At 36.3% G+C, this 53594-nt stretch carries 36 protein-coding genes (1 of these 36 running past the window's edge); 23 read left to right on the top strand and 13 right to left on the bottom strand.

Annotated elements, in window-relative coordinates:
- Positions 1-161 precede the first annotated feature (161 nt).
- Positions 162-1142 carry a 6-phosphofructokinase gene (pfkA, locus tag A8143_RS08915; RefSeq protein WP_066758564.1) on the bottom strand — a complete coding sequence of 327 codons (981 nt, stop codon included), beginning with the start codon at positions 1140-1142 and terminating at the stop codon, positions 162-164.
- 18 nt (positions 1143-1160) lie between these two features.
- Between pfkA and A8143_RS08910 the strand changes: the two genes are divergently transcribed.
- The 8 genes from A8143_RS08910 (at position 1161) to A8143_RS08875 (ending at position 10554) form a co-directional block, all read left to right on the top strand.
- A complete protein-coding gene (locus A8143_RS08910) occupies positions 1161-1982 on the top strand; it encodes a hypothetical protein (protein WP_066758562.1) in 822 nt (273 codons plus the stop codon).
- A gap of 85 nt (positions 1983-2067) precedes the next feature.
- Positions 2068-2643 carry an RNA polymerase sigma factor gene (locus A8143_RS08905; RefSeq protein WP_066758561.1) on the top strand — a complete coding sequence of 192 codons (576 nt, stop codon included), beginning with the start codon at positions 2068-2070 and terminating at the stop codon, positions 2641-2643.
- Positions 2640-3716 (top strand): tetratricopeptide repeat protein, encoded by a 1077-nt coding sequence (locus A8143_RS08900; RefSeq protein WP_066758559.1) that lies wholly within the window; start codon positions 2640-2642, stop codon positions 3714-3716. Before A8143_RS08905 ends, A8143_RS08900 begins: the two co-directional genes overlap by 4 nt.
- A gap of 107 nt (positions 3717-3823) precedes the next feature.
- Positions 3824-6451 (top strand): valine--tRNA ligase, encoded by a 2628-nt coding sequence (locus A8143_RS08895; protein WP_066758554.1) that lies wholly within the window; start codon positions 3824-3826, stop codon positions 6449-6451.
- A gap of 60 nt (positions 6452-6511) precedes the next feature.
- Entirely contained in the window at positions 6512-7912 is a 1401-nt protein-coding gene (gene lpdA, locus A8143_RS08890) for a dihydrolipoyl dehydrogenase (protein WP_066758553.1), read from the top strand.
- Positions 7913-7965: 53 nt separating this feature from the next.
- Entirely contained in the window at positions 7966-8997 is a 1032-nt protein-coding gene (gene hemH / locus A8143_RS08885; RefSeq protein ID WP_066758552.1) for a ferrochelatase, read from the top strand.
- An 18-nt stretch (positions 8998-9015) separates the two neighbouring features.
- Positions 9016-9744 carry a lysophospholipid acyltransferase family protein gene (locus A8143_RS08880; RefSeq protein ID WP_066758551.1) on the top strand — a complete coding sequence of 243 codons (729 nt, stop codon included), beginning with the start codon at positions 9016-9018 and terminating at the stop codon, positions 9742-9744.
- Between the two features lie 96 nt (positions 9745-9840).
- Positions 9841-10554: a YebC/PmpR family DNA-binding transcriptional regulator gene (locus A8143_RS08875; protein WP_066758549.1), complete on the top strand. Its 714-nt coding sequence runs from the start codon at positions 9841-9843 to the stop codon at positions 10552-10554.
- Positions 10555-10693: 139 nt separating this feature from the next.
- Here the strand turns inward: A8143_RS08875 and A8143_RS08870 are convergent, their stop codons facing one another.
- The 9 genes from A8143_RS08870 to A8143_RS08830 form a co-directional block, all read right to left on the bottom strand.
- A complete protein-coding gene (locus A8143_RS08870) occupies positions 10694-13720 on the bottom strand; it encodes a PKD domain-containing protein (RefSeq protein WP_083261298.1) in 3027 nt (1008 codons plus the stop codon).
- 178 nt (positions 13721-13898) lie between these two features.
- Entirely contained in the window at positions 13899-18626 is a 4728-nt protein-coding gene (locus A8143_RS08865; RefSeq protein ID WP_066758542.1) for a PKD domain-containing protein, read from the bottom strand.
- A gap of 95 nt (positions 18627-18721) precedes the next feature.
- Positions 18722-19078, bottom strand: coding sequence for a hypothetical protein (locus A8143_RS08860; RefSeq protein ID WP_066758539.1), 357 nt, complete (start codon positions 19076-19078; stop codon positions 18722-18724).
- A gap of 249 nt (positions 19079-19327) precedes the next feature.
- Complete coding sequence (locus tag A8143_RS08855) at positions 19328-19900, bottom strand: DUF7935 family protein (protein ID WP_066758537.1); 573 nt, start codon at positions 19898-19900, stop codon at positions 19328-19330.
- Between the two features lie 71 nt (positions 19901-19971).
- The gene (locus A8143_RS08850; RefSeq protein ID WP_066758535.1) at positions 19972-22170 is read right to left on the bottom strand and encodes a WD40/YVTN/BNR-like repeat-containing protein; all 2199 of its coding nucleotides are present in this window, start codon (positions 22168-22170) and stop codon (positions 19972-19974) included.
- A 32-nt stretch (positions 22171-22202) separates the two neighbouring features.
- Entirely contained in the window at positions 22203-25769 is a 3567-nt protein-coding gene (locus A8143_RS08845; protein WP_083261297.1) for a lectin-like domain-containing protein, read from the bottom strand.
- Positions 25770-25850: 81 nt separating this feature from the next.
- Positions 25851-27545 (bottom strand): 2-succinyl-5-enolpyruvyl-6-hydroxy-3-cyclohexene-1-carboxylic-acid synthase, encoded by a 1695-nt coding sequence (menD, locus tag A8143_RS08840; protein WP_066758533.1) that lies wholly within the window; start codon positions 27543-27545, stop codon positions 25851-25853.
- 44 nt (positions 27546-27589) lie between these two features.
- A complete protein-coding gene (locus A8143_RS08835; protein WP_066758532.1) occupies positions 27590-28279 on the bottom strand; it encodes a response regulator transcription factor in 690 nt (229 codons plus the stop codon).
- Positions 28272-29852 carry a sensor histidine kinase gene (locus A8143_RS08830; protein ID WP_066758531.1) on the bottom strand — a complete coding sequence of 527 codons (1581 nt, stop codon included), beginning with the start codon at positions 29850-29852 and terminating at the stop codon, positions 28272-28274. The genes A8143_RS08835 and A8143_RS08830 overlap by 8 nt, the downstream gene beginning before the upstream one ends.
- A 135-nt stretch (positions 29853-29987) precedes the next feature.
- On the opposite strand from A8143_RS08830, the gene A8143_RS08825 reads away from it, so the two are divergent.
- Positions 29988-31313 (top strand): lysophospholipid acyltransferase family protein, encoded by a 1326-nt coding sequence (locus A8143_RS08825; RefSeq protein WP_066758529.1) that lies wholly within the window; start codon positions 29988-29990, stop codon positions 31311-31313.
- Positions 31314-31315: 2 nt separating this feature from the next.
- On the opposite strand, the gene A8143_RS08820 is transcribed toward A8143_RS08825, so the two are convergent.
- Positions 31316-32581, bottom strand: a complete 1266-nt coding sequence (locus A8143_RS08820) for an exo-beta-N-acetylmuramidase NamZ family protein (RefSeq protein ID WP_066758528.1) — start codon at positions 32579-32581, stop codon at positions 31316-31318.
- A gap of 36 nt (positions 32582-32617) precedes the next feature.
- Between A8143_RS08820 and A8143_RS08815 the strand changes: the two genes are divergently transcribed.
- The 12 genes from A8143_RS08815 (at position 32618) to A8143_RS08760 (ending at position 48746) form a co-directional block, all read left to right on the top strand.
- Entirely contained in the window at positions 32618-34255 is a 1638-nt protein-coding gene (locus tag A8143_RS08815; RefSeq protein ID WP_066758525.1) for an ABC transporter permease, read from the top strand.
- Positions 34256-34361: 106 nt separating this feature from the next.
- Complete coding sequence (locus A8143_RS08810) at positions 34362-35690, top strand: dihydrolipoamide acetyltransferase family protein (RefSeq protein WP_066758524.1); 1329 nt, start codon at positions 34362-34364, stop codon at positions 35688-35690.
- A gap of 284 nt (positions 35691-35974) precedes the next feature.
- Entirely contained in the window at positions 35975-38473 is a 2499-nt protein-coding gene (locus tag A8143_RS08805) for a PD40 domain-containing protein (RefSeq protein ID WP_175437522.1), read from the top strand.
- 35 nt (positions 38474-38508) lie between these two features.
- Positions 38509-41175 carry an OmpA family protein gene (locus tag A8143_RS08800; protein WP_175437521.1) on the top strand — a complete coding sequence of 889 codons (2667 nt, stop codon included), beginning with the start codon at positions 38509-38511 and terminating at the stop codon, positions 41173-41175.
- A 21-nt stretch (positions 41176-41196) separates the two neighbouring features.
- Positions 41197-42060, top strand: coding sequence for a 3'-5' exonuclease (locus A8143_RS08795; protein ID WP_066758519.1), 864 nt, complete (start codon positions 41197-41199; stop codon positions 42058-42060).
- On the top strand, positions 42060-42668 hold the full coding sequence (locus A8143_RS08790) for a fumarylacetoacetate hydrolase family protein (protein ID WP_066758518.1): 609 nt from the start codon (positions 42060-42062) through the stop codon (positions 42666-42668). Before A8143_RS08795 ends, A8143_RS08790 begins: the two co-directional genes overlap by 1 nt.
- Before the next feature lie 148 nt (positions 42669-42816).
- The gene (locus A8143_RS08785) at positions 42817-43113 is read left to right on the top strand and encodes a hypothetical protein (protein WP_066758514.1); all 297 of its coding nucleotides are present in this window, start codon (positions 42817-42819) and stop codon (positions 43111-43113) included.
- 123 nt (positions 43114-43236) lie between these two features.
- Entirely contained in the window at positions 43237-43875 is a 639-nt protein-coding gene (locus A8143_RS08780; protein ID WP_066758511.1) for a gluconate 2-dehydrogenase subunit 3 family protein, read from the top strand.
- On the top strand, positions 43872-45551 hold the full coding sequence (locus A8143_RS08775; RefSeq protein ID WP_066758509.1) for a GMC family oxidoreductase: 1680 nt from the start codon (positions 43872-43874) through the stop codon (positions 45549-45551). Before A8143_RS08780 ends, A8143_RS08775 begins: the two co-directional genes overlap by 4 nt.
- Positions 45552-45702: 151 nt before the next feature.
- Positions 45703-46032: a PadR family transcriptional regulator gene (locus tag A8143_RS08770; protein WP_066758508.1), complete on the top strand. Its 330-nt coding sequence runs from the start codon at positions 45703-45705 to the stop codon at positions 46030-46032.
- Between the two features lies 1 nt (position 46033).
- A complete protein-coding gene (locus A8143_RS08765) occupies positions 46034-47575 on the top strand; it encodes a PspC domain-containing protein (protein WP_066758507.1) in 1542 nt (513 codons plus the stop codon).
- Positions 47576-47585: 10 nt separating this feature from the next.
- Positions 47586-48746 carry a glycosyltransferase gene (locus tag A8143_RS08760; RefSeq protein ID WP_066758505.1) on the top strand — a complete coding sequence of 387 codons (1161 nt, stop codon included), beginning with the start codon at positions 47586-47588 and terminating at the stop codon, positions 48744-48746.
- On the opposite strand, the gene A8143_RS08755 is transcribed toward A8143_RS08760, so the two are convergent.
- Positions 48739-49563: a patatin-like phospholipase family protein gene (locus tag A8143_RS08755; protein ID WP_066758504.1), complete on the bottom strand. Its 825-nt coding sequence runs from the start codon at positions 49561-49563 to the stop codon at positions 48739-48741. The genes A8143_RS08760 and A8143_RS08755 overlap by 8 nt on opposite strands.
- On the bottom strand, positions 49563-50495 hold the full coding sequence (locus A8143_RS08750; protein WP_066758502.1) for a M23 family metallopeptidase: 933 nt from the start codon (positions 50493-50495) through the stop codon (positions 49563-49565). Before A8143_RS08750 ends, A8143_RS08755 begins: the two co-directional genes overlap by 1 nt.
- Before the next feature lie 262 nt (positions 50496-50757).
- Here A8143_RS08750 and A8143_RS08745 point away from each other — a divergent pair, with 262 nt between their 5' ends.
- Positions 50758-52491, top strand: a complete 1734-nt coding sequence (locus A8143_RS08745; protein ID WP_066758500.1) for a DEAD/DEAH box helicase — start codon at positions 50758-50760, stop codon at positions 52489-52491.
- Between the two features lie 21 nt (positions 52492-52512).
- Positions 52513-53594 carry the 5' portion of a translational GTPase TypA gene (gene typA, locus A8143_RS08740; RefSeq protein WP_066758496.1) on the top strand. It continues 706 nt past the right edge of the window, so 1082 of the gene's 1788 nt are visible here — the first part of the coding sequence; the start codon lies at positions 52513-52515; the stop codon falls past the right edge of the window.

Raw genomic sequence — 53594 nt, 5'->3', positions numbered from 1 at the left:
AAAATTGTTCTGAGTAGGCAGATTTTCAAGCTTTTATAAGTGAACTTTTTTTTGTCGCAAGAGGGGTAGAAATGGCAGCGCCCGTGTTAACGGGACTATAATGGATGACCCGACCCGAAACTTGTGGAGGGACTTGCCCTAAAGATTTTGACTTTTCAACCCTAATAAACACTTAATTTTCGGATAATTTTTAGATAATCCATGTTTTTGGGAGGCGATTTTACTTGCGTATGATTAATGTCAGATGCAATTACCTTATTATTATGCATACCTATATACAGGTTTGTATTGCCTTGTAATAGCTCTACCACTGCCTGCTCACCGAATAAGGTTGCATTCAACCGATCTAGAAAAGAAGGTGATCCTCCCCTTTGCATGTGTCCTAAAACTGCCACCCGCACTTTATCCGACAAGTTTTTATCTTTAAGATATGCGAAAACCTCTTTTGCTCCCCCAATTTGATCTCCCTCTGCCACGATTATAATACTTGACTTGTTTGCGGCTAATGCACGCCGCAATTTTTCTTCGAATTTTTGTAAATCTTCGTTTCGTTCAGGCATAAAAACCTCTTCGGCACCACTTGCGGCTGCAGCATTAAGTGCAAGGATTCCTGAATTATTCCCCATGACCTCCACTAAAAAGACCCGATGGTGACTACTTGCGGTATCTCTAATTTTATCTACTGCGTCAATAATTGTGTTGAGCGCTGTGTCAAATCCAATGGTGTAATCAGTACCTGTGATATCATTATCAATTGTTGCAGGTATACCTATTATAGGAAGGTCAAATTCGTGGCTAAAAATTGAAGCCCCTTTAAACGAGCCATCACCTCCAATAATAATAAGTGCATCTATTTTTAAAGCTTGAAGATTAATGAAAGCCTTTTTTCGTTCTTTTTTATGTAAAAAGTCAGGGCATCGAGCGGTACCTAAAATCGTTCCTCCTCTTTGTATAATATTAGACACATCATGATAATCTAATTTTTTAAATTGATTTTTAATTAAACCATTAAAACCATCTATTACACCATAGGCTCCAATTCCATGATAAATTGCTGCCCGAACAACAGCTCTTACACAAGCATTCATTCCTGGCGCATCTCCACCAGATGTTAATACTGCAATATTTTGTATTTTTACCATTTTACTATATCATTATAAATGCGCTATACACTGCTTATACTATTTACAGGGTTTTCTTTTTTTGGATTCTCACAAAAAGATAAAGAACAGACTCTATTTTTTGGAGTTAATATTGGAACAAAATTAGCAAATAAAAACTATGCTTGGCGATACAGCGGTATATATAGTAATTACGGGAATTACGAAACTCAATTAGAAGCCACTTTATATCGAGAGAACAATTATAACATAATCAGAGACCTGCTTGGTGGTAGTGATTTTTCAGTCCCATATGACGCCTATTCGCAAAATATACGATATACACCTGGACTATTAACAGGTGTTACAATAGGCTACCAAGTCAGTCCTAATTTGCAAATGAGTGTTGACGGGAATTTTAATAAACTTAAGGTAAGGGATGTATTTTCCATTAAAGTCCTTGATGGAAGTGTACAGACAAGTCAAGATCAATATAGGTTAGGTGAGATCTATGCCGAAGAGAGTCGTTTTGAAGGGCGATATAATGTTGACTACGTTTATGACGGAAATAAGGCCAGATTTATTCTGGGAGGAAGTGGACTATTCTCATTTTGGAGAATGGACCAACACGTTGCTTCTTTTATGGGACACAACATGGCCTTATACACCGTACACTCGGCAACTCCTCAGAACGAATTCAATATTACGAGAGGTTCGGGCTGGGGCTTAGGCATGAATTTTGGGGTTGAATATCGTGTAAATGATAAAATTGTAAGTCAAATCATGTACCAACCCTATCAAACTTTTGTCAATTATGGCATTGCGATTGAGAAGCGCTTTTTACCACAGCATGACATAACTGTTCGATTTTTGTGGAAATAAAATTTAAACTTTTATGGAAATTGGAAACTGGTGCATCTATAAGGTGAAACCAATAGAATTAAACCATGTGTTTTAATTATACACTATGCTGCTTAGCGCAATTTTTAGAAAAAATATTAAGAATTTATCCGACTTGGAAGTTGTGCAGCAAATCTCGACCAATAGAGAAGCTGCAATGGGTGAAATATATCGGAGGTATGCTGCATTAGTAATGGGACTTTGTTTAAAATACATGAAACAAAGTGATGAGGCCGAAGATCAGATGATACAAATTTTTGAAAAACTGGAGAGCAAATTAGCGAAACACGAGGTAAAGCACTTTAAAAGTTGGCTATATACGGTTAGCCGTAATGCTTGTTTAATGGAGCTAAGGAAAAAGAAACACTTCAAAGTGGAAGCTTCCAAGGTCTTAGACCATACTATTGATGATTCAGATGAAAAAATGCAAGCCTTAATAAATAAGGAGTTGCAACTGGATGAATTAGAAAGTGCTCTACCTTTACTGAAAGATGATCAGCGGAAAGCTGTTGAGTTGTTCTACCTCAAGAACAAGTGTTATAATGAGATTTCAACCATGATGAAAGTTGATGTGAAAAAAGTTAAAAGTTTAATTCAGAATGGTAAACGCAACCTAAAACTAAAGTTAGAAAAGCGATTATGAGTAAAAATCGTGAACATATTGACATTGAATTGCTTCGTAAATATTATGGTAATGAGTTAAATTCAACGGAGCGTCACAGAATTGAAAAAGAGGCCTTGAGCGATCCCTTCTTGGCTGATGCTATGGAAGGGTTTGAGAACAACCCGGGAAGTTTTGAATCATTTTATATAAAAAATAAACGAAGACTAAAACCGAAATACAGTTCAACATTCTTATGGGGAACTGTGATTTTGGCCGCACTTTTTGTGACAACCAAATTAATCTCATATGAAAAAGGGGAACGCGAGCCGCATTCTGAAATTCAATCTTCTCAGCCTATTCATAAAAAAGAACAACCTAGTTTGAAGCAAAATGAAGTGGAAGTACTTCCGCACGAAATAGAAATATTAACAGAAATAGAAACGATTGATCAAATTAGCCCTCAAGAGCTCATGAATGAGAACAAGGAGAATGAAACTTTTTTGAATGAAGAAATTACTGTCGAAAATGAACCGCTAATAAAACCAGAATTCGACTCACAAGAAGAGGAAGTTGGGTGGAACATGAACGGTATGACTATACCCAATAGTGTTTATTTGTTCGACTTAGAAGTGTTAGATTATAGAAAGGTCGATCGCACCAATAAATCCATTACTTATAAACGATTCGAACTTACGGGAGTATCCGCGGACAGAGAAAACGAACACTCAACTTCTAACCTCATTGAGAAAGAAGTTCAAATTCCATACACTGAATACTTGGAGAAAAGTATGTATTTCTTTTCCAAACAGCAATACAAACAGGCCTTAAATAGATTCATCACAATTTTAAAACAGTACCCCAATGACATGAACGCCCTTTTTTATGGCGGTCTATCTTATTTTAATTTGGGAGTTTATGACAAAGCAATAAACCAATTTGAAGCCATCGAAAAATCTCGCTACTTTTTATTCAAGGAAGAAGCTATGTGGTATTCTGCAAAAGCATATATTCAATTAAACGAGGTTGGAATAGCGGATTCTCTATTGAACCAAATTATAATTCGTGGGGGTTTTTATCTTGACAAAGCCATAAATCTAAAAAGTGACTTATAGTATTCTTTACTCATGATTTTTACCAATGTAATTCAGCGAATAAAATAGGGTGAATAATGAACATTTCATTAAATTTGTGAATTGATATAAAAAGAGATTCAAATTTAATGGAAATTCCTAAGCAATACGAGCCGAACAAAGCAGAAGACAAGTGGTATTCCCACTGGATGAAACAAAACTATTTTCATTCGGAACCGGATGATCGTGAACCATATACAATTGTCATTCCTCCACCAAACGTAACGGGTGTTCTACATATGGGGCATATGTTAAATAACACGATACAAGATGTCTTAATTCGCCGTGCTCGTATGCAAGGTAAAAATGCATGCTGGGTTCCAGGTACAGATCATGCTTCTATTGCAACAGAAGCAAAGGTAGTACGGAAATTACGTGATGAAGGTATCAAAAAGTCGGACTTAAGTCGTTCTGAGTTTTTAGAGCACGCTATGGACTGGAAAGACAAATACGGAGGAGTTATTCTTGAACAGTTAAAAAAACTAGGTGCGTCATGTGATTGGGAAAGAACAGAATTTACAATGAATCCTGATTATTCAGAAAGCGTCATTGACACATTCTTAGATTTATTCGAGAAGGGTAAGATATATAGAGGTGTACGAATGATTAATTGGGATCCAGCGGCACAAACAGCATTATCCGATGAGGAAGTTCTTCATAAGGAAGTGAACTCAAAACTTTATCATGTTCGATATAAAATTGAAGGAACAGATGACGAATGGTTAACAATTGCAACTACCCGTCCGGAAACGATATTGGGTGATACCGCAATCTGTATAAATCCAAATGATGCCCGTTTTTTACATTTGCATGGTAAAAAAGCGATTGTGCCAATTGCCAATCGGGTAATACCAATCATTCAAGATGAGTATGTAGAAATGGAGTTCGGAACAGGATGTTTGAAAGTAACTCCTGCCCATGATGAAAATGACTATAACCTTGGTAAAAAGCATGATCTTGAAACATTAGATATTTTAAATGATGACGGTAGTTTAAATGCTCATGGCTTGCATTATGAAGGGAAAGACCGTTTTGAAGTACGCAAATTAATTGCAAAGGAACTGGATGAACTTGGTTATCTTGTCGATGTTGAGGATCATATTAACAAAGTCGGCTATTCAGAACGAACGGATGCTGTTATTGAGCCAAAACTCTCATTACAGTGGTTTGTTGATATGCAAAAATTCTCTGAGCCTGCGCTAAAAGCGGTGATGGATGGTGAGGTGAATTTTTATCCTGAAAACCTCAAAAACACTTATCGCCATTGGATGGAAAACATCAAAGACTGGTGTATTTCAAGACAATTGTGGTGGGGTCATCAAATTCCGGCTTATTATTATGGTAAAGGTGATAATGATTTTGTTGTCGCGAAAACCATTGAGGAAGCTGCTATTAAGGCAAGTGAAAAAGCAGGAAAAACAATTAATACAACTGATTTAAAGCAAGATGAAGATGTGTTGGACACATGGTTTTCTTCTTGGTTGTGGCCAATTTCTGTTTTCAAGGGATTGACAGATAAAGGAAACGATGAGATTAAGTACTACTACCCTACCAACGATCTAGTCACTGCACCTGAAATCATGTTTTTTTGGGTTGCCCGAATGATAATTGCTGGTATTGAATATATGGGGACACCTCCATTTAAAAACGTATATTACACTGGAATAGTGCGGGATAAACTAGGTCGAAAAATGTCTAAGTCCCTAGGGAATTCACCCGATCCAATTGGATTAATTAATGAATACGGAGCTGACGGTGTACGATTGGGTATACTTATCTCTTCGCCAGCCGGGAATGACCTGCCTTTTGATAGTTCTCAGTGTGAACAAGGTCGAAATTTTTCCAATAAAATATGGAATGCTTTTCGATTGGTAAATCAATGGGAATGGCGTGATATTGAACAACCAGCATCGAGTAAAATTGCTATTAATTGGTTTGAAAGTAAACTAAACAAGGCTATAAGTTCTATTGATGATCATTTTGATAAGTTTAGAATTTCTGACGCCCTGATGACTACTTACAAATTAATATGGGATGATTTTTGCTCTTGGTATTTAGAAATGATTAAGCCGGGCTATCAACAACCAATTGACGTAGTCACACTAGAAGCGACCATTTCATTCTTTGAAAAGATCCTAAAATTAGTTCACCCATTTACGCCTTTTATTACCGAAGAAATTTGGCATTGGCTTAAAGAAAGAAATGAAGGGGAAGACATCATAATTAGTTCCTGGCCTGTTGCTAGAATTGCAGATGAAAAGCTTTTAAATGGCTTTGACAAAACAATGGAAGTAATATCCAACATTCGAAATGTTAGAAAACAAAATAACATTGCCAATAAAATTCAATTGGATTTGTTCATAAAAGAAAATGCAGACCACAATAAAGAAATGGATCCTGTAATTCAAAAAATGGGGACATTAGGAAAGATTGAATACACGGATGAAAAAATAGCAAACTCCTTTTCATTTATAGTGAACAATAATGAATTCTTTATTCCTTTTGGTGACCAAGTCGACCTGGAAGAAGAAAAGAAAAAAATTCAAGCCGAATTAGAGTATGCCGAAGGCTCTTTAAAGATAGTTCAAAAGAAACTATCGAATGAGCGCTTTGTAAACAACGCTCCAGAACAGGTTGTGGCTGGAGAGCGTAAAAAAGAGTCCGACGCTTTGAATAAAATTAAAATATTAACAGAAAAACTTGCTGAATTATCTTAATTCGCATTAAACAAATAATAATTCTCTACTATTTAGAAAGAGACAGAAAAAACAAAAATTATGAAATATGATGTTGTAGTAATCGGTTCAGGTCCTGGAGGCTATGTAGCAGCAATACGAGCGGCTCAACTAGGAAAGAAAACAGCGATTATTGAAAAATATAATACGCTTGGAGGCACCTGTTTAAATGTAGGTTGTATTCCTTCAAAAGCATTATTGGATTCTTCAGAACATTTTCATAATGCAACCCATAATTTCGAAAAACACGGAATTGAGATTCCATCACCAAAAGTAAATATGCAACAAATGATTGCCCGTAAAAACGGTGTTGTAAAGCAAACTTGTGATGGAATACAATACCTAATGGACAAAAATAAAATTGACGTTCATACTGGGTTAGGATCGTTTGTGGATAAAAACAAGATAAAAGTTACTGATTCGGAAGGAAAGGAAACTATTTTGGAGACAGAGAAAACGATTATTGCAACAGGGTCCAAGCCAAATTACTTCCCAGGAATGGAACCAGACAAGGATCGAATCATTACTTCTACTGAGATGTTAAATCTAGAGGAGGTACCTGAAAACCTTATTGTAATTGGTGGAGGTGTTATTGGACTTGAACTTGGAAGTGTTCATGCAAGACTAGGTGCTAAAGTTAATGTCATTGAATTTGCGGGATCGATACTTCCAACAATGGACAGTTCAGTTTCCAAAGAATTGACAAAGGTATTGAAGAAGGAAGGATTTAAATTCAATCTAAATCACCGTGTTCAAAATGTTGAGAATACTGGAAACGGAGTAAAAGTTACAGCTTTGAACAAAAAGGGTGAGGAAGTTGTTTTTGAGGCAGACTATTGTTTAGTAGCTGTAGGTAGAAAACCATTTACAGAAGGGTTAGGGTTAGAAAATGCTGGTGTTAAAATGGGAGATCGAGGAATGATTGATGTGAATGATCACCTTGAGACTAACGTTCCTGGGATATATGCAATTGGAGATGTTGTTAGAGGAGCGATGTTGGCTCATAAAGCAGAAGAAGAAGGTGTATATGTTGCAGAATTAATTGCTGGACAAAAGCCTCATTTAAATTATAACCTCATTCCTGGAGTTGTTTACACTTGGCCAGAAGCTGCTTCAGTAGGAAAAACTGAAGAAGAGTTAAAAGAACAAGGTGTGAATTATAAGGCTGGATCATTTCCAGTAAAAGCATTGGGCAGAGCTAGAGCAAGTATGGACATTATGGGTATGGTAAAGGTATTAGCTGATGCTGAGACTGATGAAGTTTTAGGAGTGCATATGGTGAGTGCTAGAGCCGCTGATATGATAATGGAAGCTGTTACGGCAATGGAGTATCGTGCTTCTGCTGAAGATATGGCGCGCATTTGTCACCCACACCCTACTTATACCGAAGCAACAAAAGAAGCTGCTCTTGCTGCTACTGAAAATAGAGCATTGCATATTTAAAAGTAATTGGAGGATTTTGACTAAATCAATCCATTTACTGCTGACAAAATTTTATGACAAAAAAGAAAACAGGTGTTTTACTGATAAACCTTGGCACACCAGATAGTCCAAAAACTGGTGATGTGAGACGGTATTTGACCGAATTTTTAAATGACCCACGGGTAATTGATATTAATGCTGTGGGAAGAACTTTACTTGTTAATGGAGTAATTGTACCATTTCGGGCGCCAAAATCAGCAAAAATATATAAAGAACTTTGGGACTTATGGGGAGGTGAATCTCCCCTTTTAACATACGGAATTAAATTACGAGATCGACTGAGAGAATTCTATAAAGGCGATGGCATAGATGTTGAATTTGCCATGCGATATAAAAATCCTTCTTTAGACGAGGTGTTAGGTAAAATGGAAAAAGTGGGGTATGAACGAATTGTGATTTTACCACTCTTTCCCCAATATGCAAGTTCGTCGACCGGATCAGCTGTTGAAAAAGCCATGAATATCATTCGAAAGTGGTGGGTTATTCCGGAGCTTAAAATTATTAATCATTTTTACGACAACCCTGGTTATATCAAGGCCTTTGTTGAAAAAGGAAGACAATATAATATCGATGAATACGATCACGTACTTTTTAGCTACCATGGTTTACCCGAGCGACAGATTGAAAAAGTACATCCTAATTTAAAATGCAGTGATTGTACTTGTCCAAAACAGTTTAATCCCGGACAGGAATCTTGTTATAGGAATCAGTGTTATCAAACCACTCGACTTATTGCGCAAGGATTAGGACTTGATTCATCACAATACACGGTTGCTTTTCAATCGAGATTAGGAAGCACACCTTGGTTAACGCCTTATTCTGATCAAGTCGTTGAAGAATTAGCCAAAGCGGGTAAGAAAAAAGTGCTTGCCTTTTCAGCCGCATTTATTGCTGACTGTTTAGAGACTTCTATTGAAATTGGAGATGAATATCAAGAAATATTTGAAGAAAATGGAGGTGAAAAAGTGCAATTAGTCGAAAGTTTAAATGATTCTGAACTATGGATAGAAACTGTAAAATCACTCGTTGACAATCAGCTAAAATAGTTCGGTAAATTTAAAAATATGACACTACTGTCCTACCTACTAACACCGCTATTTTTTCTTTTCTTTGGATTGTTTTTAGTCCTATTTCACCCCTTACAAGTTATCACTCGAAACTTATTTGGAGCAAGAGCACATGACCATGTTGTAGCCGCTTTAAATTTTTGTTTGACAGGGTGCTTATATATACTTGGCACCCGTTTAAGTTTTCATCATTTTAAAGCATTACCAACAGACCGTCCAATTCTTTTTATATGTAACCATCAAAGTATGTGGGATATTCCACCTGCGATTTGGATGCTGAGGAAAAATCGGCCAAAATATATTGCAAAAGCCTCATTAGCGAAAAATATACCAAGCATATCTTACAACTTAAAATATGGAGGGTCCGTTGCAATAGATCGAAAAAATACAGAAGAATCAAAAGCGAAAATAGAAACATTCGCAGAAAATGTCGCTAAAAATAACTTTTCTATTGTGATTTACCCAGAAGGTACAAGGAGTAGAAATGGAAAAGTGGCACCATTTAAGCAAGGAGGAATTGAATCCATATTAAATGTGATACCTGAAATTGATGTTGTACCAATTGCCATCAAAAATACAGGTCTAATTGACAACAATGGAAAATTTAATAAGCGATTAGGTATTCACGCAAGTTTTACAATGTTACCGATAAGAAAGTTAAGAAAAGTAAATTGTACAATTGAGTTAGAAAAAATAAGAAATGAAATAATTAACTGTCTCAAATAAGTAACACGTATTGGAGATATTATTAGGAGTTACGCAAATATATATCCCTTTGAAAAAACAATACGGCTTATTATATTTGACAAAATTAGATAAATAATGGGAAGAGCATTTGAATTTAGAAAAGCACGAAAATTAAAACGTTGGGGACAGATGTCCAAAACGTTTACGAAAATAGGTAGAGAGATTACAAAAGCAGCGAAAGAAGGTGGACCTGATCCTGATGCTAATTCGAAATTACGTGTCTTAATTCAAAATGCTAAAGCTGCTAATATGCCTAAAGACAATGTCGAAAGGGCCATAAAAAAAGCAACTGATAAAAACCAAGAAAATTGGGATGAGCGAGTTTATGAAGGATATGCGCAACACGGTATTGCTGTCTTAGTTGAAACACTAACAGACAATTCAACAAGAACCGTTGCAAATGTTCGTGCGGCTTTCAATAAATGTGATGGTTCTTTAGGAACCTCTGGAAGCGTTGAGTTTTTGTTTGAACGCAAATGCATGTTTAAAATTGATGCAAACGATATTGATGTTGAAGAATTTGAATTAGCAATGATTGACTTTGGGGGAGACGAAATTGATAAAGATGAGGAGGAGAATGAAATTATCATTTATGGTCAATTTGAAGATTTTGGCAATATACAATCAGGTTTAGAAGAATTAGGACATGAAATTAAAGAAGCGAACTTGGAGCGGATTCCACTAAACACAGTAACATTAACGGAAGAGCAAGAAGAGGATGTCAATAAGTTAATTGAACGACTGGAAGAAGACGACGATGTCCAACAAGTGTTCCATACAATGGCTTAAATTGTAATGACAAATTTATCATTCAATCCTGCAACCAACTGTTGCAGGATTTTTTTTTTGAGCAATAAAAAGATACCGTGTAAAAAACCCCACTTCATTTCTGAAGCAGGGTTCTTATTTGGTATAGAAAAATATAAATTTATTTGAGGAGCGTTACATGGCCTTCCACGTAATGTCTTTTATCACTCATTGTTTCTCCAAATTCCATTTTCCAAATATAAACTCCAGATTCTAAAGTCTCTCCTCCACCATAAGTCCCATCCCATCCGGCAGTTGCATCATAAGATTCAAACACCATTTCTCCCCAACGATTAAAAATAACTAGGTGAAAATCATAAACATCCAGTCCTGCGCCAAAATAAGGTTTAAAGTTATCGTTAAAAGAGTTTCCATCAGGAGTAAAAGTGTTAGGTAAATAGTATAAAAGTAAATCATTTACCAAAACTCTATTTGTTGTTGTATCTGCACATGCATAATCATTTTCTGCAATTAAAGTAATTACGTAAGTTGTATTACCGATTTCAGGATAAATATGAATAGGATTGGTAATCTCAGAAATAGGTGAACCATCACCGAAAGTCCATTTATAACTCGTCGCATTTTCGGATTGATTCACAAACTCGACTTCCGTATTGTTAATATTTATGTCAACAGCATCAAACTCGAAATTAGCAATTGGAGCATCAAGCACGTCAATATAATCTTCAAAAGTCAAAGTCGCTTTACAGCCCAATCCACTAATCGCAGTCAATTTCACATCATAGAGTCCTGCATACTGATAGCTATGATTTGGGTGAGTTAAATCACTTGTAACACCATCGCCAAAGTTCCATTGGTAACTAATTGCACCTGAAGTAGCATTTGTAAAATTTACATTATGGTTTACACAACCAAATAATTCGTCCCCGCTAAAATTAACAATTGGTAATGGATTAACAGTAACCATTACGTCGTCGGTAGCACTACATCCTGTTGAGTTTGTACCAGTAACCGTATAGGTTCTGGTTAAGTCTGGAAAAAAATCTTCTCCATCTGACACTCCAAAATTCCATATATAAGTACCACCAGCACCTGCCCCTGTCCCAGATAAAACAATTGACTCACCTTCACAAATCGTTAAACTAGAGGAATGTCCAGTGACTATTGGATTATTGAACACAGTTACATCTATTGCAGCAGAATTTTGGCATCCATTAATATCTGTACCCATTACCGTGTAAGTTTGGGTGCCCACAGCAGCTGGTGTGAATGGTGCTCCGTTAATAACTCCCATATCCCAACTATAAGTTAATGCACCTTCACCTAAAAAAATAACAGATTCCCCAAGACAAATCTCAGATTCATTTACTGTTGCATTTACCTCTGGTAGATCATTTACTACTACGTTTAGAGTATCTGTATTAATACATCCTGTGGTCAAATTTTCGCCTGTAACTGTATAGGTGTGAGTTCCTACCGTTAAAGGAATGTATGGTACGCCATCTTCAACACCAAAATCCCAACTATAAGTATCAGCACCTGAAGATGTAAAAATGATAGATTCACCTAAACATATCTCATCGCTATCAACTGAAGCGTCAACATTCGGTAATTCGTGTACAACAAAATCAACAGTATCCTTGTTTTGACAACCTGTCAAATAGTTTTCACCGGATAGGATATAACTATATGTCCCAGCCGTAACTGGATTAAAAGCAACACCATCAACTGCTCCCAAATTCCATGTCAAAATATCTGCTCCAGATCCCGACAAAGTAATAGATTCACCTAAACAAATTTCTTCTGCATCAACACTCCCTTCAACAATTGGCAATTCATTTACAATAACAGAGACCGTATCCTTGTCTTCGCATCCGGTTACGTCCAATGATCCAGTCACTATGTAATCATGAATTCCAACGGTGACAGGTTGAAAAGGAACCCCATCCAAAACACCTAAATTCCAGATATACGAATCTGCTCCTGTCCCAGAAAATGTAATAAACTCTCCAAGGCAAATTTCAATAGGATCCGCAATTCCAGCAACTGAAGGATTATCATTAACAACAATTTCTAAAGTATCAGAATTAAAACATCCACTTAAACCCGACTCTCCAGTAACAATAAAGTCAAACGTACCTGTAGTTGCAGGCGTGAAAGGTACTCCATCTAGAACTCCTAAATTCCAAACATAAGTATCAGCCCCAGCTCCGGTTAAGGTAAGAAGTTCATCAAAGCATAATGTATCTTCCGTTGCAATTGCCATAACATCTGGCAGGTCATGAACAACAACTTCTTGCTCAATTAGACAATCCACTTTGTTTGCCTCTTCATCTAAATAAGTTAATATATTAGAACGTAAGTTTGAAACCATGGGTGCTGGTGAATGATGATTTACAGTTGTTAAACCTCCAAAAATCACCTTCCCTAGACCCCAATCTTTCTCCGCCAATGTTACATCTCCCCCGTCTACCAATATGGGGGTTAGTCCAACCCCGGTCAACTTACCATGTGAAATATAAAATCCAGTCATCGCAACTGCGGTTGGCAATAAGGGCCCTAAGAAAATCGGGTGACTAGCATCTGCTGCTGCTGCGTTATTTAAAAACAGAGGATATTCTAATACTGTACCACCAAAACCAAAGTCAAGGTCACCTCCTTCGTTTGGAGCAGCATTTAAAAATAAACAGCCACCTTCATTCACCCAGTCTTCAATTAATCCAATATTTGCTGTTAAAAAAACTTCCAATTCACTCGCATTAAAATCTGATCCATCAAGAAAGACCATAGAAGTTGTACTAGTAAAAATTGTTGCAGCAACTCCAGATTCAAAAGTTTCTTGAATCCAATTACCTGCTCCAAACGCATTATCCATACAGGTTTGATTTGATAAAGACCCCCATGGATTGCCATTAATTGAAGTCAAGTAATAACGATCTTCTACCCCATCCAATTCATAAGTTATAGTGTGCGTCCCGACGCCAGCAAGTTCTGGATTAAAGGTATCGTCAATTATCCCTGGTCCGGCTAAAAGACCTCCATCAGGCAATGGAATTATTGTGGAATTGGTATCATCTATACAATAACTAGACTGCAACCCAGTCAATATGCATTGTGAGAAACTGAGAAAAGACTTTGAAATACAACAAATAATCAGAAAAATTATTCTAATATAATTACTATTCATTTATAAAGTTTTGCGTTCAACGCGCAAAGATAGTTTACTTATATCAAATTCAAGTTTCTACAAATTAATTTTTCACCAAAAAAACAAACCACTAACTGTTAATCGCTTATTTCAACATATAAAAAACCCCACTTCATTTCTGAAGCAGGGTTCTTATTTGGTATAGAAAAATATAAATTTATTTGAGGAGCGTTACATGGCCTTCCACGTAATGTCTTTTATCACTCATTGTTTCTCCAAATTCCATTTTATAGATATACACGCCATCATCTACATAATCACCTCCACCGTATGTTCCAGACCAGCCATAGTTAGTATCAAAAGATTCAAAAACTAATTCTCCCCATCGATTAAATATCATAATATGATAATCAAATACATCTACACCTGCTGCAAAAACTGGAGTAAAAGTTTGGTTATACATATCTCCGTCTGGCGTAAAGGTATTTGGAACATAATAGATTAACTGATCAATAATTTTAACGAGCTGCGTATTCTCATCTTTACAACCTTGAGCGTTAATTGCAGTTAACTTTACTGCATAATTTGTATTTCCGTGAGCTGGAAACTCGTGTTCAGTATGTTCATCAGCGACTTCGGCAGAACCATCACCAAAATTCCAAATATAAGTTTCTGCCCCGATAGAAGTATTTTCAAACTCTACCCAGGTATCATTAATTGTTACTTCATCTGGAGAGTGAATAAAGCTAGCAATTGGAGATTCTGCCACATCAATATAACCATCGAATGTTTCAGAAGCAGTACACCCTTCTTCTGAAGTAATCGACAATGTAATATCATAAGTCCCTGAATATTCGAATGTATGTTCAGGAGTTCCTCCAGTATATGTTGATCCATCTCCAAATGTCCAAACATAATCGTCTCCATCAATTAGCGGGAAAAAGTTAACTGTTAAAGGCGCGCATCCCATAACCTCATCAACAGTAAAGGCGATATCTGGAAGTAAATTTACAATAATCGACATGGTATCGGAATTAGAACAACCTTCAGCAGTCGTACCTATTACAATATAATCACTCGAATGATGTGGTCCAAAAGGTTCAGCATTGATAACACCGCCCATCCACTCATAAGTTCCACCAGCACCAGCACCAGAACCTACTAACGTTACATAATCTCCTTGGCAAATCTCTCGATCAGGACCAGCACTAATAATTGGAAGAGGCATTACAGTTACCACAACATCATCAGTTCCAACACAGCCATATTCATCAGTACCAGTTACGGTATAAGTGGCTGTGTAATCAGGAATGAAAGGCGCACCATCCTCTATGCCATCCGACCATATATATTCTGCATCAACACCTGCGCCTGCTCCATTTAAGAAGACAACGTCTCCGATACATACGGATTGATCTGGACCAGCAACAACCGGAGGAGCAGCATTAACGACAACTGCCACTTCATCTGTATTTTCACATCCATTTATATCTGTTCCAGTAACAATGTATGTTGCAGTAACAGCCGGAATAAATGGTGTTCCATCAACAACGTCATCAGTCCAAGTATAAACAGCCCCTACACCAGCACCAGTTCCGATTAAAACCACCTCTTCACCTTCACAAATGAGGGTATCATCTCCTGCTTCAACCAAAGGTAAATCATGAACTGTGATCAAAATTTCATCAGTATTTGTACAACCAAATGCATCTGTACCGGTTAAAGTTAAAGTAAATGTTTCTGTAGGCGTAATTGCTTCTCCATCCTCAAAGTCATCCGACCAACTATATACTGCACCTGCACCACCACCAGCTCCAACTAGCACATAAGAGTCACCAATACATAATTCAGCATCAGGTCCGGCATCAATTGCAGGTAGTTCTAACAGTTCTACTTCAACATCATCGGTACCTGAACAACCATTAATATCAGTCCCAGTTACTATATAGGTATCTGTAAGTTCTGGTGCGAAAGGAACACCGTCCACAACATCACCAGTCCAAGCATACGTTCCACCTGCACCTGCACCTTCACCTGCTACAACAGCATCTTCCCCATCACATACCGCAAAATCAATCCCAGCAAAAATTTCAGGTAACTCGTTAATATCCACCATCACTTCATCCGTATTCATACAACCATTAACATCAATACCTGTACAAGTATAAGTCGCAGGCTCAGTGGGAATAAATGCTAAACCATCCGTAACACCACCATCCCATAAATAAACTGCTCCTGCTCCTGCACCCGCTCCTTCTAAAGTAACAGGATCACCATCACAAACCGCGAAATCTTCCTCTACTTCTACTTCAGGTAATGGGTTTACAGTTACTGTCACATCATCATCTGCTGTACATCCTTCTTCATTCATACCTACAACGCTATAGGTAGCTGTTTCTAGAGGAATGAAAGGCACACCATTTTCAACTCCACCGGTCCAAGTATATTCAGCACCCGCACCCGCACCATAAGCTTCAAGTGTTACAAATTCACCTTCACACGTTTCTAAATCGTCACCAGCTATAACCAAAGGATTCTCATTCACAACAACGGTGACATCTGCCGTATTTTCACAGCCATACATATCCGTACCAACAACCGTATATGTTTCAGTTTCATCAGGCGAAAATGCGATTCCATCAACTACACCACCGGTCCAAACATAAGTTCCTCCTGCTCCTGCACCTGTTCCAGCCAAAGTTACTTCTTCTCCTTGACAAATCGCTAAGTCATCACCAGCAACTATAGTTGGTAAATCATGTACGGTTACCGTTACAGCATCAAAATCAGTACAACCATTTATATCCGTTCCAATCACGGTATACGTATTTGTAGCATCTGGAGAAAAAGCTTCACCATTTACAACACCTAAATCCCATTCATAAGAACCTCCAACACCTGCGCCTGTTGCTTCAAGAATTACATCCTCACCTATACAAAGCTCCACATCAGCACCAGCTAAAATATTAGGACTAGGTAAAAGTTCGACTGTAAAATCTGCAACGTCAGGAACACATGGATCTACACCACTAACGGTATAAGTAAATGTATACGTTCCTGAAGCTAGACCCGATCCATCGAATATTCCTGTCACAGGATCGAACTGGCCACTTGCAGAAGTTTCTAGCCAAACTCCAACGTCACTGTTTCCATCTAATAAAATGTTTAAATCCATTTCTGTGCCTTCTGAGTTACACATTATTGTATCTGCATCAAGACCCGCAAGTGGTGCAGGATTTATAGTTATCGTTATGCGAGCAGAATCATCCGTACAAGGTGCTAATCCGAGCGCTATATATTCAAATTCATAGATTCCTTCATCGACACCCGAAGCATCCAAAATTCCTGTACCAGGTGTAAACCCACCAGAAAGAACATCTGAAACTTCAGCCCAAATCCCTCCAGCTTCAGCTCCAACCAATAAATCATTTAAATCCATTGTAGATCCAGCGTTGTTGCACATCGCTGCGGTATTATCTTCTCCCGCATCCGCTCCACCTGAAAAGTCGATAATAACTTGCTCTACGTCAAAACAACCCGTTATTGGATTAAACATCATCATATAAACTTCGTCACCAGACGACATTATGTCACTATCCCATAACCCCTCGGTTTGTCCGACGCTATCGGGAACAACTGAATAATAAACAATTTCAAATGGGCTACCTTCGAGGTTTTCAATTTCCAAAGTGGTTAAATCAAAATCGCCGCATAAAGGGCCAGGGTCAGTATAATTTATAATAGGTAAATCAGAAACTTCAACTATTATCGTTTTTTCAATTGTAGATGCCAGACATCCCACAGCAGGTGTACCCACAACAGTATATGTGGTGGTGGTTGCAGGTGAAGCATCAGTTACCGGTCCTATTGTGGTACTTAAACCAATTGGCGGTGACCATTCCCAATCATAATCTCCTACGGTAGGACCTTCAATTGATAACTCAACAGTTTGCCCTGGACAAACAAGGGCGGTATCCACAATAGGTGCACACTCATCAATAATACCTCCACCACCTTCGTAACTAAAGTAAAATAAACTAGCAATTGCTGCATCAACTTGACTTTCATCCAATACAACTGTATACATGAACGACTCAGGCTCACCTGGAGTTAAAGTTTCAACGCGATAACCTAAAGCGATTGCACGATCCGCAGTTGCTGAAGAACCTTCAACACCTGATAGACCTCCTACACCATTCCAGATATTTGAAGCATCTCTATTCGCAAAACCACCTCTGGCTACTCGGAAATTTTCCCCAATAGCACCAAACCCCATATAAGAGTCCCAAGGTGTATTTTGCTCAGCAGTTACAAGTGCTACCTCACAATCAGCTCCAGGCTGTGAAACTATTGTATTGGTTGTAGCATAACCACCTCCAATTGTTACGTTATTATCTGGGTCCACATTTCTGTAATAATATACATCGGTCATTGGTAAAGCTCCTGTATTGGTTAGAATAACTTCAGTCGTATAATACAGTTCTGTTGAAATAAGACGATAAATCACTGTTACATGAACGTTTGCCACTTCGCCTTCCCACATTACGGTAATACATTCACCAACTTCTTCATACGATGTTATTGACCCAGGTATTTGTTCAAGGTTACCCGATGCATTATTTGAATAATTTACTCCTCCTACTTCTATTCCGAAACCATTTTCCGGAGTACCAGGAGTAAAAAAGTCACCATCGTAGTTTCCCCAACCGTCTAATTGTGGGTTAGCAACAAAGCCAAAGTAAACAGGAGAACCTGCAGCAAGATTGGAACGGTTATTTGATCCGATAAGACGAGGAGCCCCTTCATGACCAGCATCATTGATTCCAATTTCTACATTATCGCCAATCAAGTACGCGCTGGCACCTATTATTTGTGAATAAGAACTTTCCGTTCCTATCCAGCCGACGACCAGTAATACTAGAACATTTAAATAGAAGTTTTTCATAACGTTGATTTTTAGCAGTACTTTTCCTATTTGCAAAGCTTAAGCCGCTCTACATCAGTAAAGTAGGTTTTATGTAATTGTAAGTTATTTAGGTTTTATAATCCACACAGACTTATTATATAATCATTCCACCAAACCACATCTTTAGGTTCAGAAGTTCGATCTAGATGCACATTTAAATAAGCTTTTTCAGCTGAGAAGTCGACTGTATAGGTCAGAAGATTATTGGATATATAGCCAAACTTGTCATTTGCTTCTTTTTCAGAATGCAAATGCAAGTGGCTAATATCAATTTCATAGGTTTCGGAAATTGGAGATCCTGTGTCATCGATTGACACACATAATTCATCTGTTACAGTAGCAGTTGGTATCTCATCTCCAGGTTGAGCAAAAAGCCCAAAAGGAGAGAAGACCAATCCTAATAATAGTGTGTTAATTTTTCGGTATTTCATCGGTGTTAAAATGGTTTTGTTAAATCAATGTACGAAGAAACAAACCGAGGAAGCAAAAAAAAAATCGTGAATTCGACGAATCATTTAATAGCTAAGATTAACTCCTCTTTTTTTTAAACGACGAAATGTTGAAAATTTGAAAATAGATTAACTCGGTGTTAACCAAAGTTAAGGAATCGTCTCCAACTCCTTATAAACACTGAAATCCTAGGTAAAACCACTTAGATTTTAGTTTATTTACGCGATGAATTAGCCTTTGAATTTTTGGTTTAATTCATCTTTTAGAAAGGCTATAGCTTGATCAGTTGGTTGAGATTTTAATTGGGCTGTAATTTCAAAAATACCTTTAGACAAGTCATTCGCCAAAGCCGTACCTTCTAATTTAGTAGCGGCCATATTTATGATTTTTAACACCTCTTCTTTACTCGCTTGAACTTTGCTCCATGCATCACTTGAAATAAAAATTTGCTGAGCAAGGTTATGTTCATACTCTTGCCGAATATTTTCCAATAATTTTTGCTGAAACGCTCTTGCTGGCAAACCTGGGTTATTTAAACGCATAACCATATTATTCGGAGAAATTCGCTCAAGAAATAAAACCATCCGCTGATAGGCATCGACTTGCATAGGAAGAAACTGTTTGTTTAAGTCATTATTTGGAGTTGAATTTGTTCCCTGACCTTTCTTGTCGATGAAATTGAGTTTCATTTTTTCACGTTGTACTTCAACCCATTTATTGGTAATGTAGTATACTGCTCCAAAAAAGATAATTGCAGGAATAATATATATAGCTATTTGAAATAACATTTCTGATTTAGACATAATCTCTATTTAAATAATTGCACGTATTGAATAAATACAAATATGCTAATAAGTAACATGAAAAAAAACCTTTAGAAAAAATATTGCCAAACACCTCGGCCATATAATCCAACAGTGATGACTTTTTTATCATCGTCAACCGTAATGCCATATACTTTGCAGTTGGGTAAACCTGTTCCTATTCTCTCCCACTTTCTTCTACCTTTCATAACTTTTGAGCTTCCAAAATACACCCCAGACCTTGTTGCAATGATCACCCCTCCTCCAAACAGCTTTGTACTAACTAAATTAAACCGACCGATTGCGTCACTAGGAAGTTGTTGTGAAATATCTTTTTTACGGGCTGCTTTATATGATTGCTTATTTTTATATTTTAAAGCGTAAACCATTTGAGTTTTCAAGTCAGAATTAAACCCTTCAATTCCGTCACTATACGAAACAAAAATCCAATTCTCCTTTGCTGGATGAGCTGCGACATCGGCAATCCAAGAATTTTTAGGCAATTGTATTTCATACCAAGATCTTATTGCAACTAAAGAAGAGGCTAAATTATTATTGTTTCTGAAGAGTCTATGTTTAATAATTTGATCACCTTTTTCATTTTTAGTGTACTGCAGGACATAAGCAAAAATCGTATTTGGTAAAAACGGGGAACTAAAGAGCCCAAAAACACGATATTTTTCCATTTGGTGAGAAGCATTAAAGTCGGAAATCACTTCTAAATTTTGTTCTCCTGAATCGTTAAAAACCAAGCGACAAACATTTGTATTCCCTTTATTTATTCCCAACTTATCTTCGTAGTTAAAATAAATAATATTTGACCTTGTAGGGTGCATTACTGTAGTCATTTCCCATCCAGGGGTTTTAATTTGGTGTTTATTGTGCAAATTTATAGGAGCGTTTTCAGTTGAATCAGCATGAACATATAAACCACCACCTCGATATTGATTGGAAGTGAAAACTCTCTTTGAATCACTATCAATAAGAGGAATCAGGCCATCTCCTCCATTAACCGTTCGCCAAGTATACTTCCCATTTCCGTTAAAATCATTCCTCACAAGCGAACCATCATGAAATAGTCCAACTGCTACTTGATTTATGTCTTTAGAATTCACGGCTAACCCCATCACTTCGCTTATCCCCAAATTACGACTTTTAAATTCCCACGACTCTCCATTATTATATGAAATATAGACGCCTCCATGTGTAGCTATATAAACCCTGTTTTCATCAAAAGGATCAAAAGTTACGTCCTCTATATCTGGATGATAATCACTATTAATTTTAGAAGTTTTTCCAGACCAATTTTCAAACTTTTTAATTCGAGTAGAATGACCTATATACACCTCATTAGTTCGATGTGGATTTACAGAAAAAGTATGACCGAACCCAAAATTTACATTTAAGTTTGAAACGAGTTTCTTTATTTCGTGTGACTCCATATTATATGCACTTAATACGTCAGACTTTCCGGGATAAACTTCTAAGATTAAAAGGTTTTCTTGCTGAATGGCCAAAGTGACATAATCAATTTTACGTGTGTTTTCGATTACATTTCCAATAATCGCATATTTATTATGTTGGTCACTAGAAAATTGCAACAACGACCATTCATTATTTTTAAATTGCGTAAGGTAGGCATGATCGTTATAAAATACCATGTCATAGATACTTCCCTCGATAAACTTTTCAATTTTGAAATTCTCGGCTAAACAATTTGAACTAAAATAAAGACCATTGGAAGTTAGAATATAGAGCATATTAGGATTAGAAGGATCAAACCTGGTCGCATATATTTTAACCCATGGATTATTGTCAAACTCCACATAACTTGCAACACACTCCCAGTCAAGGCCTTTATTTTTGGTCCTCATTAAACCACCTCGCTCATCAATTATACTTGGTCCTCCATTTTCACTATTTGGTACACTAACAGCAAACCAAATGTCGTCATTATCTGGATAAAAATCTGCCCAAGAACAGCCTGCATAAGGCCATCGATCTGAACCTGCATTAATCCAGGAATTAAAATCATCATCAGAATAAAACAGTCCACCGTTTAAAGACCCTGCAAAGCCCGCACCTTTTTTATTTTTATTAAGTTGTATAAATTCCACAGGACCGATTCCTGATGCCGACAAATTACGCGGATTTTCGGGCTCATCCATTGGTCCTATGGGTTGCCAACCGTATGAAAAAGATTCGTTTTGGCTAAATAGAGCAGCTACACTCAACAAGAAACACCCTAAAATTAATTTCCCTTTTTTCATAGAACTAAAATAAGAGAAAAGATACTGAAATACTATTTTAATATTGTGATGTGTCCGGAATCAATATGCTTTTTATCTGATGCATTTTCGCGAAACGTTAATTTCCAAAGATACACACCATCATCAACAATTTCTCCACCATAAGTTCCGTCCCAAGCTGCACTCATATCATATGATTCCCACATTATTTCTCCCCAGCGATTGAAAATAACAAAATGAAAGTCTTTGGGGTAGAAACCTGGTAAAAAAACCGGCTTAAAACTTTGATTAAAGAGGTCTGCATTTGGAGTAAAAGCATTGGGTATGAAATAAAGCAAAACATCATCTATTTTTATCTTTTTCCGTTTGACATCTGTGCACCCTTTGTCGGTTTCGGCAACCAACGTGATTTCATAAGTCGAATTTCCAAGTTCAGGATAAGTATTTGTAGGATTAACATCAGTCGAAGATTGGCCATCTCCAAAATACCACTGATAAATTGAGGCAAATTCTGACTCATTTTGGAAACTCACTGACCTATCAATTAAATCAGGACTTTCAGAGAGGTAACTAAAATCAGCGACAGGCATTTTCCAAACACAAATTTCTTCCATAAAGGTTTCTTCTAATTCGCATCCGTCCACTGTTTCAATATAGACATTTACATCGTAACAATCGGCATCATAATAGGTGTTCGTTACAACTGGTCCAGCGGCCATATTCCCATCTCCAAAATCCCAGAGAATATTGGAAACTGCACTGGGTGGAATTGTACTGTAAAAATCTACGGTTAAATCTTCGCAACCTTCATTATCACTAACCGTAAATGATATGTTTGGAATAGGAAAAGTAGTAATTAAAACATTCGCACTTGCACTGTCTTCACATCCCGAACTAACTGTAATCGTGTACAAAGTTGTTTCCGTAGGGTAAACGGTTTGAATAGGTCCATCCAATGACTCATCAGTTAAATTATTCGTCCATGTGTACGTATAACCTTCAGGTCCTTCACCAGATGCATCGCTGGACAACACCACCTCATCACCTGGACAAATTGTTGTTGCGGAAGAGGAAAAGACACTTAAAGGAGTGTATTGATTAACTTGTTGGGAAACTATTTCAGAAGTACAACCGTTGACATCTTCAATTTGTAATTCATGAATACCTATTGTTGCAGTCGACAGACATTCCGAATCAGCTGTACCATCCCAAATGAATGAATACGGGCCTGTACCTCCAGAAAATTCGGGACACAACGTAGCGGAACCTCCTAAACAAATCGTGGTATCTTCTCCTAAAGCAACAATAATTGGGTCCGCTTCATTTATTTCAACACTTGTTTCTGCTGTACAACCATTCTCATCTCTCACAACGACTTCTTTTGTTCCTCCCCCTAACCCAGTAAATGAAGGGGAAATTTGAAAGGGCAACCCATCAATACTATACTCATAAGCACCTGTTCCCCCAGTTGCACTAACTGTAATTTCTCCGTCCATCGTGCCATTACAAGTCACATCGACAACTACTACGTCGGTGATAGTTAACTCATCAGGTTCTGCAACCTCAACAACTTCAAGTAAAGTACAACCATTATCATCAAATATTTCAATATCATATGTGCCTGGACCTAAATCATTAAAACTACCAACCGGAATTGGTATTGATCCATCTATTGCATAAGAATAAGCAGGCGTTCCACCAGCTCCAATTATTTCAATAGAACCATCCATTAATCCGAAACATGATATCGGAGAAGCCGTTAAGGTAGCAACCAATAGTTCATCCGGTTCGTTGAGTACTACATTGATAAAAGCTGTACACCCAACAGCGTCTCGAATTACGATATCAAAAGTACCCGCAGATAAGCCAACGGCATTGTTAGAAAAACCATACGACCCTCCACCATCAAAACTAAATTCATACGGTGCCGTTCCACCCGAAACAAACACCTCGATCTCACCATTAGTTTCTCCCTGACAGCTCGGTTCAGTTAAAACGGTATCATCTATAATTATTGAAGATAATGAGCCAACAATTACTGTTTCACTGACAGAACACCCCGCGTCATCCTCAACTACAACCTCATATTCTCCAGGTAAGAGATTTTCGAAGTAATTAGACTCTTGAAAACTTGCACCATCATCGATACTAAATAATAATGGAGCCACACCAGCGGAGGCGTTAATTAAAATTGTTCCATCGGGGAAAGGACCACATGTCACATCCGTGGTAATCACATCATCTATATTTAGAGGTGAATCTAAACCAACTATAACCGTGGAATTGGTTGTACACCCGTTTGCATCTCGAATGACCACCTCATAAGCGCCATTTGACAAATCCATAAAATCGCCCGATCCAAAAAAACTTACTCCATCATCAATACTAAATTCATAAGGTGGAACACCTCCTGTACCAGTTAATGAGATTGTACCGTTAGGAGCGCCACAACCTGCGTTCGTGGTTAAGATAGCGTCAAATAATAATGCTGGGGGAGCGTCAATTTCGGCAATTGCTGAACCGGGACAACCCAGATTATCAATGACCGTTACTTCATAGGTCCCATTTGGTAGATTTTCGGCCGTCTCAGTGGTTTGCATTTCCGGGTCGTCCCACTGATAAGTATACGGTCCAGTGCCAGTCAATGGTATCGCCGTTGCCTCACCTGTAGAATCATCAAAGCAAAGTAAATCCACTTCTATTATATCAATATCTAACTCCTCAGTAATTGTAATTTCCTCCTCAAAAGTATCTGTACAACCGGATATATCAGTTATGGTAAGTGAAACGGTATAGGTTCCTACAGTTGAAAAAACATGCATTGGGTTTTGATCTATTGATGTTGAACCATCCCCAAAATCCCAGTTCCAATCCGTTATTTCAGTCGAATTATAATTTAAATCACTCGTGGATTCATCAGTAAAAATTAGCTCCTGTCCCACGCAAGCACTTATGGGATCAACAGAAAAAAGCGCCTCTCTTCTTAGGCATACCGATTGTTCATTAAAGACACCTCCTGTTCCACCAGACCATCCAAAATAAACATTCGGATTTCCTCCAAAAAACGAGGTAACTATATCACCAGTATACGTCAGGTAAGAAGTTCCATCCAGAAAAACTTCGAGTTCAAATAAAACAGGATCCCAAGTTATTCTAAAGTCATGATATAGACCATCTTCAATATTCGGAATTCCTATGGGCGCGACCTCCAAATGATTGACATCACCACCAGCGTTCATTGCCAAATGATCGTCATCAATGTCGGTTAAAACTGTTGGAGAACTATTCCAGGTATCCACTTCAATTCCGATAGACGGAGTAATTCCCTCATAACCTAGTCCATTGCCCAAGGAACCTGTGGATGTACCACTTTGTCTTAAAGCAAATGACATACCATCAGCACCCCAAACATCATTTGAACCCGCATTAATTTCGAACAAAAAATCAAATTCATTGGTTAAATCAATAGTGGAAGGACTCCAAATTGATCCTGCTTGATTCGCAGCATCAGTTAAGGTATAACAATCACAACTTCCCGTAGCCGACCCACTCAATACCATTTGGGAATTAAGTGTACAGGACAAGCTACTTACTATAATAATAAGAATTAGGTTTCGCATGGTAAACTAAGAACGTTATATTTTTTTTGAGGTTTGTTCTTAATCGACAAAGATATAAATAGATTCGATAAAAGGAGTATTCTACTGGTTATCCTTTATATAACTAAAATAAGACTTCAATATTTTCGCATTTGATAAACCTTTTGTTTTAATTTCAAAAACAACCGGTCGTTTATTTTCAAACTCACTGTAAAATAGTTCAAACAAATTCATCATCTCATTTTCACTACTCGCCGTAATATAATTTAAGTTAAATGCCTTTGACAGAAGTTCGGCGTTGGCTTCAAAAGGAGCAATAAAAGATTTAGATTGGTCCGATTTTGCAGGTCCGTCGATAATTTCAAAGATTCCTCCTCCTCCATTATTAATCAAAATAATTCTCAGGTTAGGACTTAAATAAGCGTTCCACCAAGCGTTGGAATCATAGAAAAACGATATATCACCAGAAATAACAACGTTCAATTGTTCCAGGGTATTTCTAGCAAATCCGGCAGCAGTACTTGAAGAACCATCAATTCCACTCACTCCTCGATTTGAATAGTACTTTACACTTTGAATTGGATTAAACAACTGGCAATATCGAACAACTGAACTATTTCCCATGTGTAAATTGGCAAATTCCGGTAATGTATCAATAATTAACTCAAATGCTTTAAAATCTGAAAATGGAACAGAATTTAAAAACTCTATATGTCGCTGCTCTGCCAAAAAATCGGCCTGTTTCCAAAGGTTTCCAAATGTTGAAGTCGGAACTATATTATTATTCTTAAAAATTTTAAAGAAAGATTTAGGATTCACCTTAAAGGATTTAGTTTTACTCGCATAAGTATCCTCATCTATCATAAAGTTTCCAACTCGCCAATTTTGCTGCGGTTTACATTTTCTTAAAAATGCTTTAATTCGTTTGGAAATGATTGCTCCACCAAGCGTAATCAACAAATCAGGTTGATATTTTTGGATTTCATCTTCATTTATAATTGAAAGCGTTCTATCAATGCAATGACAAACATTTTCAAAATCTTGAATATTCGAAGTGTTTTCAACTAAAAAAGCCACGGAAGGATCAGTCAATAACGGTTTCAAGGTTGATATATCAATTTCCGAGGGATTTAGTTGTCCAATAAGCACCAATTTTTTTTCTAATTTTTGATAGTTCTCCCGGATAAAAGCAACTTCTTCATCGTTTAATTCAAGATTGTTATTAAGTACTAATTCATTTACAGGATTAGGAATAAAATCTTGCGTATTATAAAGCGGTTCGTTTAATGGGATATTGATATGTACGGGACCAGTTGGCTGGTTAACTAACAGATTGAGCGCTTGATTAACAATTTTATCGCTGATTAAGACTTCTTCTGAATTAGGTTGATTTGGCAACTCAAAATCAGCCTTAATAAAATTAGCGAACATTTTTTTCTGGCGAATTGTTTGGCCATCCCCTTGATCAATCCATTGACTAGGACGGTCAGCTGTTAAAACCAACAACGGGATTTGTCGATAATAAGCCTCAACAATACCCGGTCCATAATTTACAGGAGCAGATCCAGAAGTACATGCTAAAGCAACAGGTTTTCCACTTGCTTCTGCTAATCCCAAAGCAAAAAAAGACGCGCTTCGTTCATCATGGACAACAAAAGTTTCTATTTCAGGATGACTATCGAAAGCAATTACTAAGGGTGCGTTACGCGAACCAGGAGATAATACAATTTGCCGAATACCTGCTTGTGAACACAATTCTGCAAGGTGCGCTATATGACTAATTTTTGTCGTTTTCATACCAAATGCAAAATTAGTCTAAACCAGATAAAAACAGAGAGAATTTAGCTTTTAATTAAGAGTCTAAAACCTTTTCCATGTACATTCATGATTTCCACGAGGTTTGATTTGGCGATATATTTTCTAAGCTTCGTAATGTAAACATCCATACTACGTCCATTAAAATAATTATCGTCTCCCCAAACTTGGCGTAAAGCCTCATTTCGATCTAAAATTCCTTCCCTATTTTTCACGAGTAAATAAAAAAGTTCATTCTCTTTCGTGGTTAATTTTTTCTCTTCACCAGAAAGATTTATTGTCTGCTGCAGGTAATCATAAGCAATATCTCCAAATTCAAAATTTGTTTCCTTTTTCCCTCCTTTATAGGTTCTTTTAAGGATTGCATTGACCCTTGCTAACAACTCTTCCATGGCAAAAGGCTTTGTCATATAATCATCCGCTCCAGCTTTAAATCCGGACATTTTGTCGTCTTGCATTGACTTAGCAGTGAGAAATAAAATTGGTATTTCAGTGTCCGCCTCCCGTATTTCCTTAGCCACTGTAAACCCATCTTTAACGGGCATCATTACATCTAGAATAACAAAGTCAAACATTTGTTCTTTAAATCGTGCAAGTGCGATTTCGCCATTGACACACAACGTCACGTCAAATGATTTTGCTTTCAAAAAATTGGCCAAAAGTGTACCCAAATTAGTATCGTCTTCAGCGAGTAATATTTTTACTTTATCATTCATTTTCTATAAAAATTTTAAATGTAGAACCTTTTCCTAATGTACTATCAACACTAATTTCGCCACCGTGTAGTCGCACTATAGAATCAACATAATTTAACCCTAAACCAAATCCCTTAACGTTATGCACATCTCCAGTTGGAACACGGTATAATTTTTCAAAAATTCTCTTTTGATCATCTTTCTTTATACCAATACCATTATCTGAAAAATACATTTCAAAACCATTTGTTTGTTTAATAAGACGAATTTTAACGACAGGAGGTCTATTACTATACTTTAGTGCATTATCCAAAAGGTTTGTTATAATATTCCCAAAATGAATGCGGTCAACAAGTGCTACAATTTCATCCAATTGATCTATTACAACTTTTCCTTCTTTTTGTTTGAATTTGATTTGAAATGTTTTTACGATATCCTTGAGTAAAAGATCGATTCTTACTTCCGACCTCTTCAAGTTTAAACTACCTTTATCTAGGAGAGAAGTTTGAAGAACATTCTCTACAAGTTTAGCGAGTCGCTTATTTTCTTGATCAATCATGCTCACATAACTACTCATAGTTTCTTCATCAGTATTAGCGATAATATCCGGATCAGAGATAGCTTCGCAAGCCAAAGAAATTGTTGAAATTGGTGTTTTTAGTTCATGCGTCATGTTACTGATAAAATCATTTTTAATCTCTGAAAGTTGCTTTTGCTGGTAAATAGTTGATACTGATAAATAAAATGCGAAAACAATTATTAGCACCAATAAAAAAGAAGCCACCAAAGTTCCAACCATTTCACTCCACAAATAAGAGCGTTCATTTGGAAATGAGACAATCAACTCATATTCACTCGGGTAAATTTCACTAGGGAATAAGGTAGTTGTATACAAACGACCGTTTATATCAGGCTTATAATGCGGACTTTTACTCATAAAATTTGTTGCAGTAACTCCGCCTTTTGTAATGTTAAAAAAGAAATTAGTATCCAAAGAACCTCTCTCTAAATTCCTTTGAAGCAAAGAATCTAGCACATATAAATTCAATGTCAATGAAATATCATCAAAATAATTACTCGTAAACATCTTCACCATAATTTCGTCTAAATATTGCGCTTTCCGCATAATTTGCCGATTAAACGAATTATTTAACTGAATGGCGTACGAATTCGAATCTTTCATCGATAATATATTTCCATCGATATTTGCGGGTTGTATATCTCCGAGCTCTTTTGTCAAAATTCGAGATTCTGCAAACAAACCTGTTGTTGTATCAATTACAGTTCCTTGTACAACTAAAAACTGTATTTTCTCACCATCTAGCGTTATAGTGGTATCTCTAATTTCAATAGATTCATCAACCCTAAGAACCTCGCTAAACTCACTATTTACAAACTCAGCGTACGAACCTTGTAAATCTTTTTTAAACAATTCTTTAGGAATCATTGATTCGAGTTCTATTTTCTCTAAATCACTTACTGATTTTTCGAGACATTCACGAACTTGTTCATCAAAACGCACTTCTGTTGCTTCATGAACATTTCTAATCCAAAAAAATTGTAAGAGCAGTAAACCAGAAACGGCTACCGACATTAATATGAGTAATATTTTAAACTGATTCCTTTGCAATCGCTGATGAGAACTGGTTAGGGTCAAATTTAACTGAAGTTAATAGATTGTATTTGTTGGTTAACTTTTTTTAACAGAAATTATTAATTTTGCCCGATTATGAGGCCACTCTATTTATTCCTACGAATTACCTTACCGTATCTCACGTCTATCTTTTACAGACGTACAAAAGCGATTAATGGGCAAAAGAAGTTTAATGCACAAACTATTTTTGTGAGTAATCATCCAAGCGCATTTATTGATCCATTAAATGCCGGAAATTTTGAAATGCCGATTCTATATTTTGTGACGAGAGGGGATATTTTTTACTGGTGGTTAAAACCGGTTACTTGGGCTTCTCACATGGTACCAATCTTCCGAAAAGCTATGGACGGTGCAGATTCGCACGAAAAAAACAAAGATTCGTTTGTATACCTTAGACAAACTTTACTTCGTAAGAAATCCCTTATTTTATTTGGGGAAGGTGTAACAGATGACATTTTTATTCGACGCCTAAAAACCATCAAAAAAGGTCCAGCCCGAATTGGGTTTGATACCATGGTTGAAACAAATTGGAAGGAAGATATTAAAATGCAAGCTTTGGGACTAAATTATACCCATCCTAAACATTTTAGATCAGATCTTTTAGTTGCAAATGGTGAACTTATTCATTTACGTGATTATAAAGAACTTTATGAAAATAACCCGAATGCGGCAATAACAAAACTAACCAGAGACATTCAAAAATCCCTCCAAGAACAAATAACTCATGTTGAGCGCATTGATTTAGCACCATTTGTAGAACACGTTTTGATTCTATCAAGAAAAGGCATGAATCATAAACACTATGATAAAAGTGAAAAATTAATTGACCGATATCGTTACTCGCAAAAAGTTGCAAATAAAGTAAATGACGAATATCAAGATGAGGATTCTTCTTGGAGCTCTCTAAAAGACCAACTAAAAAAATACTTCGAGAAATTGGATAAAAATAATATTAACGAAGATTGGGTAAACAATTACAGTCAAAGACAGAGCAAGTCCCAAATTTCAAAGTACCTTATTTTTATTGCTTTACTCCCAGTCACGTTGCTGGGGATTGTTCATCAACTAATTCCATATTTAATCATAAAACGTTTTGTTGAAAAAACATTTAGACGTCCCGTATTTTGGAGTGGCGTAAAATTACTTTTAGGCGCAACTCTTTCATTTTTATACAATTTTGCGTCAATTTTTCTTTTCTACAATTTAATCTATCCTAGCTACTGGTTGGCAGTTCTTTATTTCATTTTTGTCCCAGTGGTTACAGGTGTCATAGCATATAATCAAATTAAAGGATTAATTGATACCTTGAAATATGAAAAGGTGAATGAAAAATTGATGATTGAACTTGTTGATGACCGTGCGAAATGTATAGAGGCTTTAAAAGCAAAAAACTTGATTTAACCCTATTCAAAATCCTGGTACAGCAAATATTTTTTTCTCAAAATTTTGAATTCCTGCAGGCCTGTTGACCAAGTTTGACGTAACTCTTCAAAACTTTCACCTTGAAGCATACTTTTTCTTAAATGATTCGACCCATAAAGCAAATCAATAAAATTGTTTTTCAGGAAAAACGATTCCCCCGCGTTAAGGTTATCATAGAATGCATACAAATAAGACAGGTCTAATTGATCATTCTTTTGCAAATCACTTAACGCTAGATCGACAAAGCTTAAACCATGACATTCTCGCCCATTTAGCTTAGGGTTTTTAGCTCCAATATTTGGCTGAGGAACAAAGCTATAATCAGTTGAATCAGAAGCGTAATCAGGATGACCTATAATTTGAAATGGTGATTCAGTACCTCTCCCTATACTCACAATTGTTCCCTCAAAAAAACAAAGAGAAGGATAAAGATAAATCGAAGTCATATTCGGCAAATTAGGTGAAGGCGACTTTGGTAACTTATAATGCTTGGTATGATCATAACCGGTGCATTTAACGACTGACATTTTACAGCGAACATTATTCGAAAGCCAACCTTCCTCGTTAACCATTTGCCCATATTCACCTATTGTCATTCCGTGTATTACAGGAACTTTGTGCATTCCAACAAATGATTTATAGGCAGGGTCTAATATCGGACCATCGATATAATGCCCATTCGGATTTGGTCGATCGAGTACAATTAACTCTATTCCATTTTCTGCACAAGCCTCCATCACATAATGTAACGTTGAAATGTACGTATAGAATCTCACTCCTACATCTTGTAAATCAAACAATAATACTTCAATACCCGTTAATTGATCTTTATTTGGCTTTTTATTACTTCCATAAAGTGAAACTATTTGCAAACCTGTTTTATCGTCAATTTCATCCTTAACTTTTTCACCTGCATCCGCCTTTCCTCTGAAGCCATGCTCTGGCGAAAACACCCTTACTAAATCAAATCCAGTATTTTTTAATGAATCGACTAAATGCGTGTCGTTAATCATCGAAGATTGATTTGCTACAACTCCAATTTTTTTTCCCTTAATCTGTGGAAAATAATTTATGGTGTTTTCCGCTCCCACTTTTATACTTTCATTACAGAATAAAGGTGGTGTCTCATTTTTAACAATAACCGAATCGCTGTTGCTAACCAGTTCAGTTACCAATGCATCATTTTCACTAGCGCTACAACTCAATAAAGTTCCGATGAAAAAGAGAGAAATAATACGAGTCTTCATTTTAATCTTAAATTTGTGGTTGTAAAAATAGTCATTTTGAAAACTGAATTTTTTATTGCCCGAAGAATCTTAAAAAGTGAAGACAAAAAAAGCAAGTTGTCTAAGCCAATCGTTTTAATTTCTTTAGCAAGTATTGTTTTGGGTGTTGCAATTATGCTCGTAACTGTTTCGGTTATTACCGGTTTTCAAGACGGTATTCGCAACAAAGTTATTGGCTTTGGATCACATATTCAAATCACCAAAGACGGTCTAAATAAATCAATGGAGTCGGCTCCAATTCTGATTAAACAGGATTTTATTCCAGAGATCAAGGCCTTATCGGAAGTAAAAACGGTACAAGCATTTGGGTATAAACCTGCAATACTTCAATCGTTTCGTGATTCTGTTTCCTTTGAGCTTGCTTCGGGAGATACCAATCGCTCGAGTACCGATATTAAAGGCGTATTATTTAAAGGAGTTGATGAAAATTACGATTGGGACTTTTTTAAAAACAAATTGATTGCTGGACGGCTAATCAGTTTTGAGAACGAAAATAACGAAATCCTGATTTCAGAAGACATCGCTCGACTTATGGGGTATCAAGTTAATGATCATTGCGATGCTTTTTTTATCCGCGATAATTCTGGTCCTAAAAAACAAAAATTCCAAATTGTTGGAATTTATAATTCTGGTTTTGAAGAATTTGACAAAAAATTAATCTTCACTCAAATCAACCATATCCAAACTTTAAATAATTGGGGCGTACAATCATTTATTACACTTGCTGATACCTGTATCAATAATCAATTTGTATTAAAAGGGATTACTACTGGAGGATCAAAAAATTATAAATACCATTGGGGAATGGGCTATTATGACTCGCCTTACTTTCTTATTCCTCCAGGCAAAGGTTCGGTTCAGTTAATCAGTTCTGATTTTGAGCAATTGTCCTTGGGAAGAGACCGAGAACCATTATCACTTCCCGATACTTCACATGCGCTTTTTAATTTGAGTGAAAATTGCCACTGTAATGATTCCACATTGGCACAAACCGAATTTATTTCAAGTAATTTAATAAGAACACCATTTGGAGATCTCACCATTGAAAACGGCAATGGTACACATCATTATTATTCTGGAGGATTTGAAGTTATTTTGAATAATTGGGATGATTTGGATAAAATGGATGACATCATTTATGAAGAAATTCCATACGACCTTAAAACAACACCAATTACCGAAATGCATAGAGATATTTTTGCATGGTTGGACTTATTGGATATGAATATTGCTATCATCATAGTTTTGATTCTTGTTGTCTCTTTAATCAATATGATCACCTCACTTTTAGTGTTAATTCTTGAAAAAACAAATATGATTGGCATTCTCAAAGCTGTAGGAGGATCCAATAAGAGCATACGCTACATTTTTATCTATCATGCACTGTTTTTACTAATACGTGGACTATTTTGGGGCAATGTACTTGGCTTAGGATTATTAGCAATACAACATTTTACAGGTTTTATTCAATTAGACGCTACGGTTTATTCGTTAGATACAGTTCCTGTGAGCTTTAACTTACTGCATATCTTATACATCAATTCTCTCACTGTTATAATTTGCTTTATAGTTTTAATTCTACCGAGTTATCTGGTCTCTAAAATAAACCCGATAAAAGCTATTCGGTTTGATTAAAAATAATTGTTGAATTTTGGCCATCTTGGTTGATTTCTATTACCAAAATTCAAGAAAAACAGAAAAATTCGATTAAATTTGTGCTCAAAATTTTTAATTCCGAACAATGGCTGAAATCGAAATCAGACTCCCCAAAATGGGAGAAAGTGTAACAGAAGCAACAATCACAAATTGGTTAAAGGAAGTTGGAGACACTGTTGAAATGGACGAACCACTCGTAGAGGTGGCAACAGACAAAGTTGACAATGAACTTCCATCAGAAGCAGAAGGTGTTCTGGTTAAAAAACTCTATGAAAAGGATGATGTAGTTCAGGTTGGTGACGTAATCGCAATTATCTCTACAGATGGAGATGCTAGTCCTGCCCCAGCTTCAAGCAACAATAAACCTGCGGAAGTAGAAGCTGTTCCAACAGCAAAAGCAACTGCAACTTCAACCGTTCAAAACGAAGGTGCCGAATTGACCAAGTCAGGACCATCTGGTAGGTTTTACTCACCTCTTGTGAGGAGTATTGCCAAAGAAGAAGGTATATCAATGGAACAATTGGAGACCATCCAAGGTTCGGGAGAGAACAACCGTGTAACCAAAAAAGATATTTTAAACTATATCGAAAATGGTGGAGGAGCAACTGCGCCTGCCCCTTCAAGTCAAGTAGCAAATACTCAAGCGGCAACAAAACCTGCAGCTACACCTCAAAAAACAGAAGCGCCAGTTATTCCAACAATGCCTGGTGATGAAATTATAGAAATGGATCGTATGAGAAAGCTAATTGCTGATCATATGGTGAAATCCGTTCAAACGTCTCCACATGTAACTTCTTATGTTGAAGCTGATGTAACTAACATCGTAATGTGGCGAAATAAAATCAAGAATGAGTTCCAGAAAAAAGAAGGTGAAAAAATTACCTTTACACCTATCTTTATGGAGGCAATTGTAAAAGCTATTAAAGATTTTCCAATGATCAATATCTCTGTTAATGGAGATCATATTATCAAAAGAAAAGACATTAATATTGGAATGGCAACAGCACTTCCTACAGGCAACTTAATCGTTCCTGTTATCAAACAAGCTGACAATTTAAACTTAACTGGATTAACCAAACAAGTCAATAGTCTGGCCAATAAAGCTAGAGAGAACAAATTAGCATCAGATGACATTCAAGGTGGAACCTACACTGTAACTAATGTTGGTACTTTTGGTAATGTAATGGGAACACCAATTATCAATCAACCACAAGTTGCAATTATGGCACTAGGAGCAATTCGTAAAGTTCCTGCTGTAATTGAAACACCACAAGGTGATGCCATTGCGATCAGACACAAGATGTTCCTTTCTCACTCATACGACCACAGAGTTGTAGACGGTGCTTTGGGAGGACAATTTGTTAGAAGAGTTGCCGACTATTTGGAGCAATTTGACATCAACAGAGAACTTTAACAAAACTTGACAAAATCGGGGGCAAATTCTTGCTCCCGATTTTATTTTCTGCACAACCACCACAAAAAACACTGCTCTCCTACTTTCACATAAGTAACTCAAGAGCACCTCATTAAATTATTAAACCCCATCGAAAACACAGGTCGATTCTTACTTTCTTCATGTTTGAATAGATCTTAAAATCAAGGTTATAAACAATCGTTCGTAAAAAAGTTTGCTATACCTAGTTTAAAACATCCCAGTATTCTCTTTTTCTTTGATGTTGATACAATATGTCGACGCTTGTGAAAAATTTAATTACATCCATCTTTATTCTTTCAGCAGGTATGAGTTTTGCTCAGCCAGCGAAAGAAAAGTTACGTGAACAGTTAAAAGAGGCTTCCTTTAGTCAAAAATTTGATGTTGCACAAAACCTAATGCTAGACAAAATCTACATTGATGCTTTGTATGTATGGGAAATTCTTTTGGAAGAAGATGAAAAAAACGCTAATCTCCATTACAAATCGGGATTATGTTATATTCTTTTAAATCGTGAGTCCGAAGCATTACCTTCATTCGAAAAAGCGCAATTTGCTGTAAATAAAAATTACAATCCGAACTCTCACCTAGAGCGAAATGCGCCTCCAGAAGTAATGTACTACTTGGCAAAGGCCAATCACATTAATGGTGAGACCGCTAAAGCACAAGAACAATACACTTATTTTATTGAGAACGCCAATGACAAACATGAAAAATATAATCTTGCGGAACTAGGATTAAAACAATGTGAAGTTGCAAATAAATTAATGGCTTCTCCTAAAAACTACACCATTAATAATATCGGGGATGTTATAAATACTTCTTTTCCTGAATATAGTCCTGTTATCTCGATTGACGGAAATGTTCTTTATTTCACATCTAAAAGATTACGTGCTGACAGTTCAAATTACGAATTAAAAAATACTGCAAATGGGCAGTATTTTGAAGACGTTTACATGAGTTACAGAAATGATAATGGATCTTGGAGCACTCCGGAATACCTTGGTTTTTGCCGACCGCGTAGAAATGATGCTTCAATATCAACTTCTTCTGATGGACAAACCGTTTTCGTTTACCAAGATGTTAACGGTGGAGATATTTATTATTCTGAAATGGCGGATACTACTTTCACGAGTATTACACCTTTTCCAGCTGCAGAACTTAATACCGAATATTTTGAGAGCCATGCCACAATAAGCGATGATCAAAACTACCTCTATTTTGCATCTGATAGACCAGGTGGATTTGGTGGTCTTGACATTTACAGATTGAAAGTTTTACCTAATGGAGAATGGAGTAAAGCTTATAACTTGGGACCAACCATTAATTCAGAATTCGATGAGGATTCACCGTTTTTAGGAGTTGATAATAAAACCATGTACTTTAGTTCTAATGGTCCATCTAGTATGGGAGGATATGACATTTTTGTTTCACAAGTTGATGATGAAGATGTTTGGAGCACACCAATTAATATGGGTTACCCACTAAATACTGTGGATGATGATATCTTTTATACTACAACTGCTGATGGTAGAACCGGATTTTACAGTTCTGAACGGTTAGATGGTCAAGGCGATAAGGACATTTATACAGTTTTTGGAGATAACGACTACATTCAAAATGTTGCTGTTCTTAAAGGCTTTATTAAAATGAATGATGGTTCAACTATTCCTTCAGGAATTGATATCATCGTTAAAGATAGAGCGAATGATGATGACGGAAAAGTATATCGTCCGAGAAAAAGAGATGGAGGATATGTGCTTACACTAGAGCCATGCCATTCTTATGACCTGTTCTATAAACTTGACGATAAGACATTTCATGAATCAGAGTTATTTGTACCATGCAATTCATCATACCAAGAATTGAACCACACCATAGAAATGGACTTAGTAAGCCTATCTGCTGAACGAATTTTTAACACCAATGGTGATCAGGTTACCAATAACTTAGACAATGGCCAACAAGTGGATGGAGAAACTAACAATTCTAACAATCAAAATGCTGGAAACGTTAAAAGTGGAATGGTTTGCAACATTGTTTATAAAGTTCAAATTGGTGCTTTAACGAAAGAACTTTCTCCTGACTTATATAATAAGTTTAAACCTGTGAGTACAGAAAAAACCGACCTTGGTTATACGCGTTATTTTGTTGGTGTTTATACAACATACAAGGCCGCAGAAGCCGCACGTAAAGAATTGTTAGCTACATTTCCTGATGCTTTTGTAGTCGCTTATTTAAATGCAGTTAAAATTTCAACCACAGTTGCTCGAAACGTAGAATCAGGTAAGGTAACATGCGATGAGAGTTTATATCCTGAAATCAAATTTGTGCCAGACACTCCAAAAAGTAATCATACTCAGAACAACGTTTCAGACGCTGTTTCTGCCACCGCGAGCTATGAACATTATTTTGGGTATAATAAAGATAAATTTGATTACACTGACACTGAATTTAGAAGTTTTGCAAATCGTGTTAAGGCATTAACCTTAACTGGTCAAACAGTTAATATATATGTTAGTTCAAGTGCATCAAGAGTACCGACTAGATCGTTCAAAAGTAATTTAGAATTATCAGCACATCGAATGAATAATGGTAAAGCGATGCTCAGCAAAATTTTAAAAGAACTAGATGTTGATATGAGTAAAGTTAACATCATTGAAAAAGAAGCGACCGTGAATGGACCTACGTATAAAAATGACGCAGTTTCAAATAAACTCACTTATCGTAAATACCAATTCATCAAATTTGATATCCAAAAATAATGAAAGCCAGCTCCCTTAAAATAGCGGTTATATTCATGGCATTCATCTTTGCAATGCCCACCCAATCGCATGCACAAGATTTAAGTAATCGAAAGATTAAAAAATTCGTTAAAAAAGGACGAAAAGCCTACCGTAAAGAAGAGTATTGGAAATCAAAATCGTATTACGAAAAGGTGACAAACGCTAATGCTGATAAAGCACAATATTGGTTTGAAGCTGGGCTTGCTTATTACGACTCTCAAGTAAAACGAGAAGACGCTATTACCTATTTTGAAAAAGCCTTAGAATTATCGGAAAAGGACACGATACCTGAATTGTTATATTATACAGCAAAAACACATCATTTTAGAGGTGAGTTTGAAAAAGCAATTGACTTTTATAATATTTTCTTAAGCAATATCACGAACAATAAAAAAGGTCAAATTACTCGACAAGATGTTATTCGAGAAATTGAAATTTGCAATAACGGGATAGACCTTAGAGACGTTCATTTATACTCGGTTGATGAAATTACGAACTTGGATCAAAACATCAATACAGAGTATATGGAATACGCACCCGTTTTATCTCAAGATGAAAATTTAATCCTTTTCTGTTCCCGTAGACCAGCAAATGGAGTTAAAAATCAAGATGGACAATACTACGAAGACATCTATTTTTCAACAGCAACAGGAAGAGATAGTTCATTTGTCCAAGCCAAACTTATTGATAAGTCATCGGGTTATGTTTCTGATGAGATAAGCAAAGGAAAAGCTCATGTTGCACCGGTTAGTATTTCTCCTGATGGTAAAGTTTTATACATCTACAAAGAAAATAGCATCTGGAAAAGTGAACGGAACGAAGAAGGACAATGGTCTATTCCAATTCGCATGAATCAAAATGTGAATATAGGTGAAGCGAACCCGAGTATTTTTATCACACCTGATGAAACTGAAATGTTTATTGTGTCACAAGGTGTGGATAGTGGATACGGTGATCGAGATCTCTATTATTCAAGTAAGGATGAAAATGGACGTTGGAAAAAACCCGTAAATATGGGACCAAAAATCAATACACCATATAAAGAGGATGCCCCTTATTTATCGAAAGATGGAAAATCACTCTACTTCGCTTCACAAGGACATAACTCAATGGGTGGATTTGATATTTTCAGATCTGAACGGAATAAGAATGGGGAATGGGGCGAAGCAAGAAATATTGGAACCCCTGTTAATTCAGCAGGAGACGATATCTATTATATTGAAAATGATGAAGGAACACTCGCTTATTATGCTTCGATGCGACCAGGTTCTTATGGACATTTAGATATCTATACTGCTAAATACGACTGTAAAAACATCCCTGCATCTGAAGTAAAGGGTTATGCAATATATGCTGAAAATCATTTTCCTGTGAGTGGATTAATCAAAGTAACTAATGTTGGTACAGGTGAGGAAATGGGGGCATTTAATATAGACCCAAAAACAGGTAAATACCAAATGATTCTTCCTCCTGATAACTCTTATCGTATGGAATTAATCGTGGTGCAACCGGGCTATACACAAGAACGACCGCATATCGAAGAATTTTATCTGCCAAAACAGTGCGAAGTTTATAACCTATTCCAACAAATTTCAATTTCACGAAATAGAAACGAAAATGGAGAATTAGTAAGTCAACAAGCTCAATTTAAGCACATATTTACTAATCCAGATTTGATGTTAAAGCAAGAGTTCGATATTGATTTTTCGTACAAAGAAAATAACACTGAAAATACTGGGGGAATATCAGGAAATTTAGCACATTCTGAAACGGAAAAAGCAGAAGATGTAGAAGTCCTTTTATTGAATGAAGAAGATCAAATTTTAAGAATTACAGAAACCAATGAGAAAGGTGATTTTACTTTTGAAAAATTAGATACTGCAAGTTCTTACAAAGTATTGGTAAATCAGGATGATGCTATAAAATCCTACAACGATTGGGATGAATCGCATCCATCAGAATTTTATTTAGAAGGTAAATTGACTGAATATACAGTAAAAGATCAAGTGGCAATGCCTGAAACGACCATTTATCTGGCGAAAGAAGATAAAATTCTAAATGACATGGCGGTTACGGATGAAAAAGGTAATTTCAAATTTACAAATCCCACGACTCCTTTGGCTGTAATGGAAGAAATTAATGATACCACAACCATCACTTATAATCTTGATCAATCAGATCCTGAAATTCTTTATTCAGCATTGCTAACCACAATAGATCCTGATGATGAAAATGAAACGTATACAGAGCGTGTGGACATTGTTGAATTAAAAAAATTAACTGAATCTGACCCTCAATTAAGCGAGTATGCTGACTTACTATTTGATTTCGATAAGTTCTTTCTTCGTGCGAAAAGTGAAAATATCCTAGAAACACTCTACTTATTCATGAAAGAAAATCAAACAGTACACGTTAAATTAGACGGGCATGCTGACTGGATTGGTACTGATGAATACAATGATAAACTATCAAAGAAAAGAGCTTTATCTGCTCATAAATATTTAGTTGACAAAGGTATTTCTCCTGACAGAATCCATAATGCTTGGTTTGGTGAATCAAAGCCTAAGGTTGCAAACGCAAATCCTGATGGAACGGACAATGAAGCAAATCGACAATTAAACAGAAGAGTAGAAATCAAGGTTGAAGTACCTGAAATGGCAGACTTATATTTATCTTTGTAGAAATACAGATAATTAATTCGCATGAAGCTTAACCTTACGAAACCTATTGCTTTTTTTGATTTAGAGACCACAGGTTTAAATTTTTCAAAAGACAAAATTTTAGAAATAGCAATTCTGAAAATTAATCCTGATCAAAGCGAAGAACGGTTTGAAGAACGTTATAATCCGACTATAGATATACCAATCGAATCGACCGAAATTCACGGAATAACTAATGCTGATGTCAAAGATTGTCCCACATTTAAAGAAAGAGCTGCAGCAGTTAAAGGGTTTATAGGGGATGCCGATTTAGCGGGATACAATTCCAATAGGTTTGATATTCCTTTTCTACTTGAGGAAATGCTTAATGCTGGCGAAGATCTCGATATGAATGGTCGTCGATACGTTGACGTTCAAACTATTTTTCACAAAATGGAACAACGAACATTGGAAGCGGCATTAAAATTTTATTGTGATCAGGACTTAACGGATGCGCACAGTGCAATGGCAGACACTCAAGCGACCTATGATGTCCTTAAAGCTCAAATAGAAAAGTACGATGAAGTTGAAAATGATGTGGATTTTTTATTCGACTTTACACAGGTGGGCAAAAACAGGAAAATAGATTTTGTCGGACGATTAGCTTTAAACGATGAAGGTGAAATAATTTACAATTTCGGCAAGCATAAAGACAAAACTATTGCAGAAGTTTATCGAAATGAACCTGGATATCATCGTTGGATAATCGACAACGATTTTCCTTTAATTACGAAGAAAATTCTCAAGGAAAATGTCGATATCCTTATTAAAAAAGATCGCGAAAATAGAGCAAAACTAAAAGCGAAAAAAGAACAACAAATGGCCAATAAATTGGACCAATTGAAAAATAAATTCGGAAAAGCCTAATGAAAATAATTTGTATTGGCAGGAATTACAGCGATCACGCAAAAGAAATGAATGCCGAAATTCCTTCAGAGCCCCTATTCTTTCTTAAACCCGATACGGCACTATTTAAGGAAAAAAATTTTTATTACCCTGATTTCACAAATGAGCTAAATTATGAAGTGGAATTAATTATAAAAATAGCAAAGGTAGGTAAACACATCGAGGTGAAACATGCCGCCAATTATTATAATGAAATTGGTTTAGGCATTGATTTCACAGCCAGAGATATTCAAAAAAAATGTAAAGAAAAAGGGTTGCCTTGGGAAAAAGCGAAAGCTTTTGATCACAGTGCTGTTGTCTCCAATTCCTTTATTCCCAAAGAAAAGTTGGACTTGAATGCCTTACCTTTTAGTTTAAATTTGAACGATCAAATCGTTCAGGAAGGGAACAGTAAAGATATGTTGTTTAGTTTTGACGAATTAATTGCACATGTCTCAAAGTACATGACATTAAAAACCGGTGATTTAATTTTTACCGGAACCCCCAAAGGTGTGGGAAAAGTGGTAATTGGAGATCGTTTACAAGGTAGAATTAACGGTCAAGAACTCTTTTCTATCAGCATAAAATAGACATTCATCGATAAAGTTGTGAAAAATTGAATCCTAACCTGCGGATAATCCGTATATATACTAGGATAATTAAAAAAAATATCTATTTTTGTTTCGTTGTGAAGCAATTCAAACATTTATCAATTGTTAATTAAAAAAAAATCAAATTATGAAAAAGACCTTTCTTAATTTAAGAAAAATGGGATTTGTTCTTGTAGCGGCTAGTGCAATGGTAGCATTTAGCTGTGGAGGAGAAGAGTCAGCTGAAGAAGCTGCAACTGAAGCTACTGAAGCTGTTGAAGAGGCTGCTGATGAAGCTACTGACGCTGTTGAAGAAGCGGCTGAAGAAGCACATGACGCTGCTGAAGAAGCTGTTGAAGATGCTACTGAGGCTGTTGAAGGAGCTGCTTGTGAAGAAGGAGCGTGCGAAGCTGGAGCATGTGAAGGTGGAGATCACGAACACTAGAAATAGTTAATCTCTAAAATATTAAACCGTCTTAACCTCGTTAAGACGGTTTTTTTATGCCCAAACACTCCATTTTACTTCGCTATTAATTTGCCTTTAACTAACTTTACCTAAAGTCTTGGCATGAATAAAAACAAGAAACAAACTAAACACAAAATACCGGATGCACTTCAGGATATAGAGGCATGGGAGTTAAATCGTAGGAAATTTCTAAAAGGTGCACTTTTAGCGGGAGCTATGACGCAAATCGGCTTCTTCATGTCTTGTACACCAGAACTAAAAAAGGGGAATGATATCCTATCTGCCGAACAAGCAACAATACTCGATGACATCTTATTAATCTTATTTCCGAATGATGGAAATGGACCTAGCGCCAACGACATAAATGCTTTTGGATACATCATGTGGGTACTGCATGATGAATTAAATCGACAACCGGAAGATAATGAATACATCATTGAAGGGTTAGACTGGATGAACGAACAATCAGAATCATTCTTTGAAAAAAAATTTGTCGAACTACAACCGAAAGAAAAAGAAGAGTTGGTTGCTGAAATTGTACAACTTAAATGGGGTAAAAATTGGACCTCCATGATGATTACATTACTTTATGAAGCCCTTTTACTTGATCCAATTTATGGAGGGAATACCAATGAAGTAGGTTGGAAATGGCTCAATCACGTTCCCGGATACCCTAGACCAACGGAAGAATTACGATATGAAAGAATCATGGAAAAACAAATGAAAATAAAACAAACATGAAATACGACATTTGTATTGTAGGTAGTGGTGCTGGTGCGGGACCAATTATATACGAATTATCTAAAGCTGGTTTCAAAGTTCTAGTCTTAGAAAAAGGGCCTTGGTTAAAAACGTCTGACTTTACAAAAGATGAAATGACTGCCACGCGAAGAGATGCCTATGTTCCTAACCTCAAAGACGAGCGACATGTCGTGGTACGAAAAAATGCTCAAGGCGAATGGAAAGCAAAAAATACTGCTGATGGTGGTGGCGATATGTGGAACGGAAGTTGTGTTGGTGGTTCTTCAAATTTTATGAGTGCATACTTCCACCGTTTAAAACCAAAAGATTTTCGTTTAAAAAGTGAATATGGCGCAATAGAAGGTGCCAATATTGTAGACTGGCCAATAACCTATGATGAACTTGAACCATACTATGCTAAAGTTGAAAAAGTGATTGGTGTTTCTGGTAAAGTTGTACCGCATAAACACCAAGAACCTCGTTCTACTCCCGACTACCCTCATCCCCCACTTACAACCAATATAGTTGCTGATTGGTTTGTTGAAGGAGGAAAAAAAGAAGGGTTTAACATAACCCCAGCTGCAAGGGGTATAATTTCTGAACCTCGTGAAAAAAGAGGTGCCTGTTATCATTCGAATTATTGCGGAAGTTTTGGGTGCTCATCTGATGCTAAAGCGAGTTCTAGAGCGGCTCTAATTAATGATGCCCTGGAAACAGGGAATTGTGAAATTCGACCAAATTCGAAAGTATTTAAACTGGAAACAAATGACCAAAAGGAAATAACTAACGTTTGGTATTACGATTTTGATGATCAAAAAGTAAGTGTTTCCGCTAAGCGATATGTGATTGCCGCCCAGGCTGTGGAAACTGCTCGTCTAATGTTAATGAGCACAGGTCCTGCATTCCCAAATGGTCTGGCAAATTCAAACGGTCTTGTTGGCAAAAACTTACTCTTTGCAGGTGGTGGAGCGGGATCTGGATATATTCGGTACGACAGTTTGAGTGATGTTGATCGAAAAAAACTCGATGTCCCGTTAACCTTTGTGAATCAAACTTTATTAGATTTTTATGAAATAGAAGATGATTCTTTTAATGGAAAAGCAAAGGGGGGAACAATTGATTTTTTAATTGAACATTCAAACCCTATGCCTAAAGCTATGCGATCAAAATATAAAGATGGAACACTTTTGTATGGCTCGGCTTTAAAAGAAAACTTAAAAGATTATTTTACGAATCAAAAACGCGTTAGATATGAAGTGTTTTGTGATTGGCTGCCTAATGACGACTGCTTCGTATCATTAGATAATGAGGTTAAAGATAAATGGGGAGATCCTGTTGGCCGTGTAAAAGTGGGATCCCATGACAGAAATGTAAAAGTGGGAAATTATCTAGCTGAACGCGCAGAAAAAGTTTTAAAAAATGTAGGAGCCATCGATATAAGACGAGGAATCTCTAGTCGACCACCAACCAATCTTATGGCAGGTGGATGCCGCTTTGGAGACGATCCGAACACTTCAGTATTAGACAAAAATTGTAGAGCTCATGAAGTCAAAAACCTTTATGTTACTGATGGTAGTTTTATGCCTACAGGAGGAAGTGTTCCTTATACTTTTACAATATATGCAAATTCTTTTCGAGTAGCTGAAAAAATAATTGAAGATTTAAGAAAGAAATAAAAAACGCATAAAAAACACATTACCAGACAGGTGAGGCAATTGCTTCACCTTTTTTTTTGTTTAAACAAAAAAATATATAGTACTTTGTATTGCATAGTACTGTATTATTTATATATATTTGCCAAAACTGAATTACTCCTAAAACACAAGGATGAAAATAGAAAACACTAAAGCACAAATGCGGAAAGGAATTCTTGAGTACTGTATACTCGAAATACTTTCTAAAAAAGAATCTTACCCGTCGGACATTATCAATGAACTGAAAAAGGCCGAGCTGATTGTTGTTGAAGGAACTCTATATCCATTGCTAACACGACTAAAAAACGCAGGAATTTTAAACTATAATTGGGTAGAATCGCAAAGTGGTCCTCCGAGAAAATATTACTCGTTAACCGATGAGGGCCAACAATTTTTAACCGAATTACACAACACATGGACTACTTTGCAAAAAGCCGTTCAAAAAATTTCAAAACCAAATTAAAATGAAAAAAACAATAACCGTAAATATCGCAGGATTTGCATTCACAATCGAAGAAACTGCGCACGACAAATTGGCCAAATATCTCTCAAAAATAAAGTCAAATTTTGCGGATGCAGCCGAGCGAGACGAGATAATGGAAGACATTGAATTTAGAATTGCAGAACTGTTCCATGAAAAATTATCCAATACTAGGGAAGTCATTATTGAATCTGATATTACAGAGATCATAGAAACATTAGGACACCCAGAAGATTTTGCCTCTGACGAAGACCAAAAACAACATATTGATGATACTACAACCTATATTAATAAGAGACTCTTTAGAGACCGAGATAACGGACAAATCGCCGGAGTTTGCGCTGGTTTTGGCCATTATTTCTCTGTTGACCCTTTGATATTTAGAGTTTTATTCATTTTATTCATGGTCCTATTCGGCACCGGAATTTTATTATACATCATCTTGATTTTAATCATCCCTGAAGCAAAAACTACATCCGAAAAATTAGAAATGAAAGGTCGTTCGATAAATGTTGACACGATTAAAGAACACCTTTCAGGTATTAAAAATGCTGTTTCAGAGTCCGCTAATAATTCAAAATTAAAACATCGGCTAAACGATGGAATTAACAAGGGGGTTGAAGTAGGAAAATCAATTTTTGAATCGGTTGGAAAAATTATCGGTATTGCGTTTATAATACTCGGAGTTTTTATCCTCACTTTTCTTCTTCTATTTTACTTTGGAAACATCGAAATCATTCCCTTCATCGGTCCCGACAGAATTGAGGATTTACCTACTCTAATTTCCCTCTTATATCCTGAAAATTCACCAAGTAAACTGATATTCTTCGCGATAATTATTGCTTCCATCATTCCTGTAATATATTTAATAATTGCAGGAATTAAATTAGCCGTCACAAATGCAAAAAACTTTAAACAAATCATTTGGTCACTCGCAATAATATGGACAATTACAATTTGTTTTTTAGCCGTAGTCAGTATTCAATTAGGAACAGATTTTAAAGTAGGTAAAACAATTGTCAGTGTTCATGAAATAAACGAAAATATTGAAACGCTTCATGTGGATGTGATAAATGATGACCAATTCTCCAATCACATTGACCCATACGATGATTGGTCAAACGCTGAACTTATAAAAGCCAATAAAAACGCTATTTATTTCGGATTTACCAGCTTAGAAATAGTGCCTGTAGACACTAACCAAACTTTACGATACAAACTTAAAAAAACAAGTCGTGGATCAACTGAACATGATGCAATTCAAAACATTGAGCATATCGATTATCCGGTAAAAGTAAGTGGAAATAAATTATTTTTACCTCCCTACTTTTCTTATCCCATTGAGGACAAAATAAGAGGGCAATACGTACGTTTAATTCTTTATGTTCCTCAAAATAAAAAAATTATTTTTGGGGATAATATCGATCGTGTATGGCGAAGATCAGTTTATGACGACTTCGACGAATCATACGAAACAACATATACGATTAAAACAGATGACAAAACGATTATTTTTGAGGATTAGAGGCTGATAAATGACAATAACTAAAAGACACATACTTGTTCTACCCCGATGGTATCCCAATAAAACGGACGAACAGCTGGGCATTTTTATTCAGCGCCAAATTCACCTCATGAATAATGATTTTAGATTTACGGTTGCGTATGCTCAAGGTATACCTAATCTAAACAGTAAATATGAACTGACTGAAAACAAAAGTAATTCCTTTGAAGAATATCGTGTGTATTTTAGGCAAAACACGGGCCTACTTAAGAAAGTAATTAATTTTTACAGGTATCGTAAAGCACTAAAAATGGCAATTCGAAGGTGCAATTCGAAAATTGATCTAATTCATACTCATGTACCCTATCGCACCACTCTATTTGCCTTAAAGCTAAAACGAAAACTTAAAATTCCTTTGGTCATTACTGAGCATTGGTCTGGTCATTTAAATGGCAAATTCCAGGCTAAAAACAAACTTGATAAAATCCTGTATAAAAAAGTCCTTGCACAAGCAAATAATATTAGCACTGTAAGCAAGACATTGCAAAAAGCATTCAAAAAAAATACGGGTTATCACTCGGTATGCATTCCTAATATCATTGAACGCCATACAAACTCCAGTACGATTAAAAAAGAGGGTATTAATATTTTGTCTGTTAGCGATTTTGTTGATGAAACAAAAAATATCTCGGATGTATTAAAAGCCTTTCGAAAAATAGTTGCTGTATTTCCCAAAGCTAAACTTACATTGGTTGGTGGAGGGCCTGATGAAGGAAAAATTCATATACTAGTTAAAGATCTTGAGTTCCCATCTGGCACTCTCAATCTAACAGGACGTCTCAATCACAAAGACGTTTTAAAAATAATGGCGACTAGCGATTTATACGTATGCAATTCCAGACACGAAACTTTTGGTATGACCGTGGCTGAAGCGCTTTATGCTGGTACACCGGTAGTCTGCACGAGATGTGGAGGACCGGAGGAATTTTTAAATGAATCAAATAGTATTCTTATTAATTCAGCGCCAGTAAACTCTTCAAACCAGGACCAATTATATAAAGCGATAAGTGAGTTAATTGTGAATATCGATACGTACAATTCAACCGAAATTCAACGGAATATTGAAAATAAATACGGTCAACAGGTAGTAAGGGAAAAATGGCTATCTTTTTACACTCACGCAATTATCTAAGTTCCGCTTCAATCGTTTTTAAAATGTTTTGAATTTGATTTTCCGACTGCTGAAGAAAGGACATTGTATCTTTTCTCAAATTGTAAATATTTTTTGCCGTCACATTCTGCATTGCATCTACTGATTTTGATAAAACAGGATTTAATCGATAATAGAAAATAGCTCCCGTCTCGTGCAAATTCAATAATTGATCATTAATCGTAATGTTGTATTTTTCAATCTCATCTTTGATATGCAAATCCCCTGTTCCAATACTTATAACGATAGGCTTTTTTCCTTCGCTTAATGCACTGTTTACAGCCAGTAACGAAGGGTTTTTCGCTTTAAAATATCCATCAACATAATCTACTCCATTAATTCGAACTGAAGGAAAAATTCCCGGATAGGCACAACTCGCGAGTATCGCATCGGATAACTGACATGAATTATACGCATTAAAAATAACTGGGTTTAAATTCAAGGCATTAGAAGCAACTAAATTTAGTTTCGGAAAATCTTTTACTTCAAACTGAGAAAAATTAGCTTGAATTAATTGCATTAAAGCACGTGCTGGGATACTCGACCCTTGGGGATTTATCGCCGATGCAGAACGAAATTCATATAAATCCAAAACGTTTTGAATTGCGATTGGATAGTTCACTTTCTCTTGAACATTAATAGCCGCAGAAATCAGGGCTCCGGTAGAAGTACCCCACCAATTTGGATCGTAAGCTTTAAGACTTACAATACTCTTTGATTCTATCTCTTGAAGAATTAAAAGCGGAATTATACCTCTAATTCCTCCTCCATCTATCGCTATTATCAATTCTGATTGCATTACCTTAATCGCAGTGTTTGTCCAATATGAATAACGTCAGTTTCCTTTAATCCGTTTAATCGACATAAAGTACTAACAGATGTCCCATATTTCCGAGCAATTGTCCAAAGGTTCTCTCCTGAACGAACGCGATGTGTTTTAGCATTCCGGTCAACACTCCTACTAGAACTGCTGTAGGATGAACTTGAATAAGGACTGAAAATTCCACTGTGAACTAATAGATTATCTTTGACATAATCGTTTTCAAAATCAAAAATCAATTCAGGATCAATAGGATTATCATAAAATCGAACTTCAAAATGTAGATGCGATCCTGTTGAACGTCCCGTATTACCTCCTAAACCAATAGGGTCACCTGCTTTAACATCTTGATTCGGCACAACTAATAGTTTTGAACAATGTGCATAATAAGTTTCTAACCCATTATAATGCCGTAAGACAATTAAATTTCCAAAACCGTGATCGTGATACTGCGAATAGCGGACTTTTCCATCAAATGCTGCGAAAATAGTATCTCCTGTCTCCAAATCAATATCTACTCCATTGTGTCTTCGACCTCTTCGATAACCATAACCTGAAGTTTTTCTCCCTTTAAAAGGAATTGCATAATTGCCATATAATGAATCTAAGACGCACATCCAAACAGTATCCTTTAATAAAGTAACATCATTTGTAGTGCAAGTTATAACGTCATCATGTGTCCAAAGTGATTTGTAACCGTAAGTAGAATCGTTACAAACTAATTCGTGCAAGCGCTCATTCATCACCCCAGAAAAATTTTCCTCGTGCATATACGCCCACGTTCGATTGGGATATATTAACATAGAACCTTGCTCGGTGATAATAGTATCAATAGGTGCAGGTTGCGGCGATTGGGAATACCCTCCTACTAAAACACTAATAAAGAGCAGGGTAAAAACAATTTTTTTCATCTTTTCATTTTCAGTCAACCGCAAAAATAATGATTTCTTAATAAATGACTCGAATCCCGCTTTCGCGGGACTTTCCTTTAGTATATTTTAACAGAATAATTAGCTCTTTTACGCATTTTTATGCTCGATCTAAATAAAAGCCCTACCTTTGCACAAAATTTTGCGAAAAAAGCAAATGCTTGATCAGGGTTCATTGTCGTTACTATTGAGAATTTAGTTCGAACCGAGATGAAGCAAAAGGTAAAAACTAAATTTAATTAACATGAAGTTCAGTGAACTAGGCTTGAAAGATTCTATTCTTTCGGCTATCACAAAAATGGGGTATGAATCTCCTACTCCAATCCAAGAAAAATCAATTCCTTATTTACTTGAAAATGATGGTGACCTAATTGGTCTTGCATCTACAGGTACAGGAAAAACAGCGTCATTTGGCTTGCCATTACTCAACCAAGTTGACACGCAATCCAAAAACACACAGGGTCTAGTTATATGTCCTACTAGAGAGTTATGCATTCAAATATCTAACGATTTAAAAGCGTACTCTGAAAACATCAAAGGTTTATCAATTGTACCTGTTTACGGTGGAACTGATATAGGTAGACAAATTAAACAAATCGAGCGAGGAGCTCAAATTGTAGTGGCTACACCAGGTCGATTAATCGACTTAATTAACCGTAAAAAAATTAAACTATGGGAAGTAGAAGCAGTTGTCTTAGATGAAGCTGATGAGATGCTTAACATGGGGTTCAAAGAGGACATCGACGCCATTTTAGATCAAACTCCTGATTTTAAAAATGTTTGGCTATTCTCTGCAACTATGCCTAAAGAAGTTGCGCGTATAGCAAAAAACTATATGGAAGACCCTTTCGAAATAACGGTTGGGGGTAAAAATGAAACAAATAAAAACATCGAGCATCATTATTATACTGTAAAGGAGAGAGATCGTTTTCAGGCACTAAAAAGTGTTATTGATTTTAATCCCAATATTTACGGTGTAATATTTTGTCGTACAAGAAGAGATACTGCGGCTGTTGCAGATAAATTAATGGCAGGCGGCTATAATGCTGAACCAATTCATGGAGATTTATCACAGGCACAACGTGATCGTGTGATGGACAAATTCAGAAGCAAGACCTTGCAACTTTTGGTTGCAACAGATGTGGCTGCAAGAGGAATTGATGTCAATGATATTACTCATGTTATCCATTATCAGCTCCCGGAAGATGTAGAAAACTACACGCACCGAAGCGGACGAACAGCTCGCGCAGGTAAAAAGGGAACGTCTATCGCTCTTATTAACACCAAAGAAGGACGTAAAATTAAAAGTATCGAGCGAATCATTAATACAAGTTTCGAACTTAAAAAGGTGCCTACCTCAGATCAAATTTGTGAAAAGCAACTTTTATCCTTGATTAAAGGAATTAAAAATGATGAGGCCGATACCAGCAGAATTGACACTTTCTTACCTGTTTTAATGGAAGAATTAGGTGAATATTCTAAAGAAGAAATAATCAAGCGATTTGTTGCAACTGAATTCAACAAATTTTTGGATTATTATGAAAACGCTCGAGACCTGAACGCTACTGCAAGAGATAACGGAAGAGATGATTTTGGTTCTAAAAAACGTGGTAGAGACAGTAGAAATGATCCAAATCAACAACGATTCTTTGTTGGCTTAGGTCGTAAAGATGGATTTAACCATGGAGCATTGTTAAGGTTGCTTTGCGACAATACAGGAATTAGTAAAGCAAATATTGGAAAAATCGATATTCTCGAAAAATTTTCTTTCTTTGATGCCGATAAAAATGAAACGGAAAGAATTCTGGAAAGCATGAAAGGTGTTGACTTTGAAGGAAACCGCATGAGTATCGAAAAAACAAAAGGCAGCAACGACAAAGGGGATGGAAAACGATCTAGTAGCAGAAGAAGCGGTGGTCGTTCAAGACGAAACGAAAGAAGTAAATCAAGTAATAGAAGAAGATCTTACAGAAATTAATATCATTATCAAGTCATAAAAATGGAAATTAGAAACATCGCAATTATCGCTCACGTTGACCACGGTAAAACAACTTTAGTAGACCGTATGATTGAGGCCGGTGGTGCCCCAATTAAAAGTGATGGCGAATTAATTATGGATAGTAATGACCTCGAAAGAGAAAGAGGGATTACAATTACTTCTAAAAACGTATCCGTATCTTATAAAGGTACGAAAATCAACATTATCGACACCCCTGGTCACTCCGATTTTGGAGGAGAGGTTGAACGTGTGTTGAATATGGCAGATGGTGTATGTTTATTAGTCGATGCCTTTGAAGGTCCAATGCCTCAAACGCGCTTCGTTTTACAAAAAGCACTAGAAATGGGACTAAAACCATTGCTTGTAGTAAACAAAGTTGATAAAGAAAATTGTACTCCTGATGAAGTTCATGAAAAGGTATTTGACCTTATGTTTGAATTGGATGCAAACGAAGAGCAATTAGAGTTTGAAACAATTTATGGTTCAGCAAAAAACGGTTGGATGAGTGACGATTGGAAAAAACCAACCGATAAAATTGAACCTCTATTGGATAGAATTTTAAACTATTTCCCACCTAAAGAATTTCCAGAAGGTACAACTCAAATGCTAATCACTTCACTGGATTATTCTTCGTTTGTAGGACGAATTGCAATTGGTAGATTAACTAGAGGAACGGTTGAACCAAATCAAAATGTAACATTAGGTAAAAGAGATGGTTCATTAATCAAATCTAAAATCAAAGAGGTTTTTGTTTTTGATGGGATAGAAAAAAGAAAAGTTGAAACAGTTCAAACTGGAGATATTGTAGCTGTTACAGGAATTGAAGGTTTTGAGATTGGAGATACGATTTGTGATTTTGAAAACCCAGAGCCTTTGAAATCCATTACTATTGACGAACCGACCATGAGTATGTTGTTCACAATAAATGATTCGCCTTTCTTTGGTAAAGAAGGTAAATTTGTGACATCTAGACATATCCATGATCGTTTAGAAAAAGAACTTGAAAAAAACTTGGCTCTAAAAGTCGAGCCTACTAATTCGGCCGATAAATGGAATGTTTACGGTCGTGGTGTAATGCACTT

Source organism: Crocinitomix algicola, from assembly GCF_001661595.2.
GTDB classification, from domain to species: Bacteria; Bacteroidota; Bacteroidia; order Flavobacteriales_D; family Crocinitomicaceae; genus Crocinitomix; species Crocinitomix algicola.
The sequence above is the reverse complement of the archived record's forward strand: the minus strand, read 5'-3'. Positions and strand labels throughout refer to the sequence as shown.

What these genes read in the sequence shown, in the direction of transcription:
- pfkA (WP_066758564.1), bottom strand. Translation starts at nt 1,142, where the DNA reads ATGGTAAAAATACAAAATATTGCAGTATTAACATCTGGTGGAGATGCG.
- A8143_RS08910 (WP_066758562.1), top strand. Translation starts at nt 1,161, where the DNA reads ATGCGCTATACACTGCTTATACTATTTACAGGGTTTTCTTTTTTTGGA.
- A8143_RS08905 (WP_066758561.1), top strand. Translation starts at nt 2,068, where the DNA reads ATGCTGCTTAGCGCAATTTTTAGAAAAAATATTAAGAATTTATCCGAC.
- A8143_RS08900 (WP_066758559.1), top strand. Translation starts at nt 2,640, where the DNA reads ATGAGTAAAAATCGTGAACATATTGACATTGAATTGCTTCGTAAATAT.
- A8143_RS08895 (WP_066758554.1), top strand. Translation starts at nt 3,824, where the DNA reads ATGGAAATTCCTAAGCAATACGAGCCGAACAAAGCAGAAGACAAGTGG.
- lpdA (WP_066758553.1), top strand. Translation starts at nt 6,512, where the DNA reads ATGAAATATGATGTTGTAGTAATCGGTTCAGGTCCTGGAGGCTATGTA.
- hemH (WP_066758552.1), top strand. Translation starts at nt 7,966, where the DNA reads ATGACAAAAAAGAAAACAGGTGTTTTACTGATAAACCTTGGCACACCA.
- A8143_RS08880 (WP_066758551.1), top strand. Translation starts at nt 9,016, where the DNA reads ATGACACTACTGTCCTACCTACTAACACCGCTATTTTTTCTTTTCTTT.
- A8143_RS08875 (WP_066758549.1), top strand. Translation starts at nt 9,841, where the DNA reads ATGGGAAGAGCATTTGAATTTAGAAAAGCACGAAAATTAAAACGTTGG.
- A8143_RS08870 (WP_083261298.1), bottom strand. Translation starts at nt 13,720, where the DNA reads ATGAATAGTAATTATATTAGAATAATTTTTCTGATTATTTGTTGTATT.
- A8143_RS08865 (WP_066758542.1), bottom strand. Translation starts at nt 18,626, where the DNA reads ATGAAAAACTTCTATTTAAATGTTCTAGTATTACTGGTCGTCGGCTGG.
- A8143_RS08860 (WP_066758539.1), bottom strand. Translation starts at nt 19,078, where the DNA reads ATGAAATACCGAAAAATTAACACACTATTATTAGGATTGGTCTTCTCT.
- A8143_RS08855 (WP_066758537.1), bottom strand. Translation starts at nt 19,900, where the DNA reads ATGTCTAAATCAGAAATGTTATTTCAAATAGCTATATATATTATTCCT.
- A8143_RS08850 (WP_066758535.1), bottom strand. Translation starts at nt 22,170, where the DNA reads ATGAAAAAAGGGAAATTAATTTTAGGGTGTTTCTTGTTGAGTGTAGCT.
- A8143_RS08845 (WP_083261297.1), bottom strand. Translation starts at nt 25,769, where the DNA reads ATGCGAAACCTAATTCTTATTATTATAGTAAGTAGCTTGTCCTGTACA.
- menD (WP_066758533.1), bottom strand. Translation starts at nt 27,545, where the DNA reads ATGAAAACGACAAAAATTAGTCATATAGCGCACCTTGCAGAATTGTGT.
- A8143_RS08835 (WP_066758532.1), bottom strand. Translation starts at nt 28,279, where the DNA reads ATGAATGATAAAGTAAAAATATTACTCGCTGAAGACGATACTAATTTG.
- A8143_RS08830 (WP_066758531.1), bottom strand. Translation starts at nt 29,852, where the DNA reads ATGTCGGTAGCCGTTTCTGGTTTACTGCTCTTACAATTTTTTTGGATT.
- A8143_RS08825 (WP_066758529.1), top strand. Translation starts at nt 29,988, where the DNA reads ATGAGGCCACTCTATTTATTCCTACGAATTACCTTACCGTATCTCACG.
- A8143_RS08820 (WP_066758528.1), bottom strand. Translation starts at nt 32,581, where the DNA reads ATGAAGACTCGTATTATTTCTCTCTTTTTCATCGGAACTTTATTGAGT.
- A8143_RS08810 (WP_066758524.1), top strand. Translation starts at nt 34,362, where the DNA reads ATGGCTGAAATCGAAATCAGACTCCCCAAAATGGGAGAAAGTGTAACA.
- A8143_RS08800 (WP_175437521.1), top strand. Translation starts at nt 38,509, where the DNA reads ATGGCATTCATCTTTGCAATGCCCACCCAATCGCATGCACAAGATTTA.
- A8143_RS08795 (WP_066758519.1), top strand. Translation starts at nt 41,197, where the DNA reads ATGAAGCTTAACCTTACGAAACCTATTGCTTTTTTTGATTTAGAGACC.
- A8143_RS08790 (WP_066758518.1), top strand. Translation starts at nt 42,060, where the DNA reads ATGAAAATAATTTGTATTGGCAGGAATTACAGCGATCACGCAAAAGAA.
- A8143_RS08785 (WP_066758514.1), top strand. Translation starts at nt 42,817, where the DNA reads ATGAAAAAGACCTTTCTTAATTTAAGAAAAATGGGATTTGTTCTTGTA.
- A8143_RS08780 (WP_066758511.1), top strand. Translation starts at nt 43,237, where the DNA reads ATGAATAAAAACAAGAAACAAACTAAACACAAAATACCGGATGCACTT.
- A8143_RS08775 (WP_066758509.1), top strand. Translation starts at nt 43,872, where the DNA reads ATGAAATACGACATTTGTATTGTAGGTAGTGGTGCTGGTGCGGGACCA.
- A8143_RS08770 (WP_066758508.1), top strand. Translation starts at nt 45,703, where the DNA reads ATGAAAATAGAAAACACTAAAGCACAAATGCGGAAAGGAATTCTTGAG.
- A8143_RS08765 (WP_066758507.1), top strand. Translation starts at nt 46,034, where the DNA reads ATGAAAAAAACAATAACCGTAAATATCGCAGGATTTGCATTCACAATC.
- A8143_RS08760 (WP_066758505.1), top strand. Translation starts at nt 47,586, where the DNA reads ATGACAATAACTAAAAGACACATACTTGTTCTACCCCGATGGTATCCC.
- A8143_RS08755 (WP_066758504.1), bottom strand. Translation starts at nt 49,563, where the DNA reads ATGCAATCAGAATTGATAATAGCGATAGATGGAGGAGGAATTAGAGGT.
- A8143_RS08750 (WP_066758502.1), bottom strand. Translation starts at nt 50,495, where the DNA reads ATGAAAAAAATTGTTTTTACCCTGCTCTTTATTAGTGTTTTAGTAGGA.
- A8143_RS08745 (WP_066758500.1), top strand. Translation starts at nt 50,758, where the DNA reads ATGAAGTTCAGTGAACTAGGCTTGAAAGATTCTATTCTTTCGGCTATC.